62 protein-coding genes, 3 tRNA genes, 1 other RNA gene and 1 pseudogene (1 of these 67 running past the window's edge) are annotated in these 57,026 nt (G+C 39.0%); 33 read left to right on the top strand and 34 right to left on the bottom strand.

Going from position 1 to position 57,026, the window contains the following annotated elements:
• A protein-coding gene (locus tag L656_RS0111255) for a hypothetical protein (protein WP_024590208.1) crosses the window boundary here: on the top strand, positions 1–229 show its 3' portion. Its footprint begins 218 nt before the window's first position; only the last 229 of its 447 coding nucleotides appear in the window; its start codon lies off the left edge, out of view; its stop codon occupies positions 227–229.
• Between the two features lie 10 nt (positions 230–239).
• Complete coding sequence (locus L656_RS0111250) at positions 240–482, top strand: hypothetical protein (protein WP_024599282.1); 243 nt, start codon at positions 240–242, stop codon at positions 480–482.
• A gap of 3 nt (positions 483–485) precedes the next feature.
• Here the strand turns inward: L656_RS0111250 and L656_RS0111245 are convergent, their stop codons facing one another.
• Both L656_RS0111245 and L656_RS0111240 read right to left on the bottom strand, forming a co-directional pair.
• Complete coding sequence (locus L656_RS0111245) at positions 486–1,460, bottom strand: glutathione S-transferase family protein (RefSeq protein ID WP_024599281.1); 975 nt, start codon at positions 1,458–1,460, stop codon at positions 486–488.
• Between the two features lie 21 nt (positions 1,461–1,481).
• Positions 1,482–2,324, bottom strand: coding sequence for a pirin family protein (locus L656_RS0111240; protein WP_024599280.1), 843 nt, complete (start codon positions 2,322–2,324; stop codon positions 1,482–1,484).
• Between the two features lie 201 nt (positions 2,325–2,525).
• On the opposite strand from L656_RS0111240, the gene L656_RS0111235 reads away from it, so the two are divergent.
• Both L656_RS0111235 and L656_RS0111230 read left to right on the top strand, forming a co-directional pair.
• Positions 2,526–5,630 (top strand): bifunctional diguanylate cyclase/phosphodiesterase, encoded by a 3,105-nt coding sequence (locus tag L656_RS0111235; RefSeq protein WP_024599279.1) that lies wholly within the window; start codon positions 2,526–2,528, stop codon positions 5,628–5,630.
• An 89-nt stretch (positions 5,631–5,719) separates the two neighbouring features.
• The gene (locus tag L656_RS0111230) at positions 5,720–6,607 is read left to right on the top strand and encodes a LysR family transcriptional regulator (protein ID WP_024599278.1); all 888 of its coding nucleotides are present in this window, start codon (positions 5,720–5,722) and stop codon (positions 6,605–6,607) included.
• 3 nt (positions 6,608–6,610) lie between these two features.
• On the opposite strand, the gene L656_RS0111225 is transcribed toward L656_RS0111230, so the two are convergent.
• Positions 6,611–7,564, bottom strand: coding sequence for a YihY/virulence factor BrkB family protein (locus L656_RS0111225; protein WP_024599277.1), 954 nt, complete (start codon positions 7,562–7,564; stop codon positions 6,611–6,613).
• Positions 7,565–7,729: 165 nt separating this feature from the next.
• Here L656_RS0111225 and L656_RS0111220 point away from each other — a divergent pair, with 165 nt between their 5' ends.
• The 3 genes from L656_RS0111220 to L656_RS0111210 all read left to right on the top strand — a co-directional run bounded on the left by L656_RS0111220 (position 7,730) and on the right by L656_RS0111210 (position 11,427).
• Positions 7,730–8,761, top strand: coding sequence for a mechanosensitive ion channel family protein (locus tag L656_RS0111220; RefSeq protein WP_446727579.1), 1,032 nt, complete (start codon positions 7,730–7,732; stop codon positions 8,759–8,761).
• Between the two features lie 954 nt (positions 8,762–9,715).
• The gene (locus L656_RS0111215) at positions 9,716–10,246 is read left to right on the top strand and encodes a DUF6795 domain-containing protein (protein WP_024599275.1); all 531 of its coding nucleotides are present in this window, start codon (positions 9,716–9,718) and stop codon (positions 10,244–10,246) included.
• 32 nt (positions 10,247–10,278) lie between these two features.
• Entirely contained in the window at positions 10,279–11,427 is a 1,149-nt protein-coding gene (locus L656_RS0111210; RefSeq protein ID WP_024599274.1) for a lipase family protein, read from the top strand.
• Positions 11,428–11,673: 246 nt separating this feature from the next.
• Here L656_RS0111210 and rnpB read toward each other — a convergent pair.
• Together rnpB and rsmI are read right to left on the bottom strand one after the other, a co-directional pair.
• An RNA gene (rnpB, locus tag L656_RS1000000122600) (RNase P RNA component class A) lies at positions 11,674–12,007 on the bottom strand.
• A 41-nt stretch (positions 12,008–12,048) separates the two neighbouring features.
• Positions 12,049–12,906, bottom strand: coding sequence for a 16S rRNA (cytidine(1402)-2'-O)-methyltransferase (gene rsmI / locus L656_RS0111205; RefSeq protein WP_024593993.1), 858 nt, complete (start codon positions 12,904–12,906; stop codon positions 12,049–12,051).
• Between the two features lie 62 nt (positions 12,907–12,968).
• On the opposite strand from rsmI, the gene L656_RS0111200 reads away from it, so the two are divergent.
• The 4 genes and pseudogenes from L656_RS0111200 (at position 12,969) to dolP (ending at position 16,426) form a co-directional block, all read left to right on the top strand.
• Positions 12,969–14,846: a penicillin-binding protein activator gene (locus L656_RS0111200; protein WP_024599273.1), complete on the top strand. Its 1,878-nt coding sequence runs from the start codon at positions 12,969–12,971 to the stop codon at positions 14,844–14,846.
• A 24-nt stretch (positions 14,847–14,870) separates the two neighbouring features.
• Positions 14,871–15,242 carry a YraN family protein gene (locus L656_RS0111195; protein ID WP_024599272.1) on the top strand — a complete coding sequence of 124 codons (372 nt, stop codon included), beginning with the start codon at positions 14,871–14,873 and terminating at the stop codon, positions 15,240–15,242.
• Between the two features lie 32 nt (positions 15,243–15,274).
• Positions 15,275–15,868, top strand: a complete 594-nt coding sequence (locus L656_RS0111190; RefSeq protein WP_002957968.1) for an SIS domain-containing protein — start codon at positions 15,275–15,277, stop codon at positions 15,866–15,868.
• Positions 15,861–16,426: pseudogene (dolP, locus tag L656_RS01000000122195) on the top strand (division/outer membrane stress-associated lipid-binding lipoprotein). The gene L656_RS0111190 and the pseudogene dolP overlap by 8 nt, the downstream one beginning before the upstream one ends.
• Before the next feature lie 57 nt (positions 16,427–16,483).
• Here dolP and L656_RS0111180 read toward each other — a convergent pair.
• From L656_RS0111180 to zapE, 8 genes are all read right to left on the bottom strand, one after another.
• Positions 16,484–16,921: a ClpXP protease specificity-enhancing factor gene (locus L656_RS0111180; protein WP_024599271.1), complete on the bottom strand. Its 438-nt coding sequence runs from the start codon at positions 16,919–16,921 to the stop codon at positions 16,484–16,486.
• On the bottom strand, positions 16,921–17,547 hold the full coding sequence (gene sspA / locus L656_RS0111175; RefSeq protein WP_002957965.1) for a stringent starvation protein SspA: 627 nt from the start codon (positions 17,545–17,547) through the stop codon (positions 16,921–16,923). Before sspA ends, L656_RS0111180 begins: the two co-directional genes overlap by 1 nt.
• An 80-nt stretch (positions 17,548–17,627) precedes the next feature.
• The gene (locus L656_RS0111170; protein WP_024599270.1) at positions 17,628–18,377 is read right to left on the bottom strand and encodes a cytochrome c1; all 750 of its coding nucleotides are present in this window, start codon (positions 18,375–18,377) and stop codon (positions 17,628–17,630) included.
• Positions 18,374–19,639 (bottom strand): cytochrome b, encoded by a 1,266-nt coding sequence (locus L656_RS0111165; protein WP_007378320.1) that lies wholly within the window; start codon positions 19,637–19,639, stop codon positions 18,374–18,376. Before L656_RS0111165 ends, L656_RS0111170 begins: the two co-directional genes overlap by 4 nt.
• Positions 19,639–20,229 carry a ubiquinol-cytochrome c reductase iron-sulfur subunit gene (gene petA / locus L656_RS0111160; protein WP_024599269.1) on the bottom strand — a complete coding sequence of 197 codons (591 nt, stop codon included), beginning with the start codon at positions 20,227–20,229 and terminating at the stop codon, positions 19,639–19,641. The genes L656_RS0111165 and petA overlap by 1 nt, the downstream gene beginning before the upstream one ends.
• A 581-nt stretch (positions 20,230–20,810) precedes the next feature.
• Positions 20,811–21,203, bottom strand: a complete 393-nt coding sequence (gene rpsI, locus L656_RS0111155; RefSeq protein ID WP_024599268.1) for a 30S ribosomal protein S9 — start codon at positions 21,201–21,203, stop codon at positions 20,811–20,813.
• An 8-nt stretch (positions 21,204–21,211) separates the two neighbouring features.
• Entirely contained in the window at positions 21,212–21,640 is a 429-nt protein-coding gene (gene rplM, locus L656_RS0111150; RefSeq protein ID WP_007378318.1) for a 50S ribosomal protein L13, read from the bottom strand.
• 285 nt (positions 21,641–21,925) lie between these two features.
• Positions 21,926–23,014: a cell division protein ZapE gene (zapE, locus tag L656_RS0111145; RefSeq protein WP_024599267.1), complete on the bottom strand. Its 1,089-nt coding sequence runs from the start codon at positions 23,012–23,014 to the stop codon at positions 21,926–21,928.
• Positions 23,015–23,149: 135 nt separating this feature from the next.
• On the opposite strand from zapE, the gene L656_RS0111140 reads away from it, so the two are divergent.
• The 3 genes from L656_RS0111140 (at position 23,150) to L656_RS0111130 (ending at position 26,262) form a co-directional block, all read left to right on the top strand.
• A complete protein-coding gene (locus L656_RS0111140; RefSeq protein WP_024599266.1) occupies positions 23,150–23,593 on the top strand; it encodes a YhcB family protein in 444 nt (147 codons plus the stop codon).
• 131 nt (positions 23,594–23,724) lie between these two features.
• A complete protein-coding gene (locus L656_RS0111135; protein WP_024599265.1) occupies positions 23,725–25,077 on the top strand; it encodes a Do family serine endopeptidase in 1,353 nt (450 codons plus the stop codon).
• Between the two features lie 102 nt (positions 25,078–25,179).
• Entirely contained in the window at positions 25,180–26,262 is a 1,083-nt protein-coding gene (locus L656_RS0111130) for a trypsin-like peptidase domain-containing protein (protein WP_024599264.1), read from the top strand.
• Positions 26,263–26,366: 104 nt separating this feature from the next.
• Here the strand turns inward: L656_RS0111130 and murA are convergent, their stop codons facing one another.
• Genes murA through L656_RS0111095 form a run of 7 tightly spaced genes read right to left on the bottom strand, consistent with a single transcriptional unit; the run spans position 26,367 to position 31,031 of the window.
• Entirely contained in the window at positions 26,367–27,626 is a 1,260-nt protein-coding gene (gene murA / locus L656_RS0111125; protein ID WP_024599263.1) for a UDP-N-acetylglucosamine 1-carboxyvinyltransferase, read from the bottom strand.
• Positions 27,627–27,639: 13 nt separating this feature from the next.
• Positions 27,640–27,897, bottom strand: coding sequence for a BolA family protein (locus L656_RS0111120; RefSeq protein ID WP_002957953.1), 258 nt, complete (start codon positions 27,895–27,897; stop codon positions 27,640–27,642).
• Between the two features lie 5 nt (positions 27,898–27,902).
• The gene (locus tag L656_RS0111115) at positions 27,903–28,196 is read right to left on the bottom strand and encodes an STAS domain-containing protein (RefSeq protein ID WP_024599262.1); all 294 of its coding nucleotides are present in this window, start codon (positions 28,194–28,196) and stop codon (positions 27,903–27,905) included.
• Positions 28,189–28,869 (bottom strand): MlaC/ttg2D family ABC transporter substrate-binding protein, encoded by a 681-nt coding sequence (locus L656_RS0111110; RefSeq protein ID WP_024599261.1) that lies wholly within the window; start codon positions 28,867–28,869, stop codon positions 28,189–28,191. Before L656_RS0111110 ends, L656_RS0111115 begins: the two co-directional genes overlap by 8 nt.
• Positions 28,870–28,874: 5 nt before the next feature.
• Positions 28,875–29,423: an outer membrane lipid asymmetry maintenance protein MlaD gene (mlaD, locus tag L656_RS0111105; RefSeq protein ID WP_002957950.1), complete on the bottom strand. Its 549-nt coding sequence runs from the start codon at positions 29,421–29,423 to the stop codon at positions 28,875–28,877.
• A gap of 13 nt (positions 29,424–29,436) precedes the next feature.
• Complete coding sequence (gene mlaE, locus L656_RS0111100) at positions 29,437–30,216, bottom strand: lipid asymmetry maintenance ABC transporter permease subunit MlaE (RefSeq protein ID WP_002957949.1); 780 nt, start codon at positions 30,214–30,216, stop codon at positions 29,437–29,439.
• A complete protein-coding gene (locus tag L656_RS0111095) occupies positions 30,216–31,031 on the bottom strand; it encodes an ATP-binding cassette domain-containing protein (protein WP_076915496.1) in 816 nt (271 codons plus the stop codon). Before L656_RS0111095 ends, mlaE begins: the two co-directional genes overlap by 1 nt.
• 255 nt (positions 31,032–31,286) lie before the next feature.
• On the opposite strand from L656_RS0111095, the gene L656_RS0111090 reads away from it, so the two are divergent.
• From L656_RS0111090 to L656_RS0111030, 13 genes are all read left to right on the top strand, one after another.
• Positions 31,287–32,255, top strand: a complete 969-nt coding sequence (locus L656_RS0111090; protein WP_024599260.1) for a calcium/sodium antiporter — start codon at positions 31,287–31,289, stop codon at positions 32,253–32,255.
• A gap of 3 nt (positions 32,256–32,258) precedes the next feature.
• Positions 32,259–33,230 (top strand): KpsF/GutQ family sugar-phosphate isomerase, encoded by a 972-nt coding sequence (locus tag L656_RS0111085; RefSeq protein WP_024599259.1) that lies wholly within the window; start codon positions 32,259–32,261, stop codon positions 33,228–33,230.
• The gene (gene kdsC / locus L656_RS0111080; RefSeq protein WP_007580311.1) at positions 33,231–33,782 is read left to right on the top strand and encodes a 3-deoxy-manno-octulosonate-8-phosphatase KdsC; all 552 of its coding nucleotides are present in this window, start codon (positions 33,231–33,233) and stop codon (positions 33,780–33,782) included.
• Positions 33,779–34,333 carry an LPS export ABC transporter periplasmic protein LptC gene (gene lptC / locus L656_RS0111075; protein WP_024599258.1) on the top strand — a complete coding sequence of 185 codons (555 nt, stop codon included), beginning with the start codon at positions 33,779–33,781 and terminating at the stop codon, positions 34,331–34,333. Before kdsC ends, lptC begins: the two co-directional genes overlap by 4 nt.
• Positions 34,323–34,868: a lipopolysaccharide transport periplasmic protein LptA gene (gene lptA, locus L656_RS0111070; RefSeq protein ID WP_024599257.1), complete on the top strand. Its 546-nt coding sequence runs from the start codon at positions 34,323–34,325 to the stop codon at positions 34,866–34,868. Before lptC ends, lptA begins: the two co-directional genes overlap by 11 nt.
• Positions 34,865–35,590: an LPS export ABC transporter ATP-binding protein gene (gene lptB, locus L656_RS0111065; protein ID WP_024599256.1), complete on the top strand. Its 726-nt coding sequence runs from the start codon at positions 34,865–34,867 to the stop codon at positions 35,588–35,590. Before lptA ends, lptB begins: the two co-directional genes overlap by 4 nt.
• 69 nt (positions 35,591–35,659) lie before the next feature.
• A complete protein-coding gene (locus L656_RS0111060) occupies positions 35,660–37,159 on the top strand; it encodes an RNA polymerase factor sigma-54 (RefSeq protein WP_024599255.1) in 1,500 nt (499 codons plus the stop codon).
• A gap of 26 nt (positions 37,160–37,185) precedes the next feature.
• Entirely contained in the window at positions 37,186–37,473 is a 288-nt protein-coding gene (gene hpf / locus L656_RS0111055) for a ribosome hibernation promoting factor (RefSeq protein ID WP_007580301.1), read from the top strand.
• A gap of 4 nt (positions 37,474–37,477) precedes the next feature.
• Positions 37,478–37,930: a PTS IIA-like nitrogen regulatory protein PtsN gene (gene ptsN, locus L656_RS0111050; RefSeq protein WP_024599254.1), complete on the top strand. Its 453-nt coding sequence runs from the start codon at positions 37,478–37,480 to the stop codon at positions 37,928–37,930.
• 18 nt (positions 37,931–37,948) lie between these two features.
• Positions 37,949–38,794 (top strand): RNase adapter RapZ, encoded by an 846-nt coding sequence (gene rapZ, locus L656_RS0111045; protein WP_024599253.1) that lies wholly within the window; start codon positions 37,949–37,951, stop codon positions 38,792–38,794.
• 42 nt (positions 38,795–38,836) lie between these two features.
• A complete protein-coding gene (locus L656_RS0111040) occupies positions 38,837–39,109 on the top strand; it encodes an HPr family phosphocarrier protein (protein ID WP_002957937.1) in 273 nt (90 codons plus the stop codon).
• A 125-nt stretch (positions 39,110–39,234) separates the two neighbouring features.
• Positions 39,235–40,593: a magnesium transporter gene (gene mgtE / locus L656_RS0111035; RefSeq protein WP_024599252.1), complete on the top strand. Its 1,359-nt coding sequence runs from the start codon at positions 39,235–39,237 to the stop codon at positions 40,591–40,593.
• A gap of 56 nt (positions 40,594–40,649) precedes the next feature.
• A complete protein-coding gene (locus L656_RS0111030; protein ID WP_024599251.1) occupies positions 40,650–41,201 on the top strand; it encodes a protein disulfide oxidoreductase in 552 nt (183 codons plus the stop codon).
• 189 nt (positions 41,202–41,390) lie between these two features.
• On the opposite strand, the gene L656_RS0111025 is transcribed toward L656_RS0111030, so the two are convergent.
• Together L656_RS0111025 and L656_RS0111020 are read right to left on the bottom strand one after the other, a co-directional pair.
• Positions 41,391–43,568 carry a YgiQ family radical SAM protein gene (locus L656_RS0111025; RefSeq protein ID WP_024599250.1) on the bottom strand — a complete coding sequence of 726 codons (2,178 nt, stop codon included), beginning with the start codon at positions 43,566–43,568 and terminating at the stop codon, positions 41,391–41,393.
• Positions 43,569–43,699: 131 nt separating this feature from the next.
• Positions 43,700–45,889 (bottom strand): bifunctional diguanylate cyclase/phosphodiesterase, encoded by a 2,190-nt coding sequence (locus L656_RS0111020; protein ID WP_024599249.1) that lies wholly within the window; start codon positions 45,887–45,889, stop codon positions 43,700–43,702.
• Between the two features lie 111 nt (positions 45,890–46,000).
• Between L656_RS0111020 and L656_RS0111015 the strand changes: the two genes are divergently transcribed.
• Together L656_RS0111015 and L656_RS0111010 are read left to right on the top strand one after the other, a co-directional pair.
• On the top strand, positions 46,001–46,582 hold the full coding sequence (locus L656_RS0111015) for an SRPBCC family protein (RefSeq protein WP_024599248.1): 582 nt from the start codon (positions 46,001–46,003) through the stop codon (positions 46,580–46,582).
• Complete coding sequence (locus L656_RS0111010) at positions 46,551–47,438, top strand: TIGR03899 family protein (protein WP_024599247.1); 888 nt, start codon at positions 46,551–46,553, stop codon at positions 47,436–47,438. The genes L656_RS0111015 and L656_RS0111010 overlap by 32 nt, the downstream gene beginning before the upstream one ends.
• A 33-nt stretch (positions 47,439–47,471) precedes the next feature.
• Here L656_RS0111010 and L656_RS0111005 read toward each other — a convergent pair whose 3' ends face one another.
• The 8 genes from L656_RS0111005 to L656_RS0110965 all read right to left on the bottom strand — a co-directional run bounded on the left by L656_RS0111005 (position 47,472) and on the right by L656_RS0110965 (position 53,145).
• Positions 47,472–48,242, bottom strand: a complete 771-nt coding sequence (locus tag L656_RS0111005; protein ID WP_024599246.1) for a TIGR04219 family outer membrane beta-barrel protein — start codon at positions 48,240–48,242, stop codon at positions 47,472–47,474.
• A 3-nt stretch (positions 48,243–48,245) separates the two neighbouring features.
• Entirely contained in the window at positions 48,246–49,232 is a 987-nt protein-coding gene (locus L656_RS0111000; protein WP_002957928.1) for a DUF2333 family protein, read from the bottom strand.
• 8 nt (positions 49,233–49,240) lie between these two features.
• Positions 49,241–49,750 carry a copper chaperone PCu(A)C gene (locus L656_RS0110995; RefSeq protein WP_024599245.1) on the bottom strand — a complete coding sequence of 170 codons (510 nt, stop codon included), beginning with the start codon at positions 49,748–49,750 and terminating at the stop codon, positions 49,241–49,243.
• A gap of 79 nt (positions 49,751–49,829) precedes the next feature.
• Positions 49,830–50,156 (bottom strand): hypothetical protein, encoded by a 327-nt coding sequence (locus tag L656_RS0110990; protein ID WP_024599244.1) that lies wholly within the window; start codon positions 50,154–50,156, stop codon positions 49,830–49,832.
• Positions 50,157–50,326: 170 nt separating this feature from the next.
• The gene (locus tag L656_RS0110985; protein WP_024599243.1) at positions 50,327–50,533 is read right to left on the bottom strand and encodes a PspC domain-containing protein; all 207 of its coding nucleotides are present in this window, start codon (positions 50,531–50,533) and stop codon (positions 50,327–50,329) included.
• Positions 50,534–50,543: 10 nt separating this feature from the next.
• Entirely contained in the window at positions 50,544–51,224 is a 681-nt protein-coding gene (locus L656_RS0110980; RefSeq protein ID WP_024599242.1) for a PspA/IM30 family protein, read from the bottom strand.
• Between the two features lie 244 nt (positions 51,225–51,468).
• Positions 51,469–52,401 carry a tRNA dihydrouridine(20/20a) synthase DusA gene (gene dusA / locus L656_RS0110975; RefSeq protein ID WP_024599241.1) on the bottom strand — a complete coding sequence of 311 codons (933 nt, stop codon included), beginning with the start codon at positions 52,399–52,401 and terminating at the stop codon, positions 51,469–51,471.
• 123 nt (positions 52,402–52,524) lie between these two features.
• Complete coding sequence (locus tag L656_RS0110965) at positions 52,525–53,145, bottom strand: MarC family protein (protein ID WP_024589771.1); 621 nt, start codon at positions 53,143–53,145, stop codon at positions 52,525–52,527.
• 95 nt (positions 53,146–53,240) lie between these two features.
• On the opposite strand from L656_RS0110965, the gene L656_RS0110960 reads away from it, so the two are divergent.
• The 3 genes from L656_RS0110960 (at position 53,241) to L656_RS0110950 (ending at position 54,646) form a co-directional block, all read left to right on the top strand.
• Entirely contained in the window at positions 53,241–53,678 is a 438-nt protein-coding gene (locus L656_RS0110960) for a transcriptional repressor (protein WP_024599240.1), read from the top strand.
• A gap of 75 nt (positions 53,679–53,753) precedes the next feature.
• Entirely contained in the window at positions 53,754–54,221 is a 468-nt protein-coding gene (locus tag L656_RS0110955) for a chemotaxis protein CheX (protein ID WP_007580265.1), read from the top strand.
• On the top strand, positions 54,218–54,646 hold the full coding sequence (locus L656_RS0110950) for a secondary thiamine-phosphate synthase enzyme YjbQ (protein ID WP_024599239.1): 429 nt from the start codon (positions 54,218–54,220) through the stop codon (positions 54,644–54,646). Before L656_RS0110955 ends, L656_RS0110950 begins: the two co-directional genes overlap by 4 nt.
• A 222-nt stretch (positions 54,647–54,868) precedes the next feature.
• Here the strand turns inward: L656_RS0110950 and L656_RS0110945 are convergent.
• The 4 genes from L656_RS0110945 to orn form a co-directional block, all read right to left on the bottom strand.
• A tRNA-Gly gene (locus L656_RS0110945) sits at positions 54,869–54,944 on the bottom strand.
• Between the two features lie 43 nt (positions 54,945–54,987).
• Positions 54,988–55,063, bottom strand: a tRNA-Gly gene (locus tag L656_RS0110940).
• 121 nt (positions 55,064–55,184) lie between these two features.
• A tRNA-Gly gene (locus L656_RS0110935) sits at positions 55,185–55,260 on the bottom strand.
• A gap of 199 nt (positions 55,261–55,459) precedes the next feature.
• A complete protein-coding gene (orn, locus tag L656_RS0110930; RefSeq protein WP_004336052.1) occupies positions 55,460–56,005 on the bottom strand; it encodes an oligoribonuclease in 546 nt (181 codons plus the stop codon).
• 121 nt (positions 56,006–56,126) lie between these two features.
• Between orn and rsgA the strand changes: the two genes are divergently transcribed.
• Positions 56,127–57,026: small ribosomal subunit biogenesis GTPase RsgA (gene rsgA, locus L656_RS0110925; protein ID WP_024599238.1), on the top strand; the 900-nt coding region annotated here is incomplete at its 3' end.

The raw sequence follows: 57,026 nt of genomic DNA, 5'->3' as shown, positions 1-57,026 counted from the left end.
ATTTTTAGGCTGTTTTGCCAGTGGTTTGGTTTTGTTGTGGGCAGGATTTTTGGGGGCTGTTGGATACGGTGTATATGATCTTTTTGGGTCAGTATGGCTGAGTATTGCAACAGCTACTTTGCTGCAAGTTGCTTGTTTAGCATGGCTTTGGAAAAATACGGTTTACCTAAGCAATAAAATTGGCTTTAGTAAAACACTTAAAAGCTTAAAACAGCTGTTTAACTTATAAGGAAATTACTATGTTAGTTAACTACTTAATTAAAGCACCTAATGAAAACGTTGATGCTCTTAGTAAGCAAATGCATACGCGCAGTGAGCTGAAACGCCAACATCATGCAGCGTTTCAATATAGGCTAAAGCGTTTTGCCGCAACTAAAGTGGGACTGACAAGTGCCTTTTTAGCCGGTGCAGCTGTACAAGCAGGAAAAGGCGAAACCAGCTTTGTAAGAAAATACGGCTGGCTTGTTAGGCTATTTGCTTAAACATTAAACATTTCTACCGTGATCGGATAAGTAACCAATACTTGGGCCACTTGGCACAATTTGTGTTGGATTGATCATTGTATGGCTAAAATAGTAATGACGTTTAATGTGATAAAAATCAACGGTCTCTGCCACACCTTCAACTTGATATAAATCTCTAAGGTATCCGCTCAAAGCTGGGTAGCTTTCAATTGTTCGCAGATTACACTTAAAGTGACCAACATACACACTATCAAACCGAATGAGAGTGGTGAATAATCGCCAGTCAGCTTCTGTGAGGTTATCCCCTGTTAAATACCGCTGTTTGCTCAGTACGCTCTCTACTGAATCGAGTGCTTTAAATAAATCGTTAAATGCCTCTTCATAAGCATCCTGAGTTGTTGCAAAACCCGTACGATATACACCATTATTTATATTTGGATAAATCAGCGCGTTTAATTCGTCAATTTTTGGTTGCAGCGCCTCAGGGTAGTAGTCATCGTTATTACCTGTTAACTCATTAAACGCACTATTGAACATACGTATAATATCGGCAGACTCATTACTGACAATTTTATTTAGCTTTTTATCCCACAATACGGGTACGGTGACTCGCCCGGAGTACTTTGAGTTACTTTTTGTATACACTTGATGTAAGTAGTTACTATTAAATAAAGCATCGCCAGTACTGTGGTTTTTCGTATCAAATTCCCAGCCACTATCAAGCATATCAGGGCTAACAACCGATACCGTAATTAAGTCTTCCAACCCTTTTAACGCTCTAAATATAAGTGTTCGGTGAGCCCAAGGACATGCTAGCGATACATATAAATGATACCTGTTCGCTTGTGCTTTAAAACCTGCGTCACCGGTTATTCCAGCACTGCCATCAGCAGTAATCCAATGGCGTAACTGCGCAGCTTCGCGTTCAAACTTACCATTACTTGAGTCGGTGTCGTACCATTTATCTTGCCATTGACCGTTAACTAATAATCCCATAAAACTCTCCTAAAAATACTGTTAAATTTTGCCAAACTTGCCATTTTTATAATCATGTACCGCTTGCTGTACTTCATCTTGCGTCGTCATTACAAACGGCCCCATATGAGCAATTGGTTGATTAAGTGGATCGCCAGCTAAAATCAATACACCAGCGCCGTGCTCAGAGCTAATATTAATATCACTGCCTGGTTCTAAAATAAGTAACTTACCTGCTGGTATTGTTTGATTGTCGCTCGTTATTAGTGAGCCGCTATGAATATAAAGCATTACTTTTTGTTGGCTAAGAGGCTCTAAATCCATGCTTTTACCAGCAGGTAATGTAATATCAGCGAGCGCAGCATTGGCAGCTAAACTTTGCAGAGTGCTTGTAAGTGTTTCACTTTCGAACTGCCACGATCCCGCAAGTGCTTTTAACGTCACACCTTGTGTATTTGTAAAACTCGGAGCTGGGTTTTTAGTCGTATCTTGATAACGTGAATCACGCATTTTTTGTGCGCTTGGCATATTGATCCAAATTTGAAAGCCATGCAGACCATCAACAGCATCAGCGAGTGGCATTTCACTGTGCATGACGCCGCGCCCTGTACTCATCCATTGCACATCGCCTGCTTTAATTGCTTCTCTGTTACCCATTTGGTCACGATGTTCAAAGCCACCTTTTAGAATATAAGTAAACGTTTCAATACCTCGGTGCGGATGCTCAGGAAAGCCTCCCATATACTCTTTTTTGTCGTCTGACTTAAGTTCATCAATCATTAAAAATGGATCTAAGTATTTACCATCAAACCCAGGTATACGGCTAATGTTCACGCCATCACCATCTTGAGTTGCATAAGCTGTCAGTATTTTTAATATTTTCATTTTTTAATTCACTCTAAAGCATAAGTTTATGAGGCTATTAAATCATTCATTAAACAAAACAACTATGTCTTTAAATCGACCTTAACATTCCAAAAAATAGAACTATAATGATTCATTGGTTATATTTTCAACCTTATAATTACTATGGTTATTTGGAGTGAATTTGGCTACAATTGTTATTGCAAAATACAAAACTAAGGAATGGTTATTTTTACTTATTCTCTCAAACATCAGCTTTATCGTTTGCTTATACTGTTAAGTATTCCAGGCACTGCTGTAATTATTTTTACACTGCTGCTTGAGCGCGATCACTCTATTGAGCAAAGTGAAAAAAAAGTAGAAAACATTGCTAAGCAATTAATTTTACAGCAAAAGCATTTAGTCGATGATATTAACCGGTTAGCGCGTTACTTAGCTAAAGAGGAAAGTAAGAAAGAAAATCTAGCAACGTCCTGCCCTAATTATTTTAATCAATTTAGAGCTATATACGCGCACGTTGCCAATATCGGGATTGTAAATCCAAATGGCATTGTTATATGTACAACAAGCGGGTTAGCCAAAAAAATAAATATTGCCGACCGGGCGTATTTTCAAAACGCCTTAAAAAGCAACCAATTGTCGGTAGGTTATTTTCAGCACGACCGAAGCCTGCAAAAAAACACCCTTAATTTTGCGTTACCTATTATTAATAAAAAAAATGTAATACAGGGCGTTGTAGTTATCGTTGTTGCGCTGGACTGGTGGAATAATGCATTTAATGACATTGAACTTCCGCCGGGCTCTATTGCTGCAATTGCTGATTCTAACGGAAAAATTTTAGCGCGTTATCCTCCTACAACAGCCGCGCTTGGCGATAATATCGCACAGACTTTATTAGCAACTGATTCTTCGATTGATACTGAGGCATCAACAAAAATAAAATCTATTGAAGGTGAAGCCCGAATGCTTCATCACTCTGTTATTTACAGCGATCCGAGTAACAACAGCTTAAATATACATATCGCACTTCCTGTCACGCATGCTTTAAAACAAATAAATAATAACTTTTTTATAGCGATTGGTGTGTTTATTTTATCGCTACTGATACTGTCTTTAATTGCACGAAAACTACTTAAAACAAGTATTATCGACCCAATTAATAATCTAACAAATGCAACAAATGTGCTAGCTAAGGGCGAAATGCCCGCACAAAATATACAGCCCAATAATCCCGAACTAAATACTCTTTATCAGCATTTTAAATCAATGGCGCAAACTAGGTTAACAGCTGAGGCTAATTTAAAAAACAAGCATGACGAGCTTACTAGCTTGCTTAATACCCTGCCTGATAGTTACGTTAGAATTAACATCCATGGTGATATTCTCAACATAACGGGGCAATTTAAGCCCCAAGTAAACCCAAATAGCACTGCCGTACCTCATTTATCATCAATACTTTCACACAGCAATGTTCAGCTTTTATTATCGCAGTTATCTAAACTTGATGTTTCGAGCAATTTAGAATTCACACTCGAAAAATCAGATCCTAAACGCAGCTTTGAAGCGCGTATTAGTGCTATGCAAAGCAAAAATGAATACGTTGTTGTACTACGTGATATAACACAGCGAAAAGTAAATGAAGAAGCACTCCACCTTGCCTCGCTAGTGTATAACAACAGTAGTGAAGGTATGGCGATCACCGATCCAACGGGTATTATATTTGATGTGAATCCTGCATTTAGTAAAACGACCTTATATAGTAAAGAAGAAGTTATTGGGCGGTCCTCTTCAATTCTTTCATCAGGAAAACATGATAAGAAATTTTACAATAAAATGTGGTCAGAGTTACAGCAAACTGGCCGTTGGCAAGGCGAGGTTATTAACCGTAAAAAGAGCGGGCAGTTGTACTCTGAGTGGCTCACAATCGATACGGTTTATGATGAAAATAATGCACCAATTCGTCGAATCGCGATATTCACAGACCTCACAGAGAAAAAACAAGCTGATGAAACTATTTGGCGACAAGCTCACTTTGATCACTTAACAGACTTGCCAAATCGTTTAGAGTTAAAAGAGCGATTAAATAAACGATTTTCAAATGTTGTTACTCCAGATAATCAATTGATTGTCATGCTTTTAGATATTGATCACTTTAAAGATATTAATGACACTTTGGGCCATCACTATGGCGACAACTTATTAAAACTCGTATCACAACGCATAGTACAGTCGGCAAAGAATGCTGACTTTGTGGCTAGGATTGGTGGTGATGAGTTTGTTATTGTGTTCAATCAAATTAAAAGTACGCGCCATATTAATCAAATTGCGAGTAATATTTTACTTAGCTTATCGTCAGCTTTAAATCTTGAAAACGAAGAGTTATTTATTAGTGCAAGCATAGGTATTGCATGTGCCCCAAATGATGGTAAAAATACTGAACAGCTTTTAAAAGCAGCCGACCAGGCTATGTATAAAGCAAAGAGTAATGGTCGTAATTGTTTTGAGTTTTTCTCTGCTGACATGCGCGAATATGCACATGCTCGCATGGTGCTATTAAAAGACTTACGAAGTGCCATTGAACTTGAACAGTTTAAGTTATTTTATCAACCCATTGTTGCTTTAAATGATTTACATATTCATAAAGCTGAAGCGCTGATTCGTTGGCAACATCCTGAAAAAGGGCTAATCAGCCCTATCGCATTTATTCCACTTGCTGAAGAAACCAGGCAAATAAATGCAATTGGCCAATTTGTATTTGCCCAAGCCCTTCAAACACTTAACGATATAAAAACACTAACCGATGATACGTTTCAAATAAGTGTAAATGTATCGCCAGTGCAATTATCCACGCCAGAGAGTGGCATAGATGAATGGTACGATATGCTAAAAGCAGCAAAACTACCTGCTTCGTCAATTGTCGCAGAAATAACTGAAGGCTTAATGGTTAATCCTGAAGCGCTAACACAAAGACGCCTAAAAGAAATCGTGAAATCAGGAATGCAGCTAGCTCTTGATGATTTTGGCACTGGATATTCATCGCTCGCTTACCTACAAGAAATGGACACCGACTATTTAAAAATAGATAAGCGTTTTGTCGATAATATTCAAATAGGCAGCCAAGAACTTGCATTGTGTGAAGCCATAATCGTTATGGCGCATCAGTTGGGCTTAAAAGTAATCGCCGAAGGAATTGAAACTAAATTACAAATGCAGCTATTACTGGAAGCTGGATGCGATTACGGACAAGGTTATTTGTTTTCAAAACCTTTAAATAAAAGCAGTTTTATGGCACTTCTAGCGGATAAAAAAGTAGCTTTGTTAAAATAAATAGACAAAAAATAACTGTTACGCAATAAATAATGCGTCTGCGCGGTCAAGTTAAGCAATCAGATATAAAGTAGTAACAGGATTTTAAAATGGCAAAAGCAACATTAGAGCAATGGCGAATGTTTAAAGCTGTTGTAGATCATGGCGGGTTCGCAGGCGCAAGCGCAGCTGTACATAAAAGTCAGTCAACCGTACACCATGCAGTGCAAAAACTTGAAGCCGCCTTGCAAATTAAGTTGCTTGAAGTAAAAGGTCGTAAAGCATTTTTAACCGATAGCGGTAAGCTTATTTTACGCAGAGCTGAATTTTTAATTGAAGAAGCAACTAAAATAGAATCGGTAGCAACTACGCTTAGCGAAGGCGTAGAGAGCACATTAAAAATAGCCGTTGATGAAGTGTTCCCACACGCTATTTTATACCAAGCACTTGCTAAAACGAGTGAGCTTTACCCTCTTTTAAAAATTGATTTAGTAGAAAGCGTGCTAACCGGTGCAAACGAATTACTACATAACTCAGTAGTTGATTTAGCCATTTCGTCAATTCCTATTTATGGAATTAGCTGCAGTACGCTATGCGATATAGAGTTTATAGCGGTTGCGCATAAAGACCATGTATTACAACAGCATAGTGAACAACTCAACTTTCGAGACTTAAAGTTACATAGACAAATAGTAGTTCGCGACTCAGCAACCCACACCAGTCACAATGAAGGCTGGTTAGGTGCTGATATGCGCTGGACAGTGAGCCATTTACGCAACTCTATTGATATGGTTAGTCAAAATTTAGGTTACGCTTGGCTGCCAAAAACACAAATTGCACATTTAATTGAAGATAAAACGCTCATCGCGCTTAATTTAGATCAAGGTACAACCCGTACTCTTAATTTATATTTAATGTGCAACGACAACGACAGGCTTGGCCCTGCAGCACAAGAATTTAAAGAGCAAATTACTGCACTTACTAATTTAGCTAGCTAATAGCTATTCGTTTTTTACATCGAGGTGATCTGCTACATAGGCGCCTCGCTGCCCACGCTCTTTAGCTGGGCCTATAGTACTGTCTTTACCTGTTTGCTGTTCAGTTGCAGCATTAATAACAGCACCTAATGTGATTATATAAGCGCTGATATACAACCACATCAACATGATCACTACACCACCTAGTGAGCCGTAAGTTTCGTTGTAACTAGAAAAACGCGACACATAAAAAGAAAAACCTATAGACGCCAAAATCCACAGCACGGTAGCAATCGACGATCCCATCGTGATCCAACGCCATTTAGCGGGTTTACGATGCGGGGCATAACGATATAAAAGTACTAATGCAAAATTAAAGGTAAAAGCCAGTAATGGCCAAGAGATAAGTTTAATTAATAAATCTATACTTTCTTTTAGCCCCACCAAGTTTAGTACGATGGGTAAAATGCCAATAATTAATAATGCAAAAATTGCGACAACAATCGCTCCTACTGAAAATAAAAAACGCACTAATTGAGCTTGAAAAAATGAGCGTTTTTCATATTCACGATAACTAATATTACACGCAGTTATAAGTGCTTGGCTGCCTTTTGAACTACTCCAAATGGTAAGTATGAGCGTACCGATTGCACTTAAGCTCAAGCTTGCACTTGATGTTTTAGCAAGGCTAGAAACCTGAGATAAAATCAGTTCACTGGTGCTTGGTGGAAGCAAAGTAACTATTTTACTTAAGTGCTCACTAATATCTGTTGGGGATGAAAAGTACGCATACACTGATACCATCGCCGCAATGGCTGGAAAAATAGCAAGTAACGCATAAAATGCCACACCCGCCGCCACTATAGATAAATTATCTTCGCTCATTTGCTTAAAAATACGTTTAACAATATCCCACCAGCCTATAAAAGGGATATGTGCAGGCTGCTCTGCTTCCTGTCCTCGTTTAGCTTCTTTCATTCTAAACCTCAATATTTATATTACGTTACTACAGCAAAATATTTGCCAAGTTATAAGCGTTTGGTATCAAACTTGCTAATATTTATCTATAAATGAATCAAACACGGAAGATAAGCCATGCTCGGCACCCTAAAAAGCAGTGTAGCGCTAGATAATACAGCACCAATGACTGAAGTAATCACAGTCGATACACTTTCGTGGAATTACTTTTATGAGCAAGCCGTGCAATTACTTCACGTAACAGCGCAAATATTACCCACTCTTTTACTCGGGGTCATACTTTTAGTACTCAGTTACTTAATTTCAGGACCTCTTTCTCGATTACTTATAAAGCCTATTGACTACATGACTGACAGCAAGCTTGTTCACCTAGTTGTAAGACGCAGTATAAGCACTTTAATTATTTTATTCGGCGTATATTTATTTTTACGTTTAGCTGGGCTCACTCAGTTTGCTGTTGCTATTATGAGTGGTACCGGATTAATAGGTTTAATACTTGGCTTTGCTTTTAGAGACATAGCAGAGAACTTTATTGCTAGTTTATTACTGAGTGTACAAAGACCTTTTAAAATTGATGATGTAATTGAAGTAGATGGCCGATTAGGTATTGTTAAAAAAGTAACCGCAAGAGCAACCACGCTTGTTGATTACGATGGCAATCATATTCAAATACCCAATGCGACTGTATATAAAAATACCATTAAAAACCTGACTGCCAATCCGAAAATGCGCGGGAAAGTAGAAATTGGTATTGGCTATGATAACGATATACGCAGCGCGCAAACTCTTGCCCTAGATATTGCGAATCAACAAAATGCGGTGCTTAGCGATCCACCCGCGCAGGTTTTAATAAAAAACTTAGGCTCATCTACTATTAACTTCGTTTTGTATTTTTGGGTTAATAGCGAGCAGCACAGTCCATTAAAAGTAGCCTCTCAACTTATGCGCGAATTAGTCAATGAGTTCACAAAACAAAACATCAGTATGCCAGATGACGCACGAGAAAGAATTATACTCACCGACCCTAGTGGAAGTGTTTCTAGTTTAGAGGAAAAACAACCATCACAAATACAAAACGAAAAAAGTGAAACCATTGAGCAAACTAAAACGCTTGATGACGTAAGCAGTGATACCGACGAAATACGCGAACAGGCAGAGCAGTCAAGAGATCCAGAACAAGGGAAAAATATTATTTAAGGATGCTGAAGTTGTATATATTAATATTTAGCTCAATATTAATACTCTCGACCCAATCACCAAAGTAAGCAATAAACGCTAATATATATTAACGCTGGTTGGGAAGTACTTTAAGAAAAGGCAAAGGCTTTGTATTTGTAGGATATTAACCGACTTTTGCTCTTTGTTTGGCCTGTTCTCTTGCTTGTGATTTTATTGAAATTTGTTGATATAATCTAGCCTCCTCATTTTCAAAATCAGTTATAGAGATTGCTAGAGCATAATTTCAATTTCTTTAACTTGGTCAGATGCCCACAGTTAGTCTGGTCTCGTTACTACTACAATCCACCAACACCGCTTTGTAGCGACCTCTAAACCGTGCACCATCTGTATTATGTGTTCTATTAAAATATTGCGTATAGAGACCATTAATATGTTTCATGGCTCTGCCCATGTTTGCATCAGGAGTTTTATTTGTAGATGGTAATAATTGGTTATTAAATAATACGAATGCACTTCAATATAAAACGAAAGCTTACTTGCTCAATGTAGTAAAAAAATGCTTAAAATCGTCATCACTCAAAAAGGTGTTTTCACGCCCTCTTCCGCGATTCATCACATGATAAAACACATTTTCACACTCTATTCGTAGTGGTCTAGACATAATAAACTCACAATAAACTATAAATCTAGATCATTGATGTATGAAGGTAAGATTTAACCCTGCCGAATCGCTAAAAAGCAGTTAACACCCTCTTTGCTTTATATTAATGACCTTTGCTCAAAGTCATTTACTTCGCGCCCAGCTTCATCTTTCGCTTTATCTATACATCTTAATTTTTAACTATTGTATTTTATATAAGCTTGTTTATCATATGAGGTCTATTTACAAAGGCATGTGAATATTAAAGTTTGCAAGGGAATCATATAGCCCCCCACAAAAAATTCACAGCCTATTTTTAAGGCTTCTTGTTTATGTCATTTTTAACAACACTTAAAAAGTTTGGTAATAATATTGGTGCTTACAAAGTGCACTTGTGCCCGGAGGTAAAAGGCCAAGCTAATGAAAAAGGCAAACCTTTGTCGAATGTAAAAATAGAGAGGGTATTGAATTTTTCTGATGGTAAAAGTGTTGAAGATTTCACTTACACGGATAAGAATGGAAGCTTCTCATTACCTGAAATTAATATCCGTTCTAATCAACCAGCAGTCCCACTTGCTGAGATTTTCACCTCTCAAGCTATTTATTTATCCTACAATAATGAAGAATATTGCCTTTGGGGTTCTAGATTATCAGGCGTTAAATATCGCGAGGAATATGCAAGAAAGTTAAGGCAATTAATAGCCGACATCTCTAATGGAAAGATCCTTTTTAAATTTCAGAATAAGAAAACAGAAGGCTATAAATTTGAGGCTTTAAGTATTTGTCGTTGGTCTGATGATTTTGAAGTAGTGGAGCAAAATGCTTATTTTGACCTTTCAGAAATTGAAACGGATAATAATTAATAAATCAAAAACTAAATTATAAGGAAATATTAATGAATGTTTTAAGCCCTGCAATAGCTGCTAATTTTGCAGCTATCTCATACGAAAGCCTTGACAGAAGAGGCTTGAGAGCTAATCCATATTTTGAAAGAATTAGCTCTTTATTTTCATTCGAATCAGAATCTATAAAAGGTGTAAGTGGTTCTATTCTCGAACGAGTTTTTAACCACTCGACCAATTTTGGCTGCATTGCAAAGGGTAAGAAAGGAGCATATGAAGATGATTATGTTTTAGCTTTACGAGGCACGGCTAAAGTTCGTGATGTTGTTACTGATTTACATTGTGGTTTAAGTACTTGTAGTAATAATCAACCTGTACATGCAGGCTTTAACCATACATTTAACTCTTTCAAAAATCAGTTAGAACTATACTTTATACAAAGCACTAAGAAAAAATTAAACATTCATGTTGTAGGTCATAGTTTAGGTGGGGCTTTAGCAAACTTAGCTGCTAACTGGCTAAAGCAACGTTTCGGTGCCAATGTAAAATTATATACTTTTGGTGCGCCGCGGGTTGGTTATAATAGCTTTGCTGTAAAAACAGAGTCCGCAACAGATAACAACATCTATCGTTGCGTACATGCCGCAGACCCAGTCCCTTTAGTGCCTGTGTGGCCATTTATGCATACTGAGCAAGAGTATATTTTACACGGTGCTGCCACTATTACTCCAAAAGCACATAGTATGACTAATGAGACGCCAGGATATTTACATACAGCAAGCAACTTCAAAAGTTATTCTGCTATCAACAAAGGAATGGAAAAACGAATTCAAGAAGAGGTAAGGCTTGATTATGATAGAAGGCTCGAATGTAGCCGCACGTCTAAGTGGGCTAGAAAAATTGGTGCAGCTTTAATAACTCATTTACGTGATACTGGTAAGTTATATGCGATACAAAATCATTTTTCGAACGCTCTCACAGTGTACGATCAGATAGCTAAAGCATTAGCTGATAGCATTGACTTCTCAAAAAACTGTACCAAAGATGTAAAAGGGATTTTAGGGCATATACTAACATTTTGTGGCTATCCATTTAAGGTAATTTCTTTTACTTACGCTTCGATTAGACATATTTTACAATTAATGCTTAAAAATATTTTCGCACTTGCGGGTGAAGCGATAGCATTAGCAAAACCTTCCTAAAATGAAATTATACAAAAAACCGCCAAATGGCGGTTTTTTATTAACAAGTAAAGCTGTTAGTGTTATATGAACAAAAGCCAACAGGGTTAAATCTTGACTTCATACATCATAATTTCTCACTGCCCAGTTATCACTCTTTGTTGAAATTCTAACGAGTACAGCAAACAGATAGCCAAAAACTAATGGCTTATCTTAATTTTTAAACACAAAAAAGCCCGCAGTGTTAACTGCGGGCTTTTTATTGAATGAGTGAGTCAGCCTATAAGCCGGGTTTTGTCCTTTCCGAAGAAAGTGATAATCATTCGTCTAGGCCATAAATCGCTCTATGGCTCAAGCAACCTACCCGGTTCCAACGTGGGCCACGCCATAAGGAACCCTATTTGGTCTTGCTCCGAGTGGAGTTTACCTTGCAACCGACTATTACTAGCGGCCCGGTGCGCTCTTACCGCACCCTTTCACCCTTACCAACCCGAAGATTGGCGGNCCCCCCAGCCGTTAGCTGGCACTCTGCCCTATGGAGCCCGGACTTTCCTCCCCCTGATCATTTTCGTCACAGGCAGCGATCATCTTGGCTGACTCGGCGCGCAGTATACATGAGGCTAATACCAAGCGCAGTAAAATTTACTCTTTTTCTTCAATAATTGTTTTGTATAAAGCGTTTTTCTTCATTCCAAAGTATTCAGCAACCACACCACAGGCCTTTTTCATTGGCATTTCACTCTCAAGCAGTGCCAGCATTTTGCGCGCTTCTGGCGGAACATCGTCTATTTGCTTTGGTTTACCTGGAAGCATCAGTACTATTTCGCCGCGCTGCTTGGTAGGATCATCTGTTAAAAACTGTTTAAGCTCACTTACACTACCGTTAAAAAATGTTTCAAAGGTTTTGGTTAGCTCTTTAGCAAACACAACGTGTTGCTCATCACCAAGGGCTAGTGCTAAATCATCAAGGCTTGCCATAATACGGTGCGTACTTTCGTACATTATGCTGGTGATACCTGAGTTAACAGCTTCGGTAAAAAAATCTTGGCGAGCTTTGCTTTTAGCCGGCGTAAAACCAATAAACTGAAAACGGTCGGTTGGTAAGCCTGAACAACATACGGCTGTAATTGCAGCACATGCACCAGGTACGGGTGTAACATGAGCGCCTTGTTCGCGGCATAAGTTTACAACTGCATAACCTGGGTCACTAATAAGCGGTGTACCAGCATCCGATACTAAAGCAATATTTAAACCTTGATTTAGTTGATCGATAATTTGCTGTGCTTTTTGTTTCTCATTGTGGTCGTGTAATGCAAACGTTTTTGCCTTAATTCCAAAGTGGCTAAGTAGCTTGCCGGTATGGCGAGTGTCTTCAGCAGCTATTAAGTCAACTTGCGATAATGTCGCAATGGCACGGTGACTTAAGTCGTCATAATTGCCAATTGGGGTGGCAACAATGTAAAGAGTGCCAATTTTCTGTGAATTCTCCTCATTTAACATTGAGGTCTCCTGCGTCAGTCAGTAATATAAGCAAATCGCGTTAACGTATTGGGAAATCATTTGTGCGACTTAAACTAGTTAGTCTATTAATTATATTGTCAGGGTTATCGGCGTGTAGCACAACCGAAAAACCAACTAAAAACAGCGATAACGTAAGTAACCGCTCTAATGCACTTCAAAATCAGGCGACCAGTGCGCAATCTATCTACCAATTGGCGCAAAACCGCCAAGGTGCCGATAAAATACAATTACTTTATAGTGCACGTGATGCTGCAATTAGTGAGCAAAACTGGCCTTTATTAGAGACAATTGGAAATGAGCTTGAATTAACAGCAAGTGTTGATCAAATTCAAAACCGTCTTTATATTGCATTTGCACAAAAACAACAGAATAAAAATGATCAAGCCTTAGTGATTTTACAATCGCTAGACGGACAACTTACTCAACCTGAACATTTTGCATGGCATCAGTTTTTAACTGCCACTATTTACGCATCACAAAATTTTCCTAAAAAAGCAGCGCCCTACTTTTTTAGAGCCTCTGAAACAGCAGCAAAAAATAACATTGAAATCCCTCAACTGAATCAAAATCTGTGGGATAACTTAAAACAACTCTCTTCATATGCGCTTGAGCGCTTTAACCGTGGTTCGGTTATTCAGCAAGGCTGGACTAACCTAGCGTTATATCATCAAGTATATGCAGGCAGCGGTGTAGAATTAGATCAAGCAATCAATAATTGGCGAAGACGCTATATTGGGCACCCAGCTTTTACTGTTTTACCTAAACAAGATGAAATGCTTACTGAGTTTGCACCTCTAAATATAGAACGCTTAGTTGTATTGTTTCCACAGTCAGGACCTAACGAACGCTTAGGTGATGCTCTAAAAGCCGGCGTGTTAGCAGCACTTGATACTCAAAATATCAACGACACTATTTTTATTGATGAAAACTTAAGTACAGAAGAAATTACAGCACAGCTTGAAGAAATAAAGCCTGACTTTGTAATTGGCCCACTACTTAAAGCAAATATAGATAAACTAGCTAATGCGCAAACGCTTATCGATACGCCAGTACTACATTTGAACACCTTTGACGGTGAACGAATTTCACTTCAACATTATTACTTTGCACTAAATCCTGAGCACGAAGTAGAACAAGCCCTAGAGCACTTTTTAGCAATGGGTTACCAAAAGCCGATGCTACTAGCGCCTAATAACGCTAACGGACAACGTCTTGTTGATTATTTTAACTTACAGTGGCAACGCTATAGCGAAACTAAGCCGCAAATAGGCTTTTATAACGATAAAAAAGATATGCCAAATACGATTACAAGCTTGCTGGAAGTAGATAAATCAAAAGAGCGCATAAAAACGGTTAAGGCATTATTTAGACAAGAAGTAGAAAATGAAACGCGCTCACGCAGTGATATTGATGTTATTTATATTTTAGGTGATGCAATAGAAACACGCTTAATTAAACCTTATCTTGATGTAAACGTAAGTACTTTTGCAGATCGCATTCCACTTTACGCCAGCTCTAAAAGCCACAGTAAACAAATTGATAGTACTGACAAAGGCGACTTAGACGGCCTATACTTCACTGAATTGCCGTGGATGCTCGATTCGCAAATTAAACAACATAATTTACGCCAGCAGTATGATTCGTTATGGCCAGAACAAGTAGATATTAGCCAACGCTTATTTGCAATGGCATACGATGCAGTATCTGTATTACCAGATATTAGGCAGTTAAGCGTAATGCCAGGTAATCAATACAGTGGCCTAAGCGGTAAATTATCAGTTAATACAAGCGGTCATATAGAACGTATGCTCGACTGGGCTCAATATACAAATCGTCGTATTAAATCTGTGCAATTAAAAACGCAGCGTCCTGTGCCATTGTTTATGCAATCAGCAAGTGAGATGCAAACTATAAATTAAACTTAATTAAGTTGAGGGGGCGACATGTCGTGGTTTAAGGAGCTGTGGCACAATAGTCGCGAAAAAGGCCAGTATTATGAGCTTGAAGCGCAAAAATACTTAGTTACTCAAGGGTTAACGCCTATTGAACGCAATTATTACTGCCCCTTTGGTGAGCTTGATGTCATTATGAAAGAAGGTAACACCCTTGTATTTGTTGAGGTTAAGTTTCGTAAAAACAATGCTCGTGGCGGCGCAAACTATGCGCTTAGCCCACAAAAGCAAGCTCGATTAAAACGTAGTATTTATCATTACTTAGCAGCTAAAAATTTGACTAACCAAGCGCTAAGAATTGATTATGTAGCCATTACAGGAGAAGCATCTCCTAATATTAATTGGCTGAAAAATGTATTTTAAACACAAATACAAAGATAAATTATTGGTAGGCTATGCAAGATACAATTAAAGAAATTTTTACAGAGAGTATTCAAGTTCAAATCGCTGCGGGTGAAGTACTACCGAGTGCGCTTGAGTCAGCTGCATTTACTATTGCACAAAGTCTGATCAACGGAAATAAACTCATTTGCTGCGGTACTGCAAATTGCCACATGCTCGCCCAGCATATGGCCGGTGTATTGGTCAATCATTATGAAACCGAACGTCCTTGCTTACCTGCAATTGCTCTATCGCAAGAAAACGTTAACCTTGGACAGAGTACTCAGGTAGACGATCACGATACATTTGCTCGTCAAGTCCGTGCTTTTGCCCAGCAAGGCGATTTATTGTTGGTACTGGCTATAAACGGTAACGAAAAGCATGTTATTTCTGCCGTTGAAGCTGCACTAACTAAAGATATGAAGGTCATAGTTATGGTTGGTGATGATGGTGGTGAGTTGGTAGGCCTACTTGGTCCTAACGATGTTGAAATTAGATCTCCATCTAAACGCCCTAGCCGCATTATCGAATCCCATTTAGTTAACTTACATTGTTTAAGCGAACTTGTTGATTTAACGCTTTTCCCTCAGGATGAAAATTATGTTTAAACGCTCTCTTATTGTTTTAGGTACTGTTGTATTACTTCAAGGCTGCGCAGCAGCTGTTGTTGCAGGTACAGCCAGTGCAGTAACTGCAGCGAACNCCGCCGTACCATTGGTTCACAAATTGATGATAACAATATTGAAATAAAAGCCAGTATTGCACTTAGTGAAGTAGAACGTCTTGAAAAGTTCGCTAATATAAGCGCTGTAAGCGTTAATGGTATTGTTTTACTTGTTGGCCAAGTAGCAAATGAAGAAATGAGAAACGAAGCGCAGCGCACCATTGAAGGCGTTTCAGGCATTCGTAAAATACATAACCAAATTCGTATTGGTTCAAATATTGGCATTACTACACAAACTCACGACTCTTGGCTTACTTCTAAAGTAAAAGGCCAGCTTCTAACAGCAAAAGACATTAGTAGTAATAATATTAAAGTGGTTACAGAAAACGCTGAAGTATTTTTAATGGGTTTAGTATCTGACTCTGAGTCAACTCAAGCTGTAAATATTGCCCGTAATGTATCTGGCGTAGAGCGCGTAGTTAAAGTGTTTGAATACCTATAAATACAAAATACAGACATAAAAAAACCGCTAATTAGCGGTTTTTTTGGCATTTACTTATTATTTAATAACGCGTAAATGAGAGCCTTTTTTCTTCTCAGGCTTTTCTGGTGATGTTTCATCGGTAAACTCAACTGATGACTCAACACTTTCAAGCTCTGGCACAAAATCGTCTTCGTCCTCTAAAAACTCATCTGCGGTAAAGACTGTTCCTTCGCCATTTTCACGCGCGTATATTGCAAGCACAGCACCTAGAGGTACATACACTTGCATTGGCTGACCACCAAAGCGCGCATTGAAGCTAAGTTGGGTTAAGTCTAACGAAAACTGTGTGACCGCTGATGGACTTATGTTTAAAACAATTTGTCCGTCTTGAACAAATTGTGTTGGCACTTGTACATTTGCAAATCCAGCGTCTACCACTAAATGCGGTGTACACTCGTTATCGACTATCCAATCAAAAAAAGCACGTAATAAATAAGGACGATTAGGCGTCATTATAAACGGATCTCACGCTCAGCTTCAGTTAAAGAGGCTTGGAATGACTCACGTTCAAATAAACGGATCATGTACTCTTTAAGCTCTTTAGAACCTGCACCATTAAGCTCAATACCAAACTCTGGTAAACGCCACAATAGTGGAGCTAAATAACAATCTACTAAGCTAAACTCTTCACTCATAAAGTAAGGTGCTTCGCTAAAAATAGGTGCTACAGCAAGTAATGCTTCTGTTAGCTCTTTACGAGCTTGGGCCGCATCTGATGTGTTGTTACTGATTTTGTCAGCTAGGCTGTACCAGTCAGTATCAATACGATGCATCATTAAACGGCTACGACCACGCATTACCGGGTAAACAGGCATTAGTGGAGGATGAGGAAAACGTTCATCAAGGTATTCCATGATGATGTTTGCCTGATATAAACCAAGCTCACGGTCAATCAGTGTTGGCACTGTACCGTAAGGGTTAATTTCGTGAAGTGCTTCTGGCAAGTTATCTTTTTCAGCCAAATGAATATCTACACTTACACCTTTTTCCGCAAGTACAATACGTACTTGGTGGCTATACATACAGTTAGCACCAGAAAAAAGGGTCATTACAGGGCGCTTATTGGCAGCTACGGCCATGCCTATACCTCCATTAAATAACTAAAACAGCAAAAGGGGCTTAAGCCCCTATTGCAAAATTACCTTTAAAAATGTTCAACCTAATGAACATCTCTCCAGTATTCTTTCTTAAGCATAAATGCCAAGATAAACAGGATGATTAAAAATCCTATTACCTTAATACCTAGCGCTTCCGATTCAAGACGTGAAGGTTCACCCACGTATTCAAGGAAGTTCGTTAAATCACGAGCAGCTTGGTCGTATTCATCTACACTTAATTCACCCGTACCATCTGTTTCAGTAGCAATAACTTTGGTCACTGTGTGTCCATGTTCTTCTACTTCTTTAGTAATAGGCGTTGGTAAACCTTGTAGTTCTTGAAGAACATGAGGCATACCTACTAATGGGAAAACAATATTGTTAACCCCAAACGGGCGAGATTCATCTTTATAAAACGATTTTAAGTACGTGTAAATATAATCTGGTGATTTTACACGCGCAATTAGAGTTAAATCCGGCGGAGCCGCACCAAACCATTTTGCTGCATCGTCTTTTGTAATCGCGTTAGTAATATGGCTACCTACTTTAGAACCGTCAAAAATCAACTGTTCTAAACCAACTTCTGTTGGGATACCTATATCACGAAAAGTGCGTTCATAACGTTGATACTGCATTTGGTGACAACCAAGACAGTAGTTCATGAACAACTTTGCACCGCGCTGTAAAGATGCTTGATCAGTAAGGTCGTTATTCGCCTCCATTAAAGGAACCGACGGACCCGCTGCCATAACCATGTTAGGTAACAAGTTTACTGATAAAGCAAATAAACCAATAAGTAGCTTCTTCATCATTTCGTTAACCTCTCTGGCAATGGCTTAGTTTTTTCGTTCTTACTGTATACAAATAACAGTACGAAGAACATAAAGTAAGTCACAGTACAGATTTGAGAAATAATCGTTTTCAGATCAGTTTGAGGAGTTGCACCCACCCAACCTAAAAGAACGAAAGTTACAACAAAACCTGCAATGTTCCATTTATGGAAACCACAACGGTAACGAACCGATTTAACTCTACCACGGTCTACCCAAGGTAGTAACGCAAGTACCACAATTGATGCACCCATCGCCGCAACACCGATTAACTTATCAGGGATTGCACGTAAGATTGCATAGAATGGCGTAAAGTACCAAACCGGGAAAATATGCTCAGGTGTTTTAAGTGGGTTAGCTGCCTCGAAGTTAGGACCTTCTAAAAAGAAGCCATTCATCGCAGGCATAAAGAACACAACCCAACAAAACAATATTAAGAAACCAACCACACCCACAATATCTTTAACTGTGTAGTAAGGGTGGAACGGTATCGCATCAACAATATCTTTCTTGTCAGTGTAATACTCGTGAAATTTAAATTTAGGCTTATCTTCTTCAGCTACAGAGCCTTTCTTACGTTTAATCTCAATACCTTCAGGGTTGTTTGAACCCACTTCGTGTAGAGCAACAATGTGTAAGAAAACTAAGATTACAATAACCAGTGGTAGTGCAATTACATGTAATGCAAAGAAGCGGTTAAGCGTTGCACCAGATATAACGTAGTCACCACGTATCCAAAGTGTTAAGTCATCACCAATAACCGGAATAGCCCCGAATAAAGAGATGATTACCTGTGCGCCCCAGAATGACATTTGTCCCCATGGTAATAAATACCCCATGAATGCTTCAGCCATTAGCGCTAAGAAAATAAACATACCAAATAACCACAGTAACTCACGTGGTTTTTGATAAGAACCGTAGATCATGCCACGGAACATATGCATATATACAACGATGAAAAACGCCGATGCACCTGTTGAGTGCAAATAACGTAATAACCAGCCATATTCTACATCACGCATGATGTACTCTACCGAGGCGAATGCGCCCTCAGCAGATGGAACAAAGTTCATCGTTAACCAAATACCTGTAAGGATTTGGTTTACTAGTACTAACATGGCTAGAGAGCCAAAAAAGTACCAGAAGTTAAAGTTTTTAGGTGCTGGATACTGTGCAATGTGCATGTTCCAAACACGTGTCATTGGGATTCGGTCGTCTATCCAACCAATAATCTTACCAAACATTAGGCTACCCCTCTTTCTTCGCCCACTAAAATAGTGGTTTCATCTAGAAAAGTATAAGGTGGTATTTCTAAGTTTAATGGTGCAGGTACCGATTGAAATACACGGCCAGCCATATCAAATTTAGAACCGTGGCACGGGCAGTAGAAACCGTCATCAGTCCCTTCTACTTTTTCACCAAAGTTACCTTGTAAAAAGCCTGGCGAACATCCTAAATGCGTACAAATACCTACAGCCAGAAAGATTTCTGGACGTAATGAACGGTAATCATTTGTTGATGATTCTAATTGTTGTGGCTCTTGCGATTGTGGATCACGAAGTTGACCTTCATGTTCTTTCATCTGCTCAAGCATTTTTGGGGTACGTGATACAACCCATACAGGTTTACCACGCCACTCGACACGTATTAATTGTCCCGGTTCAAGTTTGCTGATATCTACTTCTACAGGCGCACCCGCAGATTTAGCTCGCTCACTTGGATTCCAAGACGCAATAAAAGGAACAGCAGCCCCAGCCGCACCAACACCACCTACAACAGAGGTAGCTATGGTTAAAAAGCGACGTCGGCCATTGTCTACAGGCGCATTGCTCATCCACTTATCTCCACTATGATTCTCAACACTTGCTATATTGAGAACATCAGTTACAGCAGGTTAATTATTCGAAATTTTTAAAATAGAAGCGATCATAATTAAAACCCTTGATTAAAACAAGGTTATTCAAAGCCCCATGCTCGAATAAACCTGACTTGATCAAAAATTTGATTAAGCTAGCTCGAGAATAAAGCCGAACGACTATAATAACGCTTCTGTAAAAACAATATACTGACCAAGATCAACATCACTAAGAGGAAACAGTAAAAACTGTACATAGTGTTGTTAAACCGCTCATTTTACTTACCGGACAATTGTAGCAAAAAATTCCACCAATTAACTGATGGATTTAAACTAATTACGATAATTATTTAACTTTTTTGCAGCTATCTGAGTATTTTTTAACTTTCGTTCGATTAATACGCAGTTATTAATAAATTTGATCATCATTAATTGCTGCAATCACCTTGTATGGCAGTCGCAATAAACAAATTTATAGTAAATTGAAAATGTAAACATTTTGATTTGAAAACAAAAAACCCAGCATAAGCTGGGTTTTTGAATTCTTGATAACGTATAGATTAACGTTTTGAGAACTGTGGACGCTTACGCGCTTTCTTAAGACCCACTTTCTTACGTTCAACTTTACGTGCATCACGTGTAACAAAACCTGCTTTACGAAGTTGTGGACGTAATGATTCGTCAAACTCCATAAGTGCACGAGTGATACCGTGACGGATAGCACCAGCTTGACCAGTTGTACCACCACCGGCAACGGTGATGTAAAGGTCAAATTTTTCAGTCATATCAACTAGCTCAAGAGCTTGATGAACAACCATGCGTGCTGTTTCGCGACCAAAATACTCTTCAAGAGAGCGTTTGTTGATTACGATGTTACCAGTGCCTGGGCGTAAGAATACGCGAGCACTTGAACTTTTACGACGACCTGTACCGTAGTATTGATTTGCCATGATGGTGCTCCTTAAATGTCTAGAACCTGAGGCTGTTGTGCAGCATGGTTGTGCTCAGTACCTGTGTAAACTTTAAGTTTACGGTACATAGCGCGGCCTAAAGGACCACGTGGCAACATGCCCTTAACAGCCTTCTCGATGATCATTTCAGGCTTTGCAGCTTGAAGTTTATCAAAAGTAGTAGACTTAAGACCACCTGGAAAACCAGAGTGTGAATAGTACACTTTGTTTTTGAATTTGTTACCAGTTACAGTAACTTTTTCAGCGTTGATAACGATGATGTAATCACCAGTATCTACGTGCGGTGTATATTCAACTTTATGCTTACCGCGTAGGCGATGAGCGATTTCAGTAGCGATGCGACCTAAAGTTTTACCTTCAGCGTCAACTACGTACCAGTCACGTTTTACTGTTTCTGGTTTAGCAACAAACGTTTTCATTTATAAAAATCCAATGTTTTTCAATTAAAACCACAAGTAGTTAATATTAACTACTGCTCTAAGTTTGCTATAACCCCTTCGAGTTTTAGACTTTTGCGCCGCTCACAAGTGGCTAGACTATATGAGGGCATAGAACGCAACGTGGCAGACGCGGGAGTATACCAGCACTTAAAACACATTGCTACTCGCCGGTTGTTTTTTCCACAAGAAATTTCATAAATAAGAAGTACTATATACATACCTCCTATTTTTAATAGCTAACCTATTACACTTTTGCCTACTTTTTTAGACCAAATGCTCTCTAGCTAAATACTCTAAAGATTGCATTTCTTGCAAACGGCTTATACAGCGCTTAAATTCAAAGTTTAAATTACCTTGAGTATAAAGTTCGGTAATAGGTTTTTCAGCCGATATAATTAAAGTTACGTGACGCTCATAAAATTCATCCACTAAAGCAATAAAACGTCTAGCGGCATCATCATTAGTCTGCCCAAGTTGTTTTACGTTAGAAATAATAACCGTATTATATAGGCGGCTAATTTCCATGTAATCGACTTGACTACGAGGCGTTTCGCATAATTCACTAAACTCAAACATCACAACGCATTTAGCTACTTTTCGCGTTTTGATTTTTCGCCCTTCTATTTCTATCGGCTCATCTAATTGTCCAGGCTCTGACGATAGCTTATCGAAGTATTCAAATAGGTTTTTATCTGCATCTTCATCTAACGGACTATGAAAAATTTCGGCTTGCTCTAAGGTACGTAATCGATAATCAATACCTGAATCTACATTAACTATCTCTGTATTAAGCTTAACCAGTTCTATAGCAGGAACAAAGCGTGCACGCTGCAGGCCATTTCTGTAAAGCTCATCAGGCACTATATTAGAGGTAGCAACAAGTACTATACCCCGTGCAAATAGCGCTTCCATTAATCCACCTAGCAGCATGGCATCGGTAATGTCTTGAACAAAAAACTCATCAAAGCATATTATGTCTGTTTCTGCTTTGAAAATGTCGGCTATTTTTTCTAATGGGTTAGCCGTATTGTTTAGTTTTTTAAGCTCATTATGCACTCGGTGCATAAACCGATGAAAATGCACGCGCATTTTACGAGTGCCCGGTAGTGATTCGTAAAAAGTGTCAACTAAATAAGTTTTACCACGCCCTACTCCACCCCAAAAGTACAAACCTTTTATAGGCGCTGGTTCATCTTTGCTGAATAACTTAGCAAAAAAACCTTTTGGTGCAGGCTTTGCCTGAGTTAAGTCATCGTACAGACGTTGTAAATGGCGCACAGCATTTTCTTGTGCTGCGTCGTGTACAAAGTCATCTCGCTTCAAGTCTTGTTGGTATGTTTGCCAAGGAGTCATATCTATTTACAGTTAAAACACAGTTTAATTTGCAAAGTATATTAACACGCATCATAACTCGGGGTATATTACACTTAGTATGATTTATAATTGAATCAAGCATTCGTTAGTTATTTTCCCAAAGGGGTAGTTTTTATGGGCACAGTTATGTGGGTAGGTTTGGTTGTTATTGTTGCTGTAGTAGCATTTTTTATTGGTGCATTTGTTACTAAAAAACAGTTCAAACAAGATGAATTAAAAGAACAGGCTGAGCAAGCTGAAAACGCATTAGAGCAGTATCGCCAAGATGTCGCTGATCATTTAGCAAATACGGGTAAGCTCGTAAATAAACTGAAAGAAAACTATGACCAATTGCTTAGTCACGTTGAAGAAACAAACCAGGTTCTTCTAGAAGATAGAAATAAAGCACCAGCGGAACCATTCTTTTCTAAAGAAACTACTGAGCAATTACAGGCGTCTTTAAAAGAACGTCGTGCAGATCGCTCTTCAGCCGCAGCGCAACCCGCTGATTATGTATCGGGTGAATCTGGTTTATTTGCAGGTCAAAATAAAGTTTCAGAACATTCTAAAGCATCTTGATGAACTTTTTTTAGACCCCATAGTCTTTAGATATAACAGCTTTGTTGTTTTATCTTAACAAACCAAAAAGGGCTGCTGTAAAGTAGCCCTTTTTGGTTTTTGCTTTACCTTAAGTGGAGTTATCCCTGACTATGAAAATGAAATTATCACTTATCAGCGCAGCTATTCTATCTACAAGCTTATTAATGAGTCCTGTAGCGTCTTATGCAAAAATGCCAATTGCAGTAAATGGTCAACAACTACCTACTCTTGCTCCCATGCTAGAGCAAATATCTCCTGGTGTTGTAAGTATCCAAGTTTCAGGCTCTAAAGAAGTACGCCGCCGTGCAGATCCACTCGAATACTTTTTTGGACAACAGCAGCCCCGCAGCCAAAAACGCCAATTTAGTGGTTTAGGCTCAGGGGTAATTATTAATGCCGATGAAGGCTATGTGGTAACTAATAATCATGTTATTCAAGATGCTGAAAAAATGGTAGTTACCCTTGAAGATGGCCGTGAATTTGAAGCAACTAAGATTGGTACTGATACTGAGTCTGATATCGCTCTTTTACAAATAGACGCCGATGACTTAACTGAAATAAAACTCGCAAACTCAGATAGTTTACGAGTGGGCGACTTTGCGGTCGCGATTGGTAATCCATTTGGACTTAGCCATACAGTAACATCAGGTATTGTTAGTGCACTTGGCCGTAGTGGTTTAAACATTGAAGGTTACGAAGATTTCATTCAAACCGATGCAGCTATTAACCAAGGTAACTCTGGCGGTGCATTAGTTAACTTAAATGGTGAGTTGATTGGTATTAATACTGCTATTTTAGGTGCTTCTGGCGGCAACGTGGGTATTGGTTTTGCCATTCCATCTAATATGATGAAAAATCTAGTTGATCAAATTATTGAACATGGTGAAGTACGTCGAGGCTCGCTAGGTATTTCTGGTCGCCCACTTGATGCAGGACTTGCAAAAGCACAGCAACTTGATGTCAAACAAGGTGCTTATGTAATGCAAGTAATGGACGACACTGCCGCAAGTAAAGCAGGTATTGAAGCTGGTGATGTCATTGTTAGCATTAACGGTGGCGATATTAGTGGGTTCCACGAACTACGCAGCAAAATAGCTACGCTCGGTGAAGGCCGCGAGATAAAATTAGGCATTTACCGCGATGGTAAAATTAAAACAGTAAAAGTAACCCTTGATGGTGCATCTGGTGTTACAGCGACAGGCGAAGAACTACACCCCGCATTCCAAGGCGCGACGCTTGAAAACGTGCAAAAAAATAGCAATAAAGGTGTTGAGATTACTTCTGTAGATCCTCGCTCACCTTCTGCCCGTGTTGGCCTTGAAGAGGGTGATATTATTATGCAAGTGAATCGTCAGCGAGTTGAAACGATTCGCGACATGAATAAAATCATAGATAGTACAAAAGGTAATATAGTACTTGGCGTGCAGCGTGGTCGTGAGTCCATATTTATTTTAATTCAGTAATAAATCACACTATTAATGTAATAAAAATAACAGTGGCACTTGCCGCTGTTATTTTTTTTATGTCATCATAAAGAGATTGCTCACTTACATAATAAGAAAATCGTGCTGAAACTAATAAAATTTATTCTTCCCCCTTTATTTGCAGGCCTAAGTATTGCTTTTTTAGTGGTTTTTTTCAGCCCTAATATGCGAGCGGCCTTACTTCCAAATGTTCCCCTACCAAGCGCTATGAGTGCGGGTCACCTGAGTTTTTCTGATGCAGTTAAACGAGCAGCTCCTTCTGTGGTTACTATTTTTTCAGAAAGCATTTCCAAAGAACCCCGTTATAAAAGAAAAAACACAGTACAAGAGCTAGGCTCTGGCGTCATCATGTCGCAAGACGGTTATATTCTTACTAACTACCATGTTGTTAATAACGCAGATCAAATTATGGTTATTCTAACCGATGGTCGACGCTTTTTTGATGTGCAGCTAATTGGTTTTGATACCATTACTGATTTAGCCTTACTTAAAATAAATGCAGATCACCTTCCGGTCATTCCTGTCGATGATAGCTATGTATCGAGCGTAGGCGATGTGGTACTTGCTATAGGTAACCCGCTTAATTTAGGTCAAACAATCACGCAAGGCATCATTAGCGCAACGGGTAAGCAAAAGATTACAGACAGTCCGTACAATAACTTATTACAAATGGATGCGGCTATTAACGTGGGCAACTCTGGCGGCGCATTAGTTAACTCCAATGGTGATTTAGTCGGTATTACCTCTGCGCAGTTTAAAACGCGTGAGAATCTGAATATTCAAGGAATATTCTTTGCGGTGCCTTACTCGCTTGCTAAAAAAGTAATGGGAAAACTCATTCGTCATGGTCGTGTTGTACGTGGCTATCTAGGCTTCGAAGGCACAGCAGTAGATAGTACCGGTAAAGAAGTCAACGACAGCCTAACTCCCGTTACGGGCATGCGAATTACTAATTTAGACCCTTTGGGTCCAGCATGGCAAGCGGGCATTGAAGAGCAAGATATCGTTATTAAAATTGCAGGCCTTTCGGTAGCAAACCCACAAAAAGTGCTGGAAGAAATAGGTAATACAGAGCCCGGTAAAGAAATAGAGTTTGAGCTTTACAGAGATGGGAAAATAGAAAAAATCATGGTGGTGGTAGCTGAGCTTGAAACAAAGCTTTAATAAAGAATAATACCAACCTGCATAAATCGTCAATAAAAAGGCCGGATAGCAATTCGCATATCCGACCTTTTTTTTCAAAATAGTGTAATTAGTTAAGTATCTACTTAGCTACTTCTACGTTTAATATTTGCACCTAACGCACTTAACTTATCTTCAATGCGCTGATAACCTCTATCAACGTGATAAATACGATCAACGACCGTTTCACCTTGAGCCACTATACCCGTCAAAATTAAACTAGCTGAAGCGCGTAGATCGGTTGCCATCACTTGCGCACCCGTTAAGCTTTCAGTCTCACCACAAATTGCGGTATGTCCTTCTAAACGAATATTAGCGCCCATACGCTGTAACTCTGGTACATGCATGAAACGGTTTTCAAAAATCGTTTCTGTAATAGTCGCACTACCATTTGCTACTACATTCAATGCTGTAAACTGAGCTTGCATATCCGTAGGAAAACCTGGGTGTGGGGCTGTTTTAATATTAACGGCTCTTAGTTCTCGGCCGCGCATATCAAGATAAATACTGTCGTTATTCACCTCTAGGTGTGCATTGGTTGCGCGTAATTTTTCAATTACAGGCTCAAGGGAGTGAAAGTCAGTGTTTTTACAAAGTACTTCACCGCCAGCCATTGCTGCAGCGACTAAAAATGTACCAGTCTCAATTCTATCTGGTAAAATACTGTGCTCGCATCCTGCTAAACGCTCAACGCCTTCAACTTCAATGCGGCTGGTTCCTGCACCTGTGATTTTAGCGCCCATTGCAATTAAGCAATTAGCTAAATCAATTATTTCGGGCTCGCGAGCAGCATTATCAAGTATGGTTTTGCCATCAGCAAGAGCAGCTGCCATCAAGAGGTTTTCAGTAGCGCCTACGCTTACCATTTCCATAAAGATTTCAGCGCCTTTTAAGCGCCCGTTTACCTTGGCATTAATATAACCATTTTCAACGTTAATTACCGCGCCCATGCGCTCTAAACCTTGAATATGTATATCAACAGGACGAGCACCAATAGCACACCCTCCAGGTAAAGACACTTGAGCTTCACCAAAACGTGCGACTAAAGGGCCTAATGCAAGTACAGAGGCACGCATTTGCTTAACTAAGTCGTATGGCGCTAATGTTTTATTAACCGTTGCGCCGTCAATCACTAGCGTATCGCCGTGCCAATTAACATCAGCACCTAGAGTTTTTAATAAGGCTTCAGTGGTCACTATATCGCGAAGGCGCGGTACATTAGTAAATGTACTTTTTCCATCAGCTAATAATGAAGCAAACAAAATAGGAAGTGCGGCATTTTTAGCGCCAGAAATAGTCACTTCACCAGCAAGTGAAGTACCACCTTGAATTACAAATTGATCCATTAAGAGGCCCTATTTATTGCGGTAAAATAAATTTTTGTTCACGCTTCCACTCTACAGGAGTAAATGCACGAATAGATACTGCGTGAATTGTGCCATCTGAAATTGTATTCATTAATGGACCATAGACTAGCTGCTGCTTTTTAACTCGGCTTAAACCGTCAAAGCATTCGCCTACTGCAACAACTTCATAATGGCTACCATTGGCTTTTACATGTACTTCAGCTAATTGAAGTTCTTCGCGTAATAATGTTTCGACTTGGCTAGTTTCCATAACTCTCACTCAAATAGGGTTGTAACCTGACCCAATTGCATTAAATTTTGCAATTGCTCAGGTAGGTTTTGCAATTCAAGGCGAATGCCTTGCTGCTTTAATTCTGCAAAAGAGTGAATTAACCAAGCTAAGCCCGCTGTGTCAACCCTTGATACTCCACTTAGGTCGAAATAGATGATTTTATGCTTAGTTAATAACTTGTTGTTCAGAAGCTGCTCATCGCCAATTGAATTTCGAGTAAGCTCACCGCTTACTCGAAAATGTTGTCCATCAACTTGGCTTATTGCCAATTTAGTCATTCGAGTTACTGCCTCTAAACTGAACTGGTAGCTGACTCTTTTGCTCTAAAAGGTTACTTACATTATCAATACCTTGCTGGCGCAAAATACCTTGTAGTTCACTTTGTTTTGCATCTAGTAAACTAATACCTTCAGCAATCATATCGTACGCGCGCCATTCACCGTCGCGGTCTTCACGTACTTTAAAATCGATTCTGATATCAGGTTTACCGTCTTCAATAATTTTAGTCTTAACAACAACTACGTCTTTGCCTTTAAATGCTTGCTCGGCACCAAACTCAACTTTTTGGTTTGTATATTGAGTGAATACACCAGCATAAGTTGCAACTAAGTACTCTCTAAATACACCAATAAAGCGTTGAATTTCTTTAATTGCTTTGGCTTTTTCAGCTTCGTCGGTAATTGCACGTACTTTAGATACCTCACTACCTAGTACGCGAAGTGCTGCATATTTGTAGTCGATATAAGGCATTAATTCTTCTTCAACGATTACGCGAAGATGCTCTTGATCTTTAACAATTAATGGCTGGTCTTTTTTAATACGTGCAAATGTATTATCGGCAACTTGGCGTACCATTTTATTTGGATCAACCAATTTAACATCTGCTGCACTTACGCTTTGAGTTAGCGTCATTGTGCCAATTGCTACAATAGCTAAAAACTTTTTCAACATAATAATTACTCACTACCTTGGTTGAATAAAAACTGCCCGATTAATTCTTCAAGTACAATGGCAGACTTAGTATCAGTAATTGAATCGCCATCACCTAGTGCTTTACTTTCCACACCAAACAAATCGTCAATTGCTTCATCTTGCTTGTTTTCAGTCACTGTTTCGCCTAAACAACGTTGTTTAGCTGAATCTGGAGAAATGACAGGGTGAATACCTAAGTACTGCTCACCTAAAATACCCGACGTTAAAATAGAGATTGAGCTTGTGTCTGAAAAACGACATAAATACTGTGCATCAATGGTCATGTTTACCACTGGTAAAAACTCTTGTGGGTGTACATAAATTGATTCAACACGACCAATTACAACACCACCTACTTTTACCGGTGCACGCGCTTTTAACGAGCCAATGTTTTCAAACTTGGCATTAAGCGTATATGTTTCGCCAGAGCCACTAATACCTGAATTGGCAACTTTAAGTGCAAGCATCGCAAACGCTAAAATGCCAAGTGCTACAAAAAAACCAACTAAAATTTCTAATTTCCGTGAATTCATTATCTATACCCTATTAGCTGGTAAACATTACCGCTGTCAAAATAAAGTCAAAACCTAAAACTGCTAATGACGAATGAACAACCGTTTCGGTGGTTGCTTTGCTGATCCCTTCGGAGGTCGGCACACAGTCATATCCTTTATAAAGCGCAATCCAGGTCACCACTATGGCGAATACAAAACTCTTAATAATACCGTTTAGTATGTCTTGCTGAAACGACACTTGTGATTGCATGATTGACCAAAAACTACCTGTATCAACTCCCAGCCAATCTACACCCACTAAATGAGCGCCTATGATTGCTACGGCTGAAAATATCAAGGCAAGCAATGGCATGCTTATAAAACCCGCCCAAAAGCGTGGTGCAATAATACGTTTTAGCGGATCGATTGCCATCATCTCAAGTGATGAAAGCTGCTCTGTTGCTTTCATTAAGCCAATTTCAGCAGTCAATGCGCTGCCTGCGCGTCCTGCAAACAGTAATGCAGTAACAACCGGGCCCAGTTCTCGCAATAAACTCAGTGCCACTAACGGCCCTAAACTATCCTCAGCGCCATAACCAACTAATACGGTGTAACCTTGTAAAGCCAATACCATGCCGATAAACAAACCCGACACCATAATAATGAGTAACGATTGCGAACCCACCATATAAAGCTGGCGAACAAGTAACGGTGTGCCTTTTTTAAAATTAGGAACATGCGCTAATGCACTAAACAGCATATAAGCTGAACGACCGAGAGCCGCAAAGCGTCCTAGCGTTTTATGCCCTAGCTTTTGAAATAAATCCAACATTATGCTTTTTCTCCAAGCAGCTCGTCTGCATAAGCTTGAGCCGGAAAATGAAATGGTACCGGACCATCCGACAAGCCTTTTAAAAACTGTTGAACTAAAGGAGATTCGTGATTACGCATTTCATCTGGGGTACCACAACCAATTACCCCTTGATCAGCGATAATTATAACGTGATCGGCAATACTCATTACCTCTGTCACATCATGCGTCACAATTAAAGACGATAAACCTAATACCTCGTTAAGCGACTTAATTAGCTTAACCAATACGCCCATCGAAATAGGGTCTTGTCCTGCAAATGGCTCATCGTACATGATTAGCTCTGGATCAAGTGCTATAGCGCGCGCAAGTGCAGCACGTCTTGCCATACCGCCTGATAACTCAGAGGGCATTAAATCTTTAGCGCCACGTAGCCCTACCGCTTGCAGCTTCATTAATACAACTAATCGAATAAGGTCTTCACTTAGCTTTGTGTGCTCTCTTATAGGAAACGCAATATTGTCAAATACCGACATATCAGTAAACAGCGCACCACTTTGAAAAAGCATGCTCATTTTAGTACGTGCTTCGTATAACTCTTTACGAGACATTTTAGGAATGCTGCCACCTTCAAATAAAATATCACCTGAATCGGGTTTAAGCTGACCACCAATTAAACGCAACATAGTGGTTTTGCCAATTCCGCTTGGCCCCATGATCGCAGTAATTTTACCTTTAGGAACGCTAAAACTCATATTTTTATATATAGTTCTATTGCCTCTCGAAAAGCTAACATCCTTGACTTCTACTATTGATTGCGACAAGTCGCTCTCCATAAAAATGTTCACTAGTGCACCTATTTTAAAGCTTTTTTGTCAAAGATGGAAAAAACAATTCGTAAGATTTTGTAATACATCCATGAAAAGGATTATAAGACTCGCTCAAAACAGCTTAACCCCGGCTTAAATTTTTAAATTAGCTGTTTAAAAGCAGCATTGTTACGTAGTTGACCTTACTCTTTTATTTATACTTTCATCTTGGCTTTTGTTACTATTCGCGCCATCCGTATTTTGTATAACTGGCTTAACACAATGGTTACCTCGTTTGTTATTTTAATTCTTGGTTTTGCAGCTCTTGTTTGGAGTGCAGACAGGTTTGTTTATGGCGCTGCGGCTCTTGCTAAAAACTTTGGTGTACCTACACTTATTGTTGGTTTAACCGTGGTAGCTATGGGCTCATCAGCCCCCGAAATGATGGTTTCAGCCTCTGCCGCTCTGGCTAACAAAACCGACACTGCCGTCGGTAATGCTGTTGGCTCTAACATTACAAACATTTTACTTGTGTTAGGTATTACAGCTCTATTTCGCCCTCTTTCAGTTTCATCTAGTACGTTAAAACGCGAAATGCCATTGGTAATGCTAGTATCTCTTGCTACTTGGTATGTCTTTTCGGATAACTACTTTTCATTTAATGAAGGTGTTGCACTTTTAGTTGGCTTTATCGTATTCATCGGTGGGTTAATTATTGTGTCTATGCGTGCAAAAAACCAAGATGACCCATTTGTCTCAGAAGCCTGCGACGACGTACCTAACGATGTACCTACAAAAAAAGCGATATTTTGGTTAGTTATAGGCATGATACTCCTACCTGTTAGCTCTCATTTTTTAATAGGTTCAGCTGTAGACATTGCAAAATACTTCGGCTTAAGCGACTTAGTCATTGGCTTAACAATTATTGCCATTGGTACTAGCTTGCCAGAGCTTGCAGCTTCGGTAGCTGGTGTACTTAAAAATGAAGATGATTTAGCACTAGGTAATATTGTTGGCTCAAATATATTTAATATTCTAGCGGTATTACCACTTGCAGGTATCATTAACCCTTCTGCCATTGACCCATCATTAGTAAGTCGAGACGTATTAATTATGATTGGTGCAACACTTGCTCTTATTATTATGTCATTGAACTTTAGAGGCACCCAACGTATCAATAGAGTAGAAGGCGGCTTATTGCTAATAGCGTTTTTGGGTTACCAAGGGTATATTTTTAGTCAAGTAGGGTAAATGATGGCAACGCTAAATTTTATTGAACAAGGTCTTCGCGTTTTAGATGTTGAGCGCCAAGCACTTAGTGATATTGCACAATATGTAGATGAGAATTTTAATAACGCGTGCCAATTAATGTACGACTGCGAAGGCCGTATTATTGTCATTGGCATGGGTAAATCAGGTCATATTGGCAATAAAATCGCGGCCACTCTTGCGAGTACTGGCAGCCCTGCATTTTTTGTTCACCCTGGTGAAGCAAGTCATGGTGATTTAGGTATGATCACTAAAAATGACGTGGTTATGCTTATTTCTAATTCAGGAGAGACCAGCGAAGTTTTAAATATCATTCCGGTTTTAAAACGACTTGGTGCCAAAATGATATCGATGACTGGCAATACGCAATCAACCATGGCGACCCTTGCTAATGTACATGTGTGTATTAAAGTAGAAAAAGAAGCCTGTTCATTGGGTCTAGCTCCTACATCAAGCACCACTGCAACGCTTGCGATGGGCGATGCCATGGCAGTTGCACTATTAGAAGCCCGCGGCTTTACAGCTGATGACTTCGCGCTATCTCACCCAGGTGGTAGTTTAGGCAAGCGCTTACTGCTTACTTTAAAAGATGTTATGCACGGTGGCGCAAATACACCTATTATTAGCGTTTCACAAACAGTTAAAGACGCCCTTATTGAAATGTCCGCCAAAGGTTTAGGCATGACAGCCATTGTTGATGAAAATCAGCAGCTCGTGGGATTATTTACCGATGGCGATTTACGTCGTATTTTAGAGCAAAGAATTGATATTCATACAACACAAATAGATGTTGTTATGACTAAGTCATGTACTACGGCTACACAAGATATTTTAGCCGCTGAAGCGCTTAATATTATGGAACACAAACGTATAAATGGCTTAATCGTCGTCAATGAGAAAAACCAACCTATTGGCGCATTAAACATGCAAGACCTATTAAAAGCAGGAGTGTTATAAATGCAATTTGAAGAACTCTATCAACCGCTGAGCGATGATGCAAAAGCACGCGCTAAAAAAGTAAAGCTACTTATATGCGATATTGATGGTGTATTTTCTGATGGCCGTATTTATCTTGGTAATCAAGGTGAAGAGCTAAAAGCATTTAATACAAAAGATGGTTTTGGCATTAAAGCGCTTATAAACAGTGGCTTTGAAGTGGCTGTAATTACTGGTCGTCATTCACAAATAGTGCAACAACGTATGAGCAGCTTAACCGTACAGCATATTTATCAAGGTCAAGAAAATAAGCTCATTGCCTATCAAGAATTAAAAGACAAACTCAACCTTAGCGATGAACAAATTGCTTATATCGGTGATGATGGCCCTGACATGCCCGTTATGGAATTAGTCGGCTTTGCTGTTGCAGTAAATGATGCCCATCCACTTATTAAACGTTTATCACACTATGTAACGCAAATGCCTGGCGGCTTTGGTGCAGTAAGAGAGCTCACCGACTTACTTATGCTTGAAAATGGTAAAGCGTTGACTACACAAGGCACTAGTTCATGAATGCAGCGCGCATAATATTAAGCGTTTTATTCATTAGCTGTATGGTTTGGCTTTGGTACCCTTATTTTACACAACCAAATATTTTGCCTCAGACTGAGCCTGAAGTTATTGCCAAGCCTGATTACATAGCCATTGAACTCAAACAAACAGCCTATGACGAACAAGGTACAATCAGCCACAAAGTAACTGCGGCTAAAATGGAACTATATCAGCAATTAGGTTTCACGTTTTTTGAAAAACCCATTTTTACTTTATATAACGAAAAGCAAACGTGGCAAATAAATGCAGACGAAGCAACATTATACGAAGACAAACAATTAATTTTAGAAGGTAATGTGGTTGCCAAAAACTTAACCGATAACGCCATGATAGACAAAATCAATGCTGATAATATTCAGGTAGATATAAAGCTATTAACAATGCGCTCGGAGCAACCCGTTATCATCACTGGACCCAATTTAAAAATCACCGGCAAAGGCCTAGAAGCCGACTTAAAAACCGAAGTGATAAAACTAATTAACCATACGCGAACCATATATTATGACCAATAAAATATTAAAATCACTTATTATTCCTACACTTATACTAGCATTTAATAGCAGTGCTGCAGAGCCAAATACACAGCCTGCTGCAAATCAAATATCAATAAGCGCCGATAAGCAAGAAGGTCAATTAAAAGCTAATGTCGGGATTTTTGAGAAAAACGTTGAAATTATTCACGGTAACCGCCGTATTACAGCCGACCGTCTCGAAGTACATAAACGCGATGAACTTGGTGATAATAAGCAATTATTAATTGCCACTGGTAGCCCTGCCCACTTTGAAGAGAAGCAATCAGACGGCACGACTATGAGCGCCAGTGCTGACGAAGTACGTTACGATGTATCTAAGCGTTTTTTAACGCTTGTTGGTAATGCACAGGTATCGCAAGCAGGACAAAAAATAAATGCTAAAAGCATTACCTACGACATTGAGCAACAGCTAATCAGTGCCGAAAAAGATGAAAACTCAACTGACCGCGTTCATACAATTTTAGTACCCATTGAAACTAAAAAAAGTAAAAAAAGCGACAAAGGTCAACCATGAGCACATTAAAAGCAGAACTATTAGCAAAGAGCTATAAAGGCCGTGAAGTTGTAAAAAACGTTGGCCTTGAAGTAAAAGCGGGCAGTATTGTTGGCTTACTTGGCCCTAACGGCGCAGGCAAAACAACCACGTTTTATATGATTGTAGGCCTTGTGCCTAGCGATAAAGGTAAAATATCGATAGATGATAACGATATTACTCTTTTACCTATGCATAGTCGTGCTAGATTAGGCATAGGCTACTTACCGCAAGAGTCTTCAATTTTCAGAAAGCTAACTGTTTATCAAAACTTAATGGCTATTTTAGAAACGCGCAAAGAGCTAAATAAACAAACTCGAGAAGATACACTCGATAAATTATTAGATGAATTTAGCATACAACACATTCGCGATAGCCAAGGTATGGCATTATCAGGTGGCGAACGTCGTCGTGTCGAAATAGCACGTGCGCTGGCAGCAGATCCTAAATTTATATTACTGGATGAACCGTTCGCTGGTGTTGATCCAATTTCAGTATTAGATATAAAGAAAATAATAGAACATCTTAAAAATCGTGGGATTGGAGTATTAATTACCGACCATAACGTAAGAGAAACCCTTGATGTTTGTGAAAAAGCCTACATTGTTTCTCATGGGGAGCTGATTGCATCAGGTACTCCAGAACACGTATTAAATGATAAAACAGTACGCGATGTTTACTTAGGCGAGCAATTTAGGCTGTAACATTTACGCCATGTCTTTAAGCATCTGCTAGTATTAATTATAACAACATAAAAGGATTGTTAGAGATACATGAGGCAATCACTACAGCTGCGCATGGGCCAGCAACTTACAATGACTCCACAGCTGCAACAAGCTATTCGTTTGTTGCAACTCAGTACATTGGATCTCCAGCAAGAAATACAAGAAGCTCTCGACAGCAACCCGCTATTAGAGGTTGAAGAACAAGACTACTCAGAAGATGCTGCTGGCAAAAACGAGCAAAAAGCTGATACCGATGACATAACTGTTAGCGCATCTGCCGATGATGCTCCAAGCGAATACGAACAAGATAGTGGTGAAGCACTTGCGAAAGACACGCTAAGTGACGACATGGCTATGGATGTTAGCTGGGATGAGTACATGAGTGCCGCTCCTGCAGCATCATCGGGTCCAATGCCTGAAGATGAATCAATTTATCAAGGTGCCTCTACAGAGACGCTCCATGAGTATTTAATGTGGCAGTTACAATTAACGCCATTTAGCCCTACAGACGAAGCTATTGCTATTGCCATCGTAGAAGCAGTTGATGATTCAGGTATTTTAACACTAAGCTGCGAAGAGATTTTAGAAAGCTTTAATCAAGAAAACGAAGATGATAACGAAGTCGAACTTGATGAAATTGAAGCTGTATTAAAACGCATCCAACTGTTTGATCCTGTTGGTATTGCTGCACGTAGTTTACAAGAGTGTTTGTGTATTCAGCTTAATCAGTTTGATAAAGAAACACCTTACATTAATGAAACAAAAATGATTTTAACCGAGCATATTGATTTATTAGCTGCTCGTGACTATCGTACATTAATGAAGAAAACCAAGCTCAAAGAAGAAGAGCTTAAAGAAGTAATGACATTAATCCATACTCTTAGTCCTAAGCCAGCAGATACTATTGTAAGAGAAGAATCTGAGTATGTTATTCCAGACGTGTCAGTTAAAAAAATTAAAGGCCGCTGGGTTGTTGAGTTAAACCCAGATAGCATGCCTAAAATTCGTGTTAATAGCCAATACGCTGCAATGTCTCGCACTGTGAAATCGAGTGGTGACAGCCAGTTTATTCGCTCGCATTTACAAGAAGCTAAATGGTTTATTAAAAGCTTAGAAAGTAGAAACGACACACTTTTAAAAGTAACTAATTGTATTGTTAAGCAACAACAAGGCTTTTTTGAACACGGCCCTGAAGCAATGAAACCAATGGTTTTAAATGATGTTGCTGAAATGGTAGAAATGCACGAATCAACAATTTCGCGCGTAACAACTCAAAAGTATATGCATACACCCCGTGGTATATTTGAGCTTAAATACTTTTTCTCAAGCCATGTAAGCACCGAAAACGGTGGTGAATGTTCATCTACAGCAATTCGTGCACTTATCCGCAAATTAATCGCTGCAGAAAACTCAGCAAAACCATTGAGTGATAGCAAAATAGCGGATATATTGGCTGAGCAAGGAATTAAAGTAGCAAGACGTACAATCGCAAAATACCGCGAATCTCTGGCTATTCCACCGTCAAATCAACGTAAAAGCTTGATCTAAGACGCAAAAAAAAGAGGGTAATGCTTATGCAACTAAACTTAACTGGTCGTCACGTAGAATTAACCGATTCACTAAGAGACTATATTAATACCAAATTTGCGAAGCTAGAAAGACACTCTGATCATATTAATAATGTTCATGTCATTCTCGATGTAGAAAAATTAAATCAAAAAGCAGAAGCCACAATACATGTAAGTGGTGCTGAGCTATTTGCCTCTACGGAACATCAAGATATGTATGCCGCCATTGACTCGTTGATCGACAAGCTCGATCGACAAGTAATTAAACACAAAGAGAAGCTTGCTCGACACTAATATGATGAAATTAAGCTCACTTATATGCCAGGACTGCAGCAAAGCTGCGGTCCTTTTTAATAGCAAAAAAAGAATTTTAGAGTTCATTAGCGAACTTGCTCACGACAAACTTCCGTATTTACCGCAACAGGATATCCTTACTGCTTTAATGAGTAGAGAGAAACTGGGTAGTACAGGTATTGGCCGTGGCATTGCCATTCCTCATGGTCGAATGAGCGGTGCAGAAGAGCCTTTAGCTTTAGTACTCGTTAGCGAAACTCCAATAAATTTTGATGCAATAGATAATCGTCCTGTTGATATTTTTGTCGCACTCATCGTACCAGATGGCGATAACCAACAGCACTTAAAGACTCTCGCAACCATTGCTGATAAACTAAACAACAAAGATTTTTGTAAACAGTTACGCTGTGCAAAATCAGATGCTGAGCTTTACCAAGTTATTGTCGATCAATCATAGTTTTATAAAGGGTGTTAAATGGAGTTAATTATCATAAGCGGCCGTTCTGGTTCTGGAAAGTCGGTTGCTTTACGCGTTGTAGAAGATTTAGGCTATTATTGCGTAGATAATATTCCAGTTAACTTGCTTCCTTCATTAGTTCGCAGTGTGTCTGATAGCTACGATAAAATTGCTGTTAGCATTGATGTGCGAAACATCCCTAAAGAGCAAGATGAATTTAACGATATTCTTGAATACTTACCAGGCTTTGCAAATCCTACGTTATTTTATTTAGATAGCGACGATCAAACGTTGATAAAACGCTTTTCAGAAACACGCAGGTTACACCCACTATCAATTGACTCGCTGCCTCTTGATTTAGCCATCAAAAAAGAAAAAGAATTACTTGATGTATTAATCACCCGCGCCGACTTTATGATAGACACAACTGATTTAAGCGTTCACCAACTTGCAGAATCTATTCGTGAAAAGATTTTAGGTAAAAAAGATAAGCAACTAATTGTCACGTTTGAATCGTTTGGTTTTAAACACGGTATACCAAAAGAAGCAGACTATGTATTTGATGCGCGTTTTTTACCAAATCCACACTGGGAACCTGAATTAAAACCTTTAAATGGGTTAGATCAACCCGTTAAAGATTATTTGGCCAATCACAGCATAGTGCAAAAATTCACATGGCAAATTCAAACATTTGTACAAACGTGGTTACCGCACTTAGAGCGAAATAACCGCAGTTATTTAACCATAGCTATCGGATGTACAGGCGGACAACATCGCTCTGTATATTTAGCGCAAACTATCGGTGAAAGTTTTGCAATGACACATCCCAATGTAAAAATTCGCCATCGTGAACAAGAAAAATAATAGAGCTGAATAATCACCTGTTCAGCTTAGGTAGAGTAAGTTATGCACTGTGAAGACACTTTTTTAATAAAAAACAAATTAGGCTTACACGCTAGAGCAGCTACTGTGCTTGCGCAGTTAGCAGTACAATTTGATGCGACAATCACATTATTTCAAGATGATAAAGAAGCCGCGGGCGATAGCGTACTTGCACTAATGTTACTTGAAAGTAGCCAAGGCAAAGAAGTAAAAGTTGTATGCAAAGGCCCCGATTCTGAGCAAGCTTTACATGCTGTTGGAGAGTTAATAGCACAACGTTTTAATGAGCAAGAATAAACAGTTATAAAAATAATGCTCGCATTACTAACGCCTCAACTAAAACAGATATATAAATACGGTTAGTGACGCCAGTTAACTCACCTCTCCCCATAAAGTAATATAAAAATTTATAAAGGACGCCAATGCCTGAAGCTTTTGAACAAGATTACCCACTACAGCAACTAAAACAAGTGACTAAGTCACTCAATAGTGGTCAATTTGTTCAAGTTAGGCGCATGCTCGCAAAAACAGCTCCTTGTGATACCGCATTATTATTAGAATCATCCCCCCATAAAATTCGCCGACTTCTCTGGCAGTTGGTTGATCCTGATGTGCAAGGCGATGTTCTTGAAGAACTATCAGAAGATGTTCGCTTAGGCATTATTGCCCAGATGGAACCTAAGCACATTGCAGCCGCAACAGAGGATATGGGCCACGATGACTTAGGTGAAGTATTACGTAGTCTGCCAGATACCGTTTATAAAGACGTTGTTAGCGCAATGGACATTCAAGACCGTGAACGTGCAACACAAGCACTTTCGTATCAAGAGCGCTCTGCTGGCGCGCTAATGAACACCGATACGGTGACCATTCGCCCTGACGTTACGCTTGATGTTGTACTTAGGTATATTAGGCTACGCGGCGAGTTACCAGAAGGTACCGATGACTTGTATGTTGTTGATAAGCATAATTGCTTTATAGGCGCTTTATCACTCAGTACATTATTAACTAACCCGCCAGAAAAAATTGTTCGCGATTTAATGGATGAAGATTGTGAGTCTATCCCAATCTCTATGGATGAAAGTGAAGTCGCGCAATTATTTGAACGTCATAATTGGATATCGGCCCCCGTAGTTGATGATAACGATCAGCTCCTTGGTCGTGTAACTATCGATGACATCGTTGACGTAATAAGAGAAGATGCGGAGCATAGCTTACTAAGTTTAGCCGGTCTTGATGATGAAGAAGATACCTTTGCACCAGTACTAAAAAGCTCTAAAAAACGCTCAGTTTGGTTAGGTGTCAACTTACTAACGGCACTTGCAGCTGCTTTTGTAGCTAGCTTTTTTGAAGGCACTTTAGATGTTTTACCTATTTTAGCTGTACTTAACGGTATTGTCCCTTCTATGGGTGGTGTTGCAGGCAGCCAATCATTGACGCTTGTTATTCGTGGTATTGCGGTAGGTCATATAAATCAAACAAACCAACGTTTCTTGATGATGAAAGAGCTTGCTATTGGCGCGTTAAACGGGGTTTTGTGGTCGTTGTTAATAGCAGGTGTTATTGCCCTATGGCAGTGGGACTTTATGCTTGGTGGCGTACTCGCCTTCGCTATGTTTATGAACTTAGTGGTGGCAGGTGTTGCTGGTGCGAGTATCCCTATTATTCTTAAGAGAATGAATATAGACCCAGCACTTGCAGGGAGTGTAGTGCTAACCACGGTGACAGATATTGTGGGTATATTCGCCTTTTTAGGTACTGCTACTTGGTTGCTGGTTTAAATTAGAAACTTTTGCAAATAACTAAAGTAAAAAACACTTAGGGTAAAGCTGCAACTATGACAACGGATACCAAAAATAAAAAAGACACACCTAAAAAAACGCCAAAACAAAAAGGGCTATCAATATTAAAAAGTGTATTGATATATGGCTCTATATTTTTCGTAATTTATAACGCTGTTAATTGGTGGAGGCAACCGGTCATGCCTGCAAATCCTCAATTACAATTAATAGACTATAAAGGGCAAAACATTGATTTATCAGCAATGAGCCAAGATAAACCAACGCTTGTGTACTTTTGGGGAACTTGGTGCCCTATTTGTAGTATTACCTCCCCAGCCATAAACGAACTCGCAAACGAGAATAACTACCCTGTCGTGAGCATCGCAATAAAATCAGGTTCTGATAAAGAACTACATGAGTATCTAAATGATCACGGCTACAATTTTGCCACTGTCAACGATCAACACGGTGAGATATTTGCCGACTGGCAAGGACAAGTCACGCCATCCTATATAATCTTAAAAGATAATAAAATGAAGCAAGGGCTAACAGGTATTCAACCGTTATGGTCACTTAAATTACGTTTGTGGTTATCATCAACGTTTTAAAAAAACTAACTAGAAGTATATAGGCTCTAAATACGCCAATCTTAAGGGGAGTTTCTAAAAGTTCGCTCTTTATTACCTACAATAATATAGCCAATAAAGAGCAAGGTTTACTTAATTTACGTACTAACGAGGCTTAAAAATCCTTAGCGTAATTAAACTAATTACGCTAGATATTAGTAGATTAGATTACTAACGTGTACTTTGACGATTACCGCCTACTTTTGGTTTAGTGTTTGCCTTTTTAAATTGGCTAAAACCGGTATGTCGCGTTAGTGCCGGACGTCCGCCTTTACTGCGACCTTTACCTGCTTTTTCATCACGCCCTTCTTCAGGCACTAAACAGTTAGGCCCTTTACCAATTAAATTAGCTTTACCCATTTTACGCAGTGCTTCGCGTATCATCGGCCAACCTGCTGCATCATGGTAGCGTAAAATAGCTTTATGTAATCTACGTTGGCGAGCACCTTTAGGTACTGGAACAACTTCTGTATTGTTTTTTATATTACGTAAAGAGTTCATCTCTGTATGATAAATAGTCGTTGCATTAGCCATCGGTGACGGGTAAAAATTTTGTACCTGATCAAGCTTAAAGTCGTTTGATTTAAGCCATAAAGCCATGTTTACCATGTCTTCGTCTTTTGTACCTGGATGAGCTGATATAAAGTAAGGAATTAAATACTGCTTTTTACCTGCTTCTTTAGAGTACTTATCAAATAATTCTTTAAATTGATCATACGCGCCCATACCTGGTTTCATCATTTTTGATAATGGACCATCCTCTGTATGCTCCGGCGCTATTTTTAAGTAGCCGCCCACATGATGCGTTACTAATTCTTTAACGTAACGAGGGTCGCGTACAGCTAAGTCATAACGTACACCAGAAGCAATCAAAACCTTTTTAATACCCTTAACTTCACGTGCTTTTTTATATAAGTCTATTGTTGGCGTATGGTCGGTATCCATGTGCTTACAAATCTCAGGGTACACACATGATAAACGTCTACAGGTACTTTCTGCTTTTTTACTAGTACAACGCAGTTTATACATATTTGCCGTTGGGCCACCTAAATCAGAAATCACACCAGTAAAGCCAGGTACTTTATCTCTAATCTGTTCAATTTCTTCAATAATAGATTCTTGCGAACGACTTTGAATAATACGCCCTTCATGCTCCGTAATTGAGCAAAACGAACAACCACCAAAACAACCGCGCATAATATTTACCGATGTTTTTATCATGTCGTAAGCAGGAATTTTAGAGTCGCCGTAACTTGGGTGAGGAATTCGCTGATACGGTAAACCAAACACAGCGTCCATTTCATGTGTTTCTAATGGGTATGCAGGCGGGTTTACCCAAATAGAGCGATCGCCGTGTCGCTGAAACAGCGCTCTTGCACAACCAGGGTTTGTTTCTTGATGTAAAATACGCGAAGCGTGGGCGTATAGAGGTTTGTTAACACTTACTTGCTCATAAGCAGGTAACTTAACGTAAGTTTTTTCCCACGGTTTAGGTCGCGCAGGCTGAACCATGATTGGTTTTGCAGCTTCCGCCTTTAAATCAATACCCGCTTGTTTAAATTCAGATTTGCTACATCCAACATCATCAGCGCCGTATGGATTTGGAATTGGATCAATTTTACCAATTTTATCTATAGCGGTAGAGTCACTACCACGCCAACCTGGTAAAGGTTCTTTTCTAATAACAGCCGTGCCGCGAATATCTTGAATAGTATCCATTGTTTCGCCTGCGGCAATACGATGCGCAACTTCAACTAACGGACGCTCTGCGTTACCGTAAATTAAAATATCAGCTTTAGCATCAAACAAAATACTACGACGTACTTTTTCTTGCCAATAGTCGTAATGAGCAATACGACGAAGACTCGCTTCAATACCACCAATAACAATTGGTATTCCTTTGTATGCTTCACGACATTTTTGCGAGTAAATCATTACGGCTCGATCGGGACGTTTACCACCTACGTTATCTGGCGTGTAAGCATCATCGTGGCGCATACGCTTTTCAGCTGTATAACGATTGATCATCGAATCCATGTTGCCAGCTGTTACACCAAAAAATAAATTCGGTCTGCCTAGCTCCATAAATGCATCTTTAGAGTCCCACGCGGGCTGGGCAATAATACCCACTCTAAAGCCTTGCGCTTCAAGTACACGGCCAATTACCGCCATACCAAAGCTAGGATGATCAACGTACGCGTCACCACTAATTATTATTATGTCGCAGCTATCCCAGCCAAGTGCATCCATTTCTTCACGTGTAGTTGGTAAAAATGGCGCGGTGCCATAACATTCAGCCCAATATTTAGGGTATGAAAATAAGGCGCGCTTAGCTTTGAGTGTGCTCATAATTGTGGCCGTAGAATAACAAAAGGCGCGAATTATACCCTACTAAATTGTTTATATATACAAAGTAGTCAAAGCATATCGCACCTTAAATTCTAAATCGTTCATTAGCTTAAATAATAAATTAATCTTTTTTAGCGTTTATTTATAAATTCTATTAATTCATTCTCAGGCATGGGTTTAGCATACATAAACCCTTGTACCTCATCACACCCTAAATTCTTTAAAAACTGGGCTTGCGCTTGTGTTTCGACCCCTTCAGCAATCGTTTTTAAACCCAACTTAGCGCCAAGTGATATAACTAAAGCAGCAATAGCACCTGTATCATCGTTTGGTAAACCCTTTATAAATGCGCGGTCTATCTTTAATCTATCCAGTGGTAAACTTTGAATATAGCTCAGCGACGAAAAACCAGTGCCAAAGTCATCAATAGCAACTTCCAATCCTAGTTCTTTAAGCTCTCTTAGAGTATTAATAACAGTTTCTAGCTCATCCATTACTACGCTCTCGGTAACTTCTAATTCTATGTTCTTTGGCTTAACACCATATTTTAACAATGTATTTTTAACAGTGTGTGCATAACCTTTTACTTTAAACTGCGGAACAGACACATTAACCGCAATACAAATTTCTGTACCCATATTTTCTAGGCGCTTTTGCTGTTGGCAAGCTTGCTCTAATACCCACTGCCCTATATCGACAATTAAGCCAGCATCCTCTGCAAGTGGTACAAATACAGCTGGTGATATATACACGCCATCACCTGTCGGCCAGCGTAATAATGCTTCACACCCAATTAGCGATAAATCATCTAGTGCAAGTTGGGGTTGATACCATACCTCTAACTTATTCCGAGCAAAGTCATGACGTAGCTGCCTAATAATACCTAAACGCCAAGCCATTTTATCTTGCATATCAATACTGTAATAAACGCCTTCTTTATGCTTTGCTTTTTTAGCTTGATTAAGTGCGATATAAGCAACTTTCAGTGTATCAATACCACTACTTTGAAAGTCTTGTTGTTGGCATAAGCCGACTCTAAAGTCGATAGGCAGTAAATGTTCTTCTGCGTAAAATGGAATACCTAGTTGCTCATTCAATTTTTTTAAGTCAAATTCGTCTTGCCGAATAATAAACCCAAAAACATCAGCGCCAATACGTGATAGTAATTTAGCTGTTGGGTAATTTTCTTTTAACCTTTGCACAATGCCAATTAATACTTTATTGCCGACCTCTTGCCCTAAGCCATTATTAATATCTGCAAAGTTAACTACATCAAGTAATACAAATACATAATCATTAACGTGCGGCTTTTGATAATGCACTACCCGTTCAATAAAGTTAGTACGATTTGAAATACCAGTAAGCACATCTTTATAAGCTGCATCTCTTAACTTTACAAATAGCCTTATGTTATCAAGTGCTACACTTACATTAGTTAAGAAAATTTCAGCAAATTGAAGCTGTGCTTGTAAGGGAGTGTGTTCGCACTCTATATATAAAGCCGCTTTTCGATGTTTGCTTTTCAATATAAATGTTGAACTTGAATCTATATGTTGGTGCTTTGACAAAGCAAAACATGACTCAACTTGTTCAAATACTCTGCTATCAACATTAATTAATTTTTCACCAAAATAGCCTTCGTAATGCCCACAACCACCTAATACTTGAATAAAGTCATCGCCATCCAACTTGCTACAAACAAGCCCTCTAGGTGCGCACTTTAAAATAACACTCATATGCTTGATGACTTCTTTGCATAATTGCTTAATATCAGTAAGTCCTAAAATAGACTTTGATGCTGAAACAATCGTGTTCATCGCATCACTTTGATATTCAAGCTGGCATACCTGCTCGTATGAGCGAATAGCCGTTATAAGCGAAGTTAATAACTTAGAGCGAGTAAGCTCTGTTTTCGTTTTATAATCATTTATGTCGTATTCTCGTATTACTTTTTCTTCTGGTGTATTGCCTGCTTGTCCTGTTCTTAAAATAATCCTTACATGTTGATTATTTAATTCGTCACGCACTCTTTTTACAACCTGCAAACCGGCATCGTCAGTTTCCATAACAACATCTAAAAAAATAACCGAAATATTTTTATTTTTAGCTAACACTTCTATTGCTTCTGCACCCGAATAAGCATCGTGAAATCGCAAACCGGCCCCTAAAAACTCAACTCCAGACAAAGCTAATTTTGTTACAGAATGAATCTCAGGTTCGTCATCAACAATTAAAATATCCCAAAACTTAGTCTGCTCAACAACAGCATCGTCTTCAAAATCTTGTTCAAAAAATAAAAAATCGTTTTGATCTGACGACATTCGCTCTCCTAAGTAGCAATCTATAAATTATTTTTGGTTTATAATCTAATTCATACTATAGTCGATTAATAAAAAGTTGTTGTATTTCAACTTGAAAAACTAATAAAAGGTGTGCTTATTAAACCATTAAAAATATTAATCAAATGCGTGCTGTTATTACTATTGGTATTGGCACTGGTAGGGCTAATACTGCCTCAAAGTTATAGTGTAAATAAAACAATCGAAATTAATGCCAATCTTAAAGTAATAAAGCCGCTTATCACCGACTTTAGCCAATGGCAAAAATGGTCTCCATGGGAAAAAGTAGACCCCAGCATACGTTTTACTTTGGGCGAACCCAGTTCTGGCCTAGGAGCTCATCAGTCTTGGAAAGGAAAATGGGGGTATGGTGAAATGATCATAACTTCGATAAGCCAAAATAAAGTCAGCTTCAACATACTTTTAAATGCTGAACATATTATCAGAGGCACTTTTAACCTTAGCGAGCAAAACGGTATAGTTACGTTAATATGTAATATTAAAGGTCAAACAACGGCTCCTTTAATATCTGGTTACACTGCAATTTTAAGCGAGTACGTACTCAGTAATACAGTTTCACTGGGTTTAAATAACCTTCAAACTGTTGCACAGCTTAGTGATCCACAAAGGATAATGCACAGTCATGACAGTCAAAACAGCACAGGCGAGAATTAATCTAGCCAACATCATTGAATCCTTACTTGGTTACCCTATAACAAAAGTAGGAAGTAACGGTGTACTACCTACTAACGAGCAGAGTTACGATATTAAGGGCCAAATTAAGCCGCTTTATCATATCAATAGTGAAAACTCTGTTTTAGCTCGTGCTCAAAAGCGCCAAGATTTATTACTTATTAAACAACAACAAAATATAGAATCAATTTTAGCAATGGCTATGGGATTTTGCCCTGATGTAGCAAGTAGTAAACAGCCCGATGTTGACTGGGTAGAACACTTTATAGCCCTATGTGAAGATACCTCAAATGCGTCAATGCAAATTTTATGGGCCAAAATTTTAACGGGAGAAACCCTTAATCCTGGTACGTTTTCAATTAAAAGCCTACAAACTTTAAAACATATGACACAGCGAGAAGCAGACTCTTTGCAAAAATGTGTGTCGCTCTCAGGCTATAACGAAAAAGACGACAGCCACTTTATATTACTCGGCTTTTACAAAAAACCGTCCTTGTTTGATTTGCTACGAAAAGGCAATAAAGTATCTCTAAATTTAGGAAAAACGGGTATTAGCTTTCCTGATATTTTAACGCTCATGGATCTTAATTTACTGTATAGAAAAGAAATTGAATCTGCAGTGCTTAAAGCGGGGCAAGAGCTTACCCTTTCATTTTTATCGCAAAAAGTAACGTTAAAGGCAAAGAGTAGTGATTTGGTATTAAGCTATTACAAATTTACGCAAACAGGTGATGAGCTTTCTAAACTCATTAATTTCCCTGTCAATAAGGTCTATAAGCAGTTGATTAATAATGCGCTAGAGGGAGAGTTTGATTTAGCGTGGCACGCAATAAAATAATATGCCACGCTTTGTTTAATTAGAAAATACTAATTAAAAATGAACCTGAATACCCGCAAATGGGCCAGATGCATCAATATCAGTAGTAATATCATCTACATCATCAAGTTCTAACACCATAGAACGGTAACCGGCTTTAACAGCAACATCTACTGCTAGGTTATCAATAAGTTCCCACGCTACGCCTACTTGGTAATCTTGTACTTTGCTATCGTCAATAGCCAAAAAGCTACCTTCAAAAAATACACTTAAACCAGTAAATGGTAAGCCCGCTTCGGCACGGCCGTATGCAAGAGGAACAAAACCGGAGAAGTCTTTGGTTTCGGTAAAGTTAGTACCACCATTTTGGGTAGTGCCACTTACAACAATATCACCGTCAAACTGTTTAGCATTTAAACCTAGATCTATTGAAATTAAGTCATTATCAAAAATTTCATAATAAAAAATATAATCAATATGCGTTAAATCACTTACCGTATTTACAGTAGAACCAACAACATAATCAGAACCATTGAAGCTAAATGTATCTGTAAGCAGCGCTGAACCATTTAGCTCAAGCTCTGTATACTTTAATTTGATATTTGGTACTAACGGCACTGGGTGCTCAAGCGCCGCGTAGTAACTTACAAAAGTCTCATCTTCAAAATTAAAATTTTGAGATGCATTATTTTTGTAAGAAAATTGGCCATCGTTATCTGACTTCCATCCATCAACACCTACATATAAACCTAATAGGGTGTCAGCTTGCGCCGCTGGTGCTAAACATGCCATTGAAAGGGCTGCTGCTAAACAATACTTTTTCATTTTTTATCCTTGAGCTAGTAGTTCGCTAAGTTCGATTAAAGCCGCATTGGCTCTAGAAATATAATTTGCCATAACTAAAGAGTGGTTAGCAACATAGCCAAAACCATTCCCGTTTAAAATAAGTGGGCTCCATACTGTTTCTTGAGTTGCCTCAAGTTCACGTATGATTTGTTGTAAACTTACACGTGCATTTTTCTTTTCAAGTACATCATTAAAGTCATACTCTATCGCTTGTAAAAAGTGTAGTAACGCCCAAGTAGCACCGCGCGACTCGTAAAACACGTCGTCAATTTCTAACCACGGCGTTCTTACTTGTTGTTGTAGTGGAGCAAGAGTTGCTTGTTTATTAGATGAATTACCTGCTAAATCGGTATTCACTTTTTCTTGGCCTACACTGGCGCTTAAACGCTGACTTAAACTACCTAAACGTTTTTCAGCTTCTTTAAGCCAACTACGTAAGTTATCTGCTCGTGCGTAAAATTGGCTATCGCGCTCATGCTCGTTAGCAATTTGTCCTCGATATACCATTAAGTAGTCAATACCTTTTTGGTACTCACCTTCAGCACTTGGCCATGCCCATGCTTCAGAGCTTATATTAAACTGTGGCTGCGCCTTTTTAAGTGCTTCATGTTCAGTAGACTGTGATTGTGAACGACTAAAATCTTTTCGCATAGAAAGCGATAAATCACGTACCATTTCTAGCGCACCATATTCCCACGCTGGCATATCATCCATAATAATACTTGGCGGTATTACATCATTTGATAAGTAGCCACCCGGTTTATCGAGTAAGGTATTGGCTACTGTAATCAATGTAGAGGTAGTTACATAACCCGTTACTATTTTTTCATTACGAAGCTGCGCTTGCTCTTTAGCGTTTGCAACAACGTCAAAACGTGAAGGTTCAGTGCTCCAATAAACAGCAATTGCGTAAAAAATGATAAGCAGTAAAACAACTATTCCTGCTATTTTTCCTTTATGTTGCGACATGTGTACTCCTAATGGTGAGCGTGTTGAGTAGAAGGTTTCGACTGTTTAGCTTGCGCTTCAAGCGACACGACTTGAGCATTAGTAAATAAGCGATTACCGTCACTAAAATATAGCGTGAGTTTACGTTCTTGCCCTACTTTTAATGGCTCTTGTGGTTCAAATACCATTAAATGATAACCGCCAGGTTGAAAACTGACACTTTCATGCGCTTTAATTTCAACCGATTTAACTTGTTGCATTTTCATCATGCCGTCTACATGTGAGTGCTCGTGTATTTCAACACGGCCCAAGCCATCAAGCGTTGCCTTAGTTAAAGTTGCTGCTGTTCCGCCGTGATTAGTAAGCGTTAAGTAACCTACAGTTGAAGTACTGCCAGGTAAAAACTCTCTAACTTGCGCGTTAGCTACTTCGAGTACAGCCACATCAGAAGCATGTTCGTGTCCTGAGTGCGCCGCCAACGATGACGAAAAAAAACTAAATAGTAATGCAGAAGCCATCGAAAAACATAGTTTCGTCATCATTCTTATCCTTATGAAAACTTTAAATTACAGGCTAAATTTAACATAGTTAACCTATAATAGTCAGTCAAATTAAGGATTAAGAGGCTACTTTTTTGTTATCGGCAACAAGCCAACACAACACTGCAACAAATAGTAACGGCCATGCAATCATTATAGATCCAAATAAAAGCGCTAAAACAGTCCCTGCTAACGCCACTACACCCGCACCTACTAATCCCATAGTAATTAAAGCCACTACCGCAACTACAGTAACAATTGCGGCCAAAGCGCCTACAAGCTCTAGCCCTGCCCAGCTAATATCAGCAATCCATAACGGCAACTGCCAAGAGTCGACATGCACAAACGCTATTAAATCAGTAAACAGTAATAAATAGATAATTACACATACTGCCAAAGCTTTCATAGTAATTCTCCCTATACCAACCGGCTTATATACGGGGTCTATTTAACGATAAGAAAATTGCGCTACAACTAGGAAAAACTTTTATATCTAGTTGTTATACATATAAATTTTAATAACGTTATAGAGTGACTTAATTCGTTAAATTGTTCAAATATTTATGCCTGTTGGTATTAATACTCTTTATTTTCAAGGCAGCAATGCGCAATAAAATAACCAAGAGCAACTGCAAACGGAAAGCTTAAAAATAATAAAATAGTTACTAAGCGCGTTGCCCACACCGGAAAATCTAATCGATGCGCCAAACCACTACATACACCTGATATTTTTTTATTTAACGTATCTTTATACCAACCACGTTGGCGATTAAAGCTATTCATAATCTTCTCCTTAAGCAGTCTGTTTTAAATCAGTTTTTAAACTTGTTTTCAACTGAGCTAGCTCAGCATCTATTTTTTCATTTTTAACTAAGGCTTCAATTTGTGCAGCAGTCGTATTTGCAGAGTCGGTTAACTCATACGCTTCTATTTGGGCTTCAATACTTTCTACACGTTGCTCAACTTGCTCAAACCGAGATAATGCATTAGCTACTTTGTCGCTTTGTAACGTTGTACTTATCTTTTTTCTTGTAGCTGCTACATCATGGCGTTTAACTAATTGTGCTTGCTTCGTTTTAGCTTCTACTATTTTTTGCTGCAGGCGCTCACAATCAACTTTAATTTTTGCGATAGACTCTTGCAAAGTTTCTAACTGAGTTTGCTTATTTACAATGCTTTCACTAACACGTTGCTTTTCAAGTAAAGCAGATTTAGCAAGGTTATCACTGCCTTTTTCAACCGCATGTTCAGCCTTAACTTGCCAAGCTGCTAATTCTGTTTTTTTAGTATCAATTTGACGATTAATTATTTTTTCTTCACACAATAAAGCAGCAGCTGTACTACGACACTCATTCAACGCATCTTGCATGTCGTTAAGCATTAGGTTTAAAAGTTTTTCAGGGTCTTCTGCTTTATCAAGCATAGCCACAATGTTTGATTGAATAACGTCATTTACGCGGTTAAATATTCCCATGGTATTCTCCTGTTGATTTTTAATTAATTTCAACAAGAAGATTCCAAGAGTTGTGCCAAGTCCATAAAAATAAGAATAAGACATTTAAAATCAAAGTGATAAATAACAAGCCATCTAAATTTTAGTGACTTCAAGCTGAACAGCATAGAGTGTAATTGGCCAATAAATTATGATTTTGACTAATTTTTAGGCTCAAAAAAGCCACTCGAAAGTGGCTTAAATTTAGAATTTTTAAAGCTTAGCTTTATTCTGGTACAAAGCTTAATGCTTTATCCATTACCGATAAATCAGCTTGCTTCCCGTGACCACTTTCAGAAAGGTGGCGCCTAAAGCCTCGTGCACCAGGCTGCCCCTGAAAAATACCGAGCATGTGACGTGCAATATGCCAAAAATTAGCACCCAAACGCATTTCTTCTTCAATGTAGCTGTACATTGAGCGCACTACGTCGTGGCGTGATTGTGTGTTTGCAGCATCACCATAAATTTTCTCATCAACGTCATTGAGCATAAATGGGTTACTGTAAGCTTCACGCCCAATCATTACACCATCGATATGTTGTAAATGTTCTAGGCTCTGCTCAATTGTTTTAACACCGCCATTTAAGCTTAAATCGAGTTGCGGATAATCTTTTTTAAGTTGATAAACACGTGGGTAATCAAGCGGTGGAACTTCACGATTTTCTTTTGGGCTTAAACCATTGAGCCATGCTTTACGAGCATGAATAATAAAGTCATCACACCCTACTTTATGGGACGCTTCAATTAGCGCACATAAAAACTCATACGAATCTTGCTCATCAATGCCAATGCGCGTTTTAACGGTAACAGGAATGTTTACTTCGCTTTTCATTGCTGCAACACAGTCCGCTACTAATTGAGGTTCAGCCATTAAACATGCGCCAAATCGACCATTTTGAACTCTGTCTGACGGGCAACCTACATTTAAATTTATTTCGTCATAACCACGCTCACCGGCTAACTTTGCACATTGCGCAAGCGCTTTAGGATCAGAGCCACCAAGCTGCAACGCCACTGGGCCTTCGTGTTTATTAAAATGTAAGTAGTCGCCTCGACCAAATAAGATAGCCCCTGTGGTTATCATTTCAGTATAAAGCACAGTATGTTTAGTCATTTTGCGATGAAAAGTACGACAATGGCGATCAGTCCAATCAAGCATTGGTGCCACAGAAAAGCGTCTATCCAAAGTACATTTATTCAAAGCAAACCTCAGGGTATTAAAGTTATTAAGCACAGCTTAAAAGGCGCTGCATTTTACACAAAAGCCTAACGGGCATCAATGTTAAGAGAACACCTGCAAGCCAAAATAATGAGCTATGCCATTTAAAATATTGGTAACCGCAACCGAACTTAAAATAAGCCCCATAATTCTACTTATTATACTTGCACCACTGTCACCAATTAATTTATGTACATGCGTTGCAAGCAATAACAAAACCAGTACAACCGCTAATACAGCAAGCATCATTGAAGACGTTAGTAACTGCTCAACCCATGTATATTCTTCGTTTCGGGTCATTAATACGGCGCCTAACATAGCGCCCGGGCTCGCAATAGATGGAATCGCTAACGGAAAAATAGCGGTTTCAGTACTATCGCGCACACTTTTAATTTCGGCTTCAGGTTTACTTTCACCAAATATCATTGAAAGCGCAAAAATAAGTAATATGATTCCGCCGGCTATTTGAAAAGCCGAAAGTGGGATTTCAATTGCGTTAAGTAATTGCTCACCTGCAAGTACAAAAAATAAGAGCACTAATGCAGATACGCCTACCGCTTTAAATATAACTTTACGTTTAAATTTCTCATCATCACCACGTGTGACTGCAATAAATACAGGGACAGTGCCAATGGGGTCAATAACCGCAAAAAAGAAAATAAATATAGCCAATAGTTCGTGCATTACTGGGTTTCCTAGGTAAAAAGCGCTTAATAAAAACGCTGCAACTACAACACAGTATGTTAGTATACCACGGTAGCATAAGGATAAGAGTAATGATGAATATAGAATCACTCGTAAGTAAAGCAAAACAAGTTTGTGACAACCGTGGTGCGCGTTTTACGCCTATCCGCGAGAAAGTATTTCGTCTATTAGCCAGTGCACAAGGTGGTGTTGGTGCATACGATTTGCTTGAGCAATTAAAAGTAACTGAAACAGGTGCTAAACCTGCAACTATTTATCGTGCATTAGACTTTTTAGCTGAACTAGGTTTTATTCATAAAATTGAAAGCACAAATGCATTTATGCTGTGCCATCATTTTGATCATATTCATCCTGTACAGTTATTAATTTGCGATACCTGTGGATTTGTTAAAGAGTTGCACTCAACCGTTATCTCTCATGAGTTAAATAATTTAGCCGCTGAAGGTGGCTTCGTTGTTTCTGGACAAACAATCGAAGCACATGGCAAATGTGAGTCTTGTAGAGCATCATAATCCCCCAAAATTATCCTTAGTGGCTATACTCATACTATATAGCCATTTATTAGCCCCAATTTAAGAGTACCCACTATGAATGTAGAGTTCATCAATCCGTTTTTATCATCTTTAATTAATGTTTTGAGCACTATGGCTCAAACTCAATTAAAACCGGGTAAACCTCGCATTAAAACTGATGAGATTGCCTGTGGTGATGTATCAGGTTTGATTGGTATGGTTGGCCCGCAAACTCGCGGATCATTTTCAATTACGTTTGATGAAGGGCTAGCATTAACCATTATGGAACGTATGCTTGGCGAAAGACCAGATACTATAGATGAAGAAGTAACTGACATGGTTGGCGAGATAACCAACATGGTAACCGGCGGTGCTAAAAACTTACTAGGCGAGAAAGGCTTCGACTTTGATATGGCAACGCCTATTGTGGTATCGGGTAAGGGTCATACAATTACTCATAAAAGCCAAGGTAAAAAGATTATCATGCCATTTAGCTGTGACGCTGGTAATGCAAACATTGAAGTTAGCTTCGATAAACTATGAGTTGGCAGCAAAAGCAAATTACATTAAAACCTCGCCCGCGAGGTTTTCATATAATTGATGACGAAATATTGTCTCAACTTCCTGAACTGGCAAATTACAAAATAGGCTTGTTACATTTATTTATTCAGCATACCTCAGCAAGTCTTACCATAAACGAGAATGCAGACCCCACTGTTCGTATGGACATGGAAAGCCATTTCAATAAATTTGTTCCTGAACGTCAACCTTATTATCGTCACGATTATGAAGGTGATGACGACATGCCCGCACATATTAAAACCAGTACGTTAGGCTGTGAGTTAAGTATTCCTATTTCAAATGGTTATTTAGCGTTAGGTACATGGCAAGGTGTTTACTTGGGGGAGCATCGTGACTCTGGTGGCTCAAGGCGAATTATAGCGACTATTCAAGGGGAGCTGTTTTAACACAAGCTTCTCGGTTTAAAATGTTAACCTCTGTTTTTCTTCAGTCATACCCTCATAGATTCAAAATACGCCACTCTATAGACGTAAATCTTAGGCGCGCGAAGTAATAATTTCTAATAATCAAAACTTCAATGCTGAATATTACACATAGAATAAAGTAGATGAGAGATATTTTAAATTATGATTTTTAATACAGAAAATTTTGAAAGGATATAAAATAATTGGAGCGGTACACGAGGCTCGAACTCGTGACCTCGACCTTGGCAAGGTCGCGCTCTACCAACTGAGCTAGTACCGCATTATATTTTCATTCAACACTACAATTTCTTTTGGTTAGAAATTGGAGCGGTACACGAGGCTCGAACTCGTGACCTCGACCTTGGCAAGGTCGCGCTCTACCAACTGAGCTAGTACCGCATTTTTACTTCTTCAGTTATTTTACGTTGGTTGCGCGACAGGTCGCGTTCAACATTCTAGCAACTGAGCTAGTACCGCATTTTACTTCTTTTAATCACTACAATTTCTTTTGGTTAGAAATTGGAGCGGTACACGAGGCTCGAACTCGTGACCTCGACCTTGGCAAGGTCGCGCTCTACCAACTGAGCTAGTACCGCATTTTTTATTTATTCAGTTATTTTACGTTGGTGCGCGACGAGTCGCGTTCAACATTCTAGCAACTGAGCTAGTACCGCACTTTAATTATGGATATAAAATGACCACAATAAAAACAACTCAAACACACTAACCCCGCGTGGGTTATCGTCTTGAGCGGGGCAGGATTCTACAATAATCCGATGTGTTTGCAAGCGTTTTTTACAAATTAAAGAAATTTTCTCTATAGACTTTTAATTCCATAATCGAATCTTTAATATCATCCAGAGCAAGATGCGAGCCTTTTTTGTTCACTTTTGCAAGAACTTCTGGTTTCCAGCGACGTGCTAATTCTTTAATAGTACTTACGTCAAGATTTCGGTAATGGAAAAAATCTTCAAGCTCGCGCATATATTTATTCATAAAGCGGCGATCTTGCCCAATTGAATTACCACACATTGGTGATACACCCGCAGGCACCCACTGTTTTAAAAAATCTAAAGTTTGTGCAACGGCATACTCTTCATCGAAAGTACTTGCTTTACAGCGCGCTGTTAAACCTGACTTTCCATGCTGAGTAGTACACCACTCGTCCATACCATTTAGTAATTCATCACTTTGATGAATAGCGATAGTTGGCCCTTCGGCTAATATATTCAAGTCTGCGTCAGTGACAACCGTCGCAATTTCGAGTATTTTATCGGTCTCTGGTTCGAGCCCTGTCATTTCAAGATCGAGCCAAATTAAATTTGATTTATTAATAGTCATAATTACCTAAGCGGTGCTTTCCTTTAGATCCAACGCATTTCGATATATCATATTAGCATCAACCGTCGAGCTAAAGCTTTTTTTAGGAAAAGCGACATTTAACTAAGGTTATAGGCCTCCAGTGGCAAAACAAAAAAAATTAAGTAAAGGCCAATCGCGTCAGATCAAGGCCAATCACCAAAAGCGCATTAATAGCGCAGACTCAAGACCGGCTAAAAAAGGGGCGCAAGAATGGCAAACCGATAACTTAGGTCAGGTCGAGAGCGCAATTGTGATCAGTCGTTTTGGCCAGCACGCCGATGTAGAAACTGAAAATGGCGATGTACTGCGCTGTAATATACGCCGTACCGTGTCTAATTTAGTATGTGGTGATGAAGTATTGTTTCGCCGTGCCAAAGTAAGTGAAGGCGATTTAGCCGGTGTAATTGAAGCCACGCAAGAGCGTCGTTCGCAACTTACCCGCCCTGACTTTTACGACGGTGTAAAAGTTATTGCTGCCAACATTGACCAAATACTGATGGTATCAGCTGTATTACCCGAGTTTACCCCTAGTATTATCGACCGTTATTTAATAGCCTGTGAAGATATGGGTATTGAGCCAATTTTAGTACTCAATAAAACCGATTTAATTGACGAAGCAGGCCTTAGCGAAATACAAAAAGTTCTCGATATCTATCGTAAACTTGATTACCAAGTACTCCTTGTTAGTAATATATCAGGCGATGGTATTGATCAATTAAAAGAAGTACTTGTTGATAAAAATAATATTTTTGTTGGCCAAAGTGGTGTGGGTAAATCAACCCTCGTTAATACTGTATTGCCTAACGCTGAAATATTAACTAAAGAAGTATCTGAAAACAGCGGCTTAGGCCAGCACACAACAACAGTTTCGCGACTACACCATTTACCAAGTGGCGGTAACCTAATCGACTCGCCAGGAATTCGTGAATTTGGATTATGGCATTTAGATGTTGAGCGTGTAACGTGGTGTTTTAAAGAGTTTAGAGAATTTATAGGCGGC

It is taken from the genome of Pseudoalteromonas sp. TAE56 (assembly GCF_000497955.1).
In the GTDB taxonomy this organism is placed as follows: Bacteria; Pseudomonadota; Gammaproteobacteria; order Enterobacterales; family Alteromonadaceae; genus Pseudoalteromonas.
This window is presented reverse-complemented; position numbering and strand designations above follow the sequence as displayed.

Bases quoted from the DNA above. Each gene is read 5' to 3' on its own strand.
- lptC (WP_024599258.1), top strand. From the start codon at position 33,779: ATGAATGCAGCGCGCATAATATTAAGCGTTTTATTCATTAGCTGTATG.
- L656_RS0111060 (WP_024599255.1), top strand. From the start codon at position 35,660: ATGAGGCAATCACTACAGCTGCGCATGGGCCAGCAACTTACAATGACT.
- L656_RS0111135 (WP_024599265.1), top strand. From the start codon at position 23,725: ATGAAAATGAAATTATCACTTATCAGCGCAGCTATTCTATCTACAAGC.
- rapZ (WP_024599253.1), top strand. From the start codon at position 37,949: ATGGAGTTAATTATCATAAGCGGCCGTTCTGGTTCTGGAAAGTCGGTT.
- L656_RS0111095 (WP_076915496.1), bottom strand. From the start codon at position 31,031: ATGGAGAGCGACTTGTCGCAATCAATAGTAGAAGTCAAGGATGTTAGC.
- L656_RS0110985 (WP_024599243.1), bottom strand. From the start codon at position 50,533: ATGAATAGCTTTAATCGCCAACGTGGTTGGTATAAAGATACGTTAAAT.
- L656_RS0111115 (WP_024599262.1), bottom strand. From the start codon at position 28,196: ATGACTAAATTGGCAATAAGCCAAGTTGATGGACAACATTTTCGAGTA.
- L656_RS0111120 (WP_002957953.1), bottom strand. From the start codon at position 27,897: ATGGAAACTAGCCAAGTCGAAACATTATTACGCGAAGAACTTCAATTA.
- mlaD (WP_002957950.1), bottom strand. From the start codon at position 29,423: ATGAATTCACGGAAATTAGAAATTTTAGTTGGTTTTTTTGTAGCACTT.
- L656_RS0110960 (WP_024599240.1), top strand. From the start codon at position 53,241: ATGAATATAGAATCACTCGTAAGTAAAGCAAAACAAGTTTGTGACAAC.
- murA (WP_024599263.1), bottom strand. From the start codon at position 27,626: ATGGATCAATTTGTAATTCAAGGTGGTACTTCACTTGCTGGTGAAGTG.
- sspA (WP_002957965.1), bottom strand. From the start codon at position 17,547: ATGGCCGTAGCTGCCAATAAGCGCCCTGTAATGACCCTTTTTTCTGGT.
- L656_RS0111165 (WP_007378320.1), bottom strand. From the start codon at position 19,639: ATGTTTGGTAAGATTATTGGTTGGATAGACGACCGAATCCCAATGACA.
- L656_RS0111190 (WP_002957968.1), top strand. From the start codon at position 15,275: ATGCAAGATACAATTAAAGAAATTTTTACAGAGAGTATTCAAGTTCAA.
- L656_RS0111210 (WP_024599274.1), top strand. From the start codon at position 10,279: ATGAATGTTTTAAGCCCTGCAATAGCTGCTAATTTTGCAGCTATCTCA.
- L656_RS0110965 (WP_024589771.1), bottom strand. From the start codon at position 53,145: ATGCACGAACTATTGGCTATATTTATTTTCTTTTTTGCGGTTATTGAC.
- kdsC (WP_007580311.1), top strand. From the start codon at position 33,231: ATGCAATTTGAAGAACTCTATCAACCGCTGAGCGATGATGCAAAAGCA.
- L656_RS0110950 (WP_024599239.1), top strand. From the start codon at position 54,218: ATGAGTTGGCAGCAAAAGCAAATTACATTAAAACCTCGCCCGCGAGGT.
- mgtE (WP_024599252.1), top strand. From the start codon at position 39,235: ATGCCTGAAGCTTTTGAACAAGATTACCCACTACAGCAACTAAAACAA.
- lptA (WP_024599257.1), top strand. From the start codon at position 34,323: ATGACCAATAAAATATTAAAATCACTTATTATTCCTACACTTATACTA.
- L656_RS0111245 (WP_024599281.1), bottom strand. From the start codon at position 1,460: ATGGGATTATTAGTTAACGGTCAATGGCAAGATAAATGGTACGACACC.
- rsmI (WP_024593993.1), bottom strand. From the start codon at position 12,906: ATGTTAAATGAGGAGAATTCACAGAAAATTGGCACTCTTTACATTGTT.
- L656_RS0111215 (WP_024599275.1), top strand. From the start codon at position 9,716: ATGTCATTTTTAACAACACTTAAAAAGTTTGGTAATAATATTGGTGCT.
- L656_RS0111110 (WP_024599261.1), bottom strand. From the start codon at position 28,869: ATGTTGAAAAAGTTTTTAGCTATTGTAGCAATTGGCACAATGACGCTA.
- L656_RS0111005 (WP_024599246.1), bottom strand. From the start codon at position 48,242: ATGAAAAAGTATTGTTTAGCAGCAGCCCTTTCAATGGCATGTTTAGCA.
- L656_RS0111090 (WP_024599260.1), top strand. From the start codon at position 31,287: ATGGTTACCTCGTTTGTTATTTTAATTCTTGGTTTTGCAGCTCTTGTT.
- rplM (WP_007378318.1), bottom strand. From the start codon at position 21,640: ATGAAAACGTTTGTTGCTAAACCAGAAACAGTAAAACGTGACTGGTAC.
- mlaE (WP_002957949.1), bottom strand. From the start codon at position 30,216: ATGTTGGATTTATTTCAAAAGCTAGGGCATAAAACGCTAGGACGCTTT.
- L656_RS0111180 (WP_024599271.1), bottom strand. From the start codon at position 16,921: ATGACGCCTAATCGTCCTTATTTATTACGTGCTTTTTTTGATTGGATA.
- hpf (WP_007580301.1), top strand. From the start codon at position 37,186: ATGCAACTAAACTTAACTGGTCGTCACGTAGAATTAACCGATTCACTA.
- L656_RS0111195 (WP_024599272.1), top strand. From the start codon at position 14,871: ATGTCGTGGTTTAAGGAGCTGTGGCACAATAGTCGCGAAAAAGGCCAG.
- L656_RS0111240 (WP_024599280.1), bottom strand. From the start codon at position 2,324: ATGAAAATATTAAAAATACTGACAGCTTATGCAACTCAAGATGGTGAT.
- L656_RS0111040 (WP_002957937.1), top strand. From the start codon at position 38,837: ATGCACTGTGAAGACACTTTTTTAATAAAAAACAAATTAGGCTTACAC.
- L656_RS0111140 (WP_024599266.1), top strand. From the start codon at position 23,150: ATGGGCACAGTTATGTGGGTAGGTTTGGTTGTTATTGTTGCTGTAGTA.
- L656_RS0111000 (WP_002957928.1), bottom strand. From the start codon at position 49,232: ATGTCGCAACATAAAGGAAAAATAGCAGGAATAGTTGTTTTACTGCTT.
- L656_RS0111250 (WP_024599282.1), top strand. From the start codon at position 240: ATGTTAGTTAACTACTTAATTAAAGCACCTAATGAAAACGTTGATGCT.
- orn (WP_004336052.1), bottom strand. From the start codon at position 56,005: ATGACTATTAATAAATCAAATTTAATTTGGCTCGATCTTGAAATGACA.
- L656_RS0111030 (WP_024599251.1), top strand. From the start codon at position 40,650: ATGACAACGGATACCAAAAATAAAAAAGACACACCTAAAAAAACGCCA.
- petA (WP_024599269.1), bottom strand. From the start codon at position 20,229: ATGAGCAATGCGCCTGTAGACAATGGCCGACGTCGCTTTTTAACCATA.
- L656_RS0111020 (WP_024599249.1), bottom strand. From the start codon at position 45,889: ATGTCGTCAGATCAAAACGATTTTTTATTTTTTGAACAAGATTTTGAA.
- L656_RS0111235 (WP_024599279.1), top strand. From the start codon at position 2,526: ATGGTTATTTTTACTTATTCTCTCAAACATCAGCTTTATCGTTTGCTT.
- L656_RS0111085 (WP_024599259.1), top strand. From the start codon at position 32,259: ATGGCAACGCTAAATTTTATTGAACAAGGTCTTCGCGTTTTAGATGTT.
- L656_RS0111225 (WP_024599277.1), bottom strand. From the start codon at position 7,564: ATGAAAGAAGCTAAACGAGGACAGGAAGCAGAGCAGCCTGCACATATC.
- L656_RS0111170 (WP_024599270.1), bottom strand. From the start codon at position 18,377: ATGATGAAGAAGCTACTTATTGGTTTATTTGCTTTATCAGTAAACTTG.
- L656_RS0111220 (WP_446727579.1), top strand. From the start codon at position 7,730: ATGACTGAAGTAATCACAGTCGATACACTTTCGTGGAATTACTTTTAT.
- L656_RS0110990 (WP_024599244.1), bottom strand. From the start codon at position 50,156: ATGAAAGCTTTGGCAGTATGTGTAATTATCTATTTATTACTGTTTACT.
- L656_RS0110955 (WP_007580265.1), top strand. From the start codon at position 53,754: ATGAATGTAGAGTTCATCAATCCGTTTTTATCATCTTTAATTAATGTT.
- L656_RS0111230 (WP_024599278.1), top strand. From the start codon at position 5,720: ATGGCAAAAGCAACATTAGAGCAATGGCGAATGTTTAAAGCTGTTGTA.
- zapE (WP_024599267.1), bottom strand. From the start codon at position 23,014: ATGACTCCTTGGCAAACATACCAACAAGACTTGAAGCGAGATGACTTT.
- L656_RS0111025 (WP_024599250.1), bottom strand. From the start codon at position 43,568: ATGAGCACACTCAAAGCTAAGCGCGCCTTATTTTCATACCCTAAATAT.
- dusA (WP_024599241.1), bottom strand. From the start codon at position 52,401: ATGCTTGATTGGACTGATCGCCATTGTCGTACTTTTCATCGCAAAATG.
- ptsN (WP_024599254.1), top strand. From the start codon at position 37,478: ATGAAATTAAGCTCACTTATATGCCAGGACTGCAGCAAAGCTGCGGTC.
- L656_RS0111010 (WP_024599247.1), top strand. From the start codon at position 46,551: ATGACAGTCAAAACAGCACAGGCGAGAATTAATCTAGCCAACATCATT.
- lptB (WP_024599256.1), top strand. From the start codon at position 34,865: ATGAGCACATTAAAAGCAGAACTATTAGCAAAGAGCTATAAAGGCCGT.
- L656_RS0110980 (WP_024599242.1), bottom strand. From the start codon at position 51,224: ATGGGAATATTTAACCGCGTAAATGACGTTATTCAATCAAACATTGTG.
- L656_RS0110995 (WP_024599245.1), bottom strand. From the start codon at position 49,750: ATGACGAAACTATGTTTTTCGATGGCTTCTGCATTACTATTTAGTTTT.